Consider the following 55,934-nt stretch of genomic DNA (forward strand, 5'->3'; position numbering starts at 1 on the left):
ATTGTCATCGACCGCGGGAGACTGTGCCTCGGCTTCTTCCTGAGCAAAAACGGGGGTCGCGAGACTGGTGCTGACAAGCAAACCAGCCGCATAGGACGCAAACTTACGATTCATAAGGTTCCTCTCCAACCTGATGTTATTTTGTAACGCTCTCTTACCAGTTTGTGGATTCTTTGAACAAGTGCGTAGAAAACACTGCCGGTTCAGCGGTGCAAAATTATCACAGGAGGAGTTAACAAGGCTAAAAGCCGTAGCGGAACCCTGCCCAGACGGTCCTGGGAACGCCCAGATCGATCGAACCTCCGGAGTTGCGCGTGACGATCCGCTCGTCGGTCAGGTTCTCTCCGCGCAGCACCAGCTTGAGCGAACCCGCGAGAGGAATACTGGCAAATGCGCCGATGGTCGTGGCCGCAGGCAAGACATCGGTCTGCTGGTCGTCCTCGAACTGCGATGAGACATGGCGCAGTGTCGCTGCGAGCTCGGAGCCGCCCTGCGAGGTCCAGCCAAGCCGAGCCGAGGCCGCGAAGCGCGGCGTCTGAGGGGGCCGGTTGCCGTCGAGTGTGGCAGATGGCCCTTCGCCATCGATCGTCGCATCGGTGTAGCTGATCGACCCGTCAAAGCGGAACTGCCCCCTGGTGATCCCGAGGTTGCCCTCGACCCCCTGCGCATCGATCGCCGGCAGGTTCTGTCGCTGACGCAGATTGGGCGCAAGCGTGACATTGGCGATGGCATTCTTGACCCTGTTGTCGAATGCGGTGAGCGAAAGTTCGACATTACGCGAAGGCGTATAATCGAAACCGACTTCGAAGCCTTCCAGCCGCTCGTTCTCGAGCGCAGCATTCGCTTCGGTCACGACCGGGAAGACGACAAACGGACGGTAGAGTTCGTTGAGCGTGGGCAGGCGAAGGCCGGTATATGCGGCTGCCCGCACCCGCAAGCCGCGCGCCGCATCCACGGCAGCACCGGCTCGCCAGCTGAGCGACCAGTCGCTGCGGTCGGGAGCACGCGTTTCGCTGAGCAGCGCCCCGCTGTCGTCAACCGCGCGGTAGAAGCCGTCCGAGATCACCGTCCGGTCGGCTCGCAAGCCTCCGGTCAGCGTCAGCGGGCCGAACCACCAGTCATCCTCGACAAACAGTCCGAGATCGGAGTTGGTGCCACCGGCCCGGCGCCGTTCCGTGAGGTTGCCACTGAAGGCGCTGTATGCCTCTTCCTGTAATTCGCCGTTCGACCTTCGATAGTCTATTCCGAGGCGCAAGGTATGCGCATCACCCACCGGCGGACGGATTTCGAGCTTGCCGCCAAGCCCCGTCGACGGATTATTGCGTTGATCGAGCACTCGCACGAAGCGGGTCGAGCTGATCACGACATTGGAGAAATTGCGCGCCTGCACGTAAGCGAGCGCATCGAACTGCCACTCGCCACGCCCGACGATACGCAGGCTCGCATCCTGACCCTCGCTCGAAGAATCCGCACCGTCGAAACGCAAGGTCCGATCGTCGCGGAATACCAGCGCGCGCGCCTGTAATTCGATATCGCCGGAAACCGGCGCGACGCCTCGCAGCCCGACCGACCCGCTGTCGAAAGCTGCCCGGGCGCTTGCCGGGACGCGCTGGTCCGTAGGCGTGGTGTAGAAACCCTGTCCGCGGTCCCAGCGCGCACTGACAACGCCGAACCCGGCACCGAGCTTGCTCGACAGGGAGGCGCTGGCCTCGGTTTCTTCGCGGTCGTTGACGAGAAGGCTCGCCTGGACCGGACCGAGCGTGGCAGCCGACGCGCTTTCGAGTTCGATCGTCCCCGCGAGCGCTCCCGCACCGAAAGGTCCAGAGCCACCGCCCCGGGTCACGCGGATATAGTCCAGTTGTTCGGGCGAAATGGCGCTCAGCGGGATATAGCCGAAAAACGGATCGGCCATCGGCACGCCGTCGAGCAGCACAAGCGCCCGACTGGTTGCGTTTCCACCCAGCGCACGCAACGTCACTCCTTGCGCGCTCGGGTTGGATGAGCGGCTGTCGGAACGGCGGAATTGCTGGAAGCCAGCGGTGGTGGATAGCACATCCTCGATCCGGCCCGAGGTCGTGGAAACGATCTCCTCGCGCGTGATCTCGCTTGCCGCATAGGCAAGCGTCGAGAGCGGCGCCTCCAGTCCCTGACCCGTCACGACGATTTCGATCGTCTCGTCCTCGTTGTTTTCAACCGGCGTTTGAGCGGCAACAAGTGACGGAAATGAAACCGCAAAAAAGGTAGCGGAAGTTAGTATATGAAAGCGCATGGTTGCGCGCCCTAGCCCATCCTCCCCTTTCAGTCAGTTGCAAAATGCTATCGGGACTCGCAATCAAGCCGCGCGTGTGCTTACATCCGCGTCATCAGGAGAGAGGCAACCATGCTCGCAACACCACCAGACTTCGACGTGCTCATCGTAGGTGCCGGTATTTCCGGCATCGGAATGGCCGCACATATGGAGATGAAGGCTCCGCACCACAGCTACACAATCGTGGAGCGGCGCGAGCAGATTGGCGGCACATGGGACCTGTTCCGCTATCCCGGCATCCGCTCGGACAGCGACATGCACACCCTCGGTTTCGACTTCGAGCCGTGGAAGCATGAGAAGTCGATCGCCGACGGTCCTGCGATCCTCGATTATCTCAACCGCATTGCCGACGAACGCGGTATCCGCGAGCACATCCGCTTCGGTCAGAAGGTCATCTCGGCCGACTTCCGCCCCGACGAGGCACGCTGGCATGTCACGACCGAGACCGATGACGGGCAGCGCCATCTCGTCACGGCGAATTTCCTCTATCTCGGCTCGGGCTATTACGATTACGACGATCCCTATGACGCCGGCTTCGACTTCTCGGAGTTCGAGGGTGACGTAATCCATCCTCAGTTCTGGCCGGAAAACTATGACTATACCGGCAAGAAGGTCGTGGTGGTCGGTTCAGGCGCGACCGCTGTCACCATCGTGCCTTCGATGGCGGACAAAGCCGCGCATGTAACCATGCTCCAGCGCACGCCGACATGGATGTTCTCGCGCCCAGCCAAGGACAAGATCGCCAATTTCCTGCGCAAGATCCTGCCGGAAAAAGTCGCCTATGCGATCACCCGCTTCAAGAACATCAAGATGCAGGATTTCAGCTTCAAGATGGCTCGCAACAAGCCTGAGAAGGTGAAGGAAGGGCTGCACAAGCGTATCCGCAAGTCGATGGGTGAGAATTTCGATCTCACCGACTTCACCCCGCCCTACAACCCGTGGGAGCAGCGCCTGTGCCTCGTGCCGGACGACGACCTGTTCGAATCGATGAAATCGGGCAAGGCGAGTGTCGTCACCGGCCACATCGACAAGTTCGAGGCGAAGGGTGTGCGGCTCAAATCCGGCGAGCTTCTCGAAGCCGACATCATCATCACCGCGACCGGACTTTCTCTGGCCATAGCCGGCAAGATCGACGTCAGCGTTGCGGGCGAACCTGTCCAGTTCAACGAGCGCTATTATTACAAGGGCTGCATGTTCTCGAACCTGCCCAACCTTGCGGTAGTGTTCGGTTATCTCAACGCCAGCTGGACGCTGCGCGCGGACATCAATTCCAATTTCATCTGCCGCGTGCTCAATCACATGCGCGAAACCGGGACCGATCTCGCCACTCCGGTTCTGACAGATGCGGAGCGCGCGAAGATCGTCGATGACGACCTGTTCGATTTCTCCTCCGGCTATATCCAGCGCGGCAAGTCGATCATGCCCAAGAGCGCGACGACTTATCCGTGGAGGCTCAACCAGGATTACATCTTCGACAAGAAGCAGCTGCGCGAAGGCGATGTCGATGACGGCCTGCTGACCTTCACCCGCGCCGGAGCCAATGCAATGGCGCCGGACGAACAGCTCGAGGCTGCCGAATAGGGTTCACCTCTCACGCGGTATCGCCTAACGCTGCATCCCATGAGCGCTAGCGAGAAGATCTGGACCGCAGGGCTCGTCATCATCGGTGACGAGATCCTGTCCGGCCGAACCCATGACAAGAATATCGCGCAGGTCGCGAGCTGGCTTCAGGTGCAGGGCATTCGCCTTGCCGAAGTGCGTGTGGTTCCCGACGTACAGGAAAAGATCGTCGAAGCGGTCAATGCCCTGCGCGCCGACAACGATTATCTCTTCACCACCGGCGGCATCGGTCCGACGCATGACGATATTACCGTCGACGCCGTGGCCGAGGCATTGGGTGTCGAGGTCGTCATCCACCCCACCGCGCGCGGAATTCTCGAGAAATACTATGCCGACAAGGGCGGCCTCAACGAAGGCCGACTGCGCATGGCCCGCGTGCCCGAAGGCGCCGATCTCATCCCCAACCGCATGTCCGGGGCGCCCGGTATCAGGCTCGGCAATGTGGTGCTGATGGCAGGTGTGCCGCATATCACGGCAGGCATGCTCGACGCGCTGACAGGCGAGCTCGAAGGCGGCGCCCCGCTGATTACCGAAACGATCGGCTGCTGGGTTGCCGAAAGCGAGGTCGCCAACATCCTGCGCGAGGCAGAACAAGCCCACGAAAACTGCCAGATCGGCAGCTACCCCTTCTTCCGCGAAGGGCGCGTCGGTGCCAATTTCGTCATCCGCTCCACGAGCAAGGATGATCTGCAGAGCTGCATCGATACGCTTTGCGACGGACTGTCGACCGCAGGCTACGACTTTACTCCGGGCGGGATCTGACCCCCCCGCGCCCCTTCCAAAACGCTGCCTTAACCATTCCCCGCTAGTGTCGCGCGCGGGATGACCAGCGTATTCATAACCATCGATACCGAGTATTCCTCGGGCCTGGTGACCGGCACAGGGCCGGCCGACCGCGCGGAGAATTACGCGCGCTCGATCGCCTGCCTTACGCCGGACGGCCCGGCGGGGATCACCCACAAGCTCGAACTGCTCGAACAATACGATCAGAGAGCCGTTTTCTTCGTCGATCCCATGCCGGCGCTGGTCTGGGGCGTGGCATCGATCGAGGACATCGTCGCGCCAATCCTCGATGCAGGCCAGGACATCCAGCTGCACTGCCATACAGAATGGCTCGAACTTGCCGGTAACGCCAATCCGCTTGGGGCGAAGACCGGTCACAACATCAAGGATTTCACCTTCGATGAGCAATGCCGGCTGCTCGACTATGCGCGTGAAACTCTCATCGCCGCCGGCGCACCCCCGCCTGTCGCCTTCCGCGCGGGCAATTACGGCGCAAATGACGACACGCTCCGAGCGCTCGCCGAGCTCGGCATTCGCTATGACACCAGCCACTGCCCCGGCATCCAGGATGGGTATTGCGAGATCTCTCTGGGCGCCGACGACCATGAGCCGGTGCTCTATCATGGCGTGATCGAGGTTCCGGTCGGCAGCATCGGCGCACTGGGCGGTGGTCAGCGACATGCGCAGATTACAGCGCTGTCCTTGAAGGAGATGAATGCGGCAATCCGCCATGCCCGCGATATCGACCGTTCTACTTTCACGCTCGTCTCGCACAGCTTCGAACTCATCAACCGGCGCAAGCTGGCAGTGAACAAGATCGTGCGGAACCGCTTCGAGAAGCTGTGCTCAAGCCTCTCCACCATGCGCAATGTGACAACGGGCAATTACCGCGATGCGCCGCCGCAGCTTCCGTCCGATTCCTCCAACGTCGAACCTCTTCCGGCAAGTCCCATCCGGACGAGTCTCCGCGTCGCCGAGCAGATTGTCTCGAACACGCTCTACGGCGCGCTTTGAGAGGCATCGACGTGAGCGAAGACCGCACCTCGATCGACTTCACCATCGGGTCGCGGCGGCTGCTCGCCGTGCCGCGCAACCTTGCGACGGTGAAGTTCTCGCTTGAGGACATTCTCGCGGGATCGCTGCCTGCAATGGGGGATAGCGAAACGGCTGCCGATGGCCTGCGTGTGCTGTCCGTACCGCGAGAACATATCGACGCATTGCTGGGCAGCTTTCCGGATCACCTCGCTGGCGGGCGGCAGGATTATCCGCGGCACTATATCGATATGGCGGGAAGCTATGAGGACTACCTCGCGCGCTTTTCAGGCAAGACGCGTTCGACGCTTAAGCGCAAGCAGCGCAAGCTCGCCAAGGAATGCGGCGGCGGATACGAAGTGACCGAGCACCGCACACCGGCTGAACTTGAAGCCTTTCTCGACGCGGCTATCCCGCTATCGGCCAAGACTTACCAGGCACGCTTGCTCGACGCGGGGCTTCCGGAAACGCCCGAAGCGCGCCAATCCATGCTGGCAAAGGCGGAGCGCGGCGAGATGCGCTGCTACTTGCTTTGCGCTGGCGAAAAGCCAATCGCCTATCTGACCCTGCCTGTCGAAGGGCAGACGCTGGTATATGCCTATCTCGGCTACGATCCCGAATGGGCGCGACTATCGCCCGGCACGGTACTGCAGATGGAGGCGCTCGAACGCCTCTTTGCAGAGAACCGCTTCCGCTATTTCGACTTCACCGAGGGCGACGGAGGTCACAAGGCCATGTTCGGAACGGATAGCGTGGAATGCGCCAGTTTCGTTCTGCTGCGCAAGACGATCGCCAACCGCACCCTGCTCGGCGCGCGCGAGGCCTTCGACGCGGCGGTATCGGGAGCGAGAACACTGGCCGAAAAGAGCGGCGCACTTTCACGCGTGCGCGGCCTGCTGCGCGCCTGATCGTTCCGGGAAATGAGAAAGGGCCGAGGTTTCCCCCGGCCCTTACGTCACCCACATTGCTGTAGGAAAATCAAATTTGCCCGGTGCCAATCGAAGCCTTTGGCTTCGCAAGCCCGACGGGCGCCCGCAGCGATGCGACCTTCAGGTCGCATGAGCGAGGAAGGGAGGATACGGATGCATCCTCGCCCCTGATAATTACGCGCCTTCCACCTCGGCGAGATCGACCTTGAGGCCCGGGCCCATCGTCGAGGTCAGCGAGACCTTCTTGACGTATTTGCCCTTGGCACCCGAAGGCTTCGCCTTGACGATCGCGTCGGTCAGAGCCTTGAAGTTCGCCTTCAGGTCTTCGTCCTTGAACGACAGCTTGCCGATGCCGGAGTGGATGATGCCCATCTTCTCGACGCGGAATTCGACCTGGCCGCCCTTGGCGTCCTTCACGGCCTGTTCCACGTTCGGAGTGACAGTGCCGAGCTTCGGGTTCGGCATCAGGCCCTTGGGACCCAGCACCTTGCCGAGACGGCCGACGACACCCATCATGTCCGGCGTGGCGATCACGCGGTCATAATCGAGATTGCCGTTCTGCATGTCTTCCATCAGGTCTTCGGCGCCAACCTTGTCGGCACCGGCGGCCAGAGCCTTGTCGGCATTGTCACCCTTGGCGAAGACGGCAACCTTGACATCCTTGCCCGTGCCCGAAGGCAGCGAAACCATGCCGCGGACCATCTGGTCGGCGTGGCGCGGATCGACGCCGAGGTTGATCGCGATTTCAACGGTTTCGTCGAACTTCGCCTTGTGCTCACGGAGCACCTTGATCGCTTCATCGACGGTGTAGAGCTTCTCGTTGTCGAGCTCTGCAACGGTCTTCTGCTTCTTGGTCTGCTTAGCCATCAGATCAACCCTCCACCACGTCGAGGCCCATCGAACGGCACGAGCCTTCGATGATCTTCATTGCCTGGTCGACATCGTTCGCATTGAGGTCGGCCATCTTCGCTTCCGCGATTTCCTTGACCTGGCTCACCTTGATCGTGCCTGCGGAAACCTTGCCCGGTTCGCCCGAGCCAGACTTCAGCTTGGCGGCCTTCTTGATCATGTAGGTCGCGGTCGGCTGCTTGGTGATGAAGCTGAACGAGCGGTCGGCATAGACGGTGATGACCGTCGGGACCGGCGCGTTCTTTTCCATGCTGTCGGTCGCAGCATTAAACGCCTTGCAGAATTCCATGATGTTGACGCCGCGCTGACCCAGTGCCGGGCCCAGCGGGGGCGAGGGGTTGGCAGTGCCGGCGGGCACCATCAACTTGATATAGCCTTCGATCTTCTTGGCCATGAGGCCACTCCTTTCACACTGTCGGGCACTGCTGCGGAGATCCCGCCTGCCAGCGCCTTCATGTTAAGCGGTCCAGCGGCTCGCGCTTGCGAACCTCCCGCACGGTTTGCCCATCGATTGAATGAGACCGCGCGCAGATAGGCGTGGCGGCGCGGAAAAGCAACCCAAAGATGGTCCTGATGGTAAGGGCCAGAAAAGGGCGCGCCCAGTCTCCAACAAACTTGACACAATTGACACGCTGTAAAGCGGCGCAATCGCCGGTTTCATACTGTTTTTCAATATCTTGCGGCTGTTGGACCAGCTTGACACTTTTCCAACAGACCTGCACGCGCGAAAAGGGATCGAATTTGCCATGACAGCGCCGCCCTGCCGCAATTCCGAAGAGTAGGAAAATGAGAAGGCGGCGCAGCCGACCCGTCAATGCAGAAGCGAACTGCCCCTTCTCACATCCCCGGGCGTCATTCCGAAGCGCTTGCGGAACGACCTATTGAAATAGGACAGGTCGCCGAAACCGACATCATAGGCGATTTCGCTGATCGACATGTGCCCTCTTTCAGGCGCTGCGAGCCATTCGCGTGCCCGTTGCAACCTGCGGTCTCGGACATAGACCGTAAAGCTGGTGCCAGCTTCTTCGAACAGGTTCTGGATCGTGCGCCGGCTAATGCCGAAGAGCACCTCCGCGTGGTCGAGCGTGAGCTCGGGTTCGGCGAGGTTCGATTCGATCCATGCCTTGATCGCGGCAAGGCGTGCCGCCTTGAGTCCACCCTCGCGTGCCGCTTCGGCACCGTCACTGCGGTGACCTAGCGCGAGGACGACAAGATCCCTCAGGTGGTCGGCCGCGAGCCTCGCCGTAGCAGCGTTCGAAAGCGTGGTCGGATGGATTGCTGTCGGGATGTAGCTGCGGAGCATCCACAAGGCAGGATTGGCCGGATCGATCGGGTGATTGATCACCTCTTCGCGATTACCGAGCAAAGGCAGAAGAGATGCGCGCGGGATCTTGATGCACAGGCTCCGGACGATGCCGTAGTTCGTCGTCACAAGCTTCTCGTCGCAACGATGCAAGGCGGCCTGTCCGTAGCCGAGCTCGTATTCGCTGCCACAATGATCGATTTCGACGCGCCCCCGACACTCCATCAGCGCAAATGCCAGGTCGTCATCCGCCTTGCTCGGATCGGCCAGCAAGCGAGTGCGCGTCGGCGTGCTGATGCTCTTCGACACCACGACACCGGGCAACCGATAAATACTTCCCGAAGCGCGCGGAAGTTGAACCAGCGGCTCAGCCTCCGCATTGAGCGAACACTTGTCATATTGCCCGAGAAGCGCCGCATGACGTTCTTCATCGACAAAATCAGCCAATGAAAAATGGATCGGCGGCGGGATCGAACCAATCTGCATATGCGCAACATATCATGCGGGTGGCACACGCAGAAGCGTCAATGCTTGTCCTATTGTGCAACCGTTGCCCGCTCCCGTGCGCGATAGACCAAGAAAATGCCTCAACTATTCATATGCTTGCCCTTTGTATTCAGGGAGAAGGCAGATGAAGATTTCCGGCTTTGGCATATTGGGCCTCGCAACCGGCGCGATGGGAATAGGCTGGGCGACCACGGCCCTGCCTGCCAATTTCAGCGAGTGGAGCACGGCGATCAATGCCGAGGACTTCTCCGGTAACGGTGCGCCCAACAGCCCGGCGGGCGACGGGTGCCCGATCCTCGATCCCTACACCAATGACCTCTACATCGCCTCCACGAGGCCTGGAGGCCTGGGCGGGCTCGATATCTGGATCGCGCCGTGGAACGGTTCTGGCTGGGACGAGCCCTACAACCCCGGTGCGCCCGTCAACAGCGAAGCAAACGATTACTGCCCCACGCCTGCGCGCGGCAACCGGCTGTTCTTCGTCAGCCGCCGTGAAGAGCCCAATGGCGATATCTATGTGATCAAGCGCCTGCCGACCGGCTTCGGCACACCCGAACGGCTGCCCGACGGCATCAACAGCGACGCGCAGGAATGGAGCCCGTCTGTCTTCGAGGACGATGACGGCAACGAAGTGCTCTATTTCTCCAGCACCCGCAGCGGGGGGCAGGATATCTACGAGAGCGTCAATTACGGCGCGCCGAGTGCGGTGCCTTCGCTCAACACCGAATATTCCGATGCGCGGCCCAATGTCAGCAAGGACGGGCGCGAGATCGTGTTCGACACCGACCGCCCGGGCGGGCTTGGCGGGGGCGATATCTGGAGCTCGACCCGGCCTTCGACCAATTCGCCCTGGACCGCGCCCACGCCGATCGCGCAGGTCAACAGTCCGGCGGGCGAATCCCGTGCCGCGCTATCATGGGATGGCACCATGCTGGTGTTCGGTTCGGGCCGTCCGGGCGTGGATGGGCCAACCGATATCTTCGTCGCGACACGTTCCAAGGCCAACAGGGGGCCGAAGACCATCGAGTTCTAGAGGAAACCGGAGGCAACCTCCCTTCGGCCTGCGACCCGGCCGAATGGGACACTGGCCCCTGCCTCGTCATGAGGCGGGGGCCCTTTCGCCGGCCAGTTGAGCGTTCATGGAGCCAATGGCGCACTTGATAGATCGCAACCTGCATCGCGGGCCGTCTTGTCATATAGTCGCGAAGCAATGCAGCTTTGGCGCAGATCGACACCGAGATCCATTCCCGCTCTCTTCCTAGCCGGGGTGTTGCTGCACGCGGGCAGTGCAGCAGCCCAAGTTAAAGGTGACGCGCAGGAAGAGCCTCCAGTCGCGCGCTCCACCGAAAGCCGAAGCCCGATTGCGCCTGCCGAATATGACGAGAATCTCGACATCGGCGGAGAGGAAATCGAAGCGCGCAAGAAGAGCAGCCGGATGACGGTAAACGTGCTCATCAACGAGCAGGGCCCCTACAAGTTCATCGTCGACAGCGGCGCCGATACCTCTGTGATCGGTGAGAGCCTGGCGGCTAGGCTGGGCCTGCCCGATGCAGGCCCCGTGGTGCTGAATGCCATGACCGAAAGCCGCCCTGTCGAACAGGTCAGCGTAGATTCGATCCGGCTGGGCCCGACGACGACGACAGACCTCGAGCTACCCGTTCTGGACGAGCGCGATATCGGGGCCGACGGCATGATCGGGCTGGACGCGCTCGTCGCCCAGCGGCTGATGATGGATTTCGACAAACGCATCGTCACGGTGGACGACGAGTATCGCTTCCCGCGCTCCGGCCCCAATATCATTATTGTCACCGCGAGACGCGAGCGCGGGCAACTGATTCTGACCGAAGTGCTCGCGATGGGCCACCCGCTGGACGCCGTGATCGATACAGGGACCGAAGTGACAATCGGCAATTCCGCCCTGCGCGAGAAACTCGGCATCGGTCAGAGCGAGACGATCGAAACGGTCGAAATCTTCGGCGTGACCGGCACGAAGCAGGAGGTCGATTTCGCCGTCATCCCCCGCCTCGAACTGGGTCCGGTCACCTTCCTGAACGTTCCCGTCGCCTTTGCCGATGTGCCGCCGTTCGAGATATTCGGTCTGGACAAAGAGCCCTCGCTCCTCCTCGGCACGGATCTGATGGAGAAGTTCCGCCGGATCTCGCTCGACTTCAACGATCGCAAGGTGCGCTTCCAGCTGAGAAAATGCCGCTCGCAAAAAATCTCTATCCGGACGATCAACTCCTCGACGCGGATCAAGGCAACCAGACCGGCCGCCTGCACCTATTGATGCGGCCTTTCGCCCACGAAAAAGGGCGCCTCTGCGGGCGCCCTTCCTCTCCACAAACGCAGAAAAAGGTTACTTGACCAGTTCGACCTGTTCGAAGTCGAGTTCGACCGGCGTTGCGCGGCCGAAGATCGAAACCGAGACCTTGACCTTGGCCTTGTCGAAATCGAGCTCTTCGACCACGCCGTTGAAGCTGGCGAAGGGACCGTCGAGCACCTTGACCTGATCGCCGATCTCGTAATCGACGTGGATGTCCTTCTTCGGGGCCGCCTTGGCCTCCTCGACACCGCCGAAGTAACGCGCCGCTTCCTTTTCGCTGATCGGCTGGGGCTTGTTGCCCGAACCGAGGAAGCCGGTCACCTTCGGCGTATTCTTGACGAGGTGATAGACGTCGTCGGTCATCTTGAGCTTGGCAAGGACGTAGCCGGGCATGAACTTGCGTTCGGTCTGGACCTTCTTGCCGCGCTTGATCTCGGTCACGGTCTCGGTCGGAACCTCGACCTCTTCCACCGCTTCCGAAAGGCAGAGCCGCTCGGCCTCGGCGATGATCTGGTCACGCACCTTGTTCTCGAAGCCCGAGTAGGCGTGGATGATGTACCAGCGAGCCATTGAAAGTCCTTAATCCCTGGAAGTGGTTTGAAGCACGGGGTCTTGCGCGCCCCGCGAAACTCAAGCGAGCGTGAGAAGGAAACGCACGATAGCGTTGAAGACGGTGTCGACGCCGAGGAAGAACAGCGAGAGGATCACCATCATGATGAAGACGAAGATCGCGGTGCGGATCGTCTCGTCGCGGGTCGGCCATACGACCTTGCTGGTTTCGCTGCGGACCTGCCGCACGAACTCGCCGGGCGATGTCTTGCGCTTCGTATCTTCGGCCATGTGTGTGAGCCTTCAATCCTCGATTAAATCCATTCGCCTCGCGGCACTGGCTTTCAGGTAGGTCTCCGCGCCGCCCCGGACAAGTCCGGGAGGGGCGAAGGCTGATTCCAATGTCGGAAGACGTTGCGGCATGTAGGCCGGGCGCAGCCTAAAAGCAAGAAGGTTGGGGTTTTGTTTTCGCCGACCTAGCCGCGGGTGGCCGGGTTCTAACTACGCCGAAGAAAATCCCGTTGCAGGTGCAACCGCATAGCCCTAGCGTGCGCGCTTTCATTCGGGACGCATGAGGGGAAGCCGCCAATGGCCGCTAGCGAAATGAGTTTGGGTGATCGTCTGGTCGCCCCCGTTACCAATGTATCGGACCTGTTGTGGGGCGGCACGTGGGAGGGGGCCGAAGTCATCCCGTTCCCGCCACTGGCGCTGATCTTGCTCGGCGCAGGCGTCTGGTTCATGGTCGGGCTGCGCTTCTATCCGATCGTCAAGCTCGGCAGTGCGATCAAGGGACTGTTCGCTGGCCGCAAGGGCTCCGGATCGGGTGAAATCTCCCCCTTTGCTGCCCTCTCGACCGCGCTTTCGGGCCAGGTCGGCACCGGCAATCTCGCCGGTGTTGCCACGGCCATCGCGCTGGGCGGTCCGGGTGCAATCTTCTGGATGTGGATCACCGCCCTGTTCGGCATGGCGCTGGCCTTTGCTGAGGGGTCGCTGGCCATTCGTTATCGCGAACAGACCTCCGACGGGGTCTATCGCGGCGGCCCGATGAGCTACATCATGATGGGCCTCGGCCCGAAATGGACCTGGCTGGCGATCCTGTTCTGCCTCGGGACGCTCGCCTCCGCGCTGATTACCGGCAACGCCATTCAGTCGAATGCCGTCGCTGACAGCTTTGGCGAGCTGTTCGGTATGGAGGAATGGATGGCCGGTCTGATCGTCGCCATCCTCGTGTTCGTCGTCATCATCGGCGGCATCAAGTCGATCGGCAAGGTGGCCGAAAGCGTCGTGCCGTTCATGGCTGCAGCCTACATCGTGATGGCCGTGATCGCTCTGATCATCAATTTCGAGGATCTGGGCGAGACCTTCGGCCTGATCTTCCACGGCGCCTTCAACCCGCAGAGCGCGGTTGGCGGCTTCACCGGCGCGGCCATCATCATGGCGATCCGTGCCGGCGTGGCGCGCGGCCTGTTCTCGAACGAGGCGGGCCAGGGTTCGACCCCGATCGCGCACGCCGTCGCCCAGACGAACGATCCCGAGCAACAGGGCCGCATGGCGATGCTCGGCACCTTCATCGATACCATCGTGATCTGCACCATGACCGCGCTGGTGATCCTGACCGTCCGCGGCGACTTCATGGCTGGCGACGAGGCGGTGCTGCACGCATGGCAGTCCGACCGGGTCGGCTTCGAGATGACGAGCGGCGCCTTTGCCGCCGCCTTCCCGTTGGAAATCGGCAGCATTCCGATCGGAACGCTGGTCGCATCGACTGCGCTGATCCTGTTCGTGTTCACCACGCTCCTCACCTGGAGCTATTACGGCGAGCGGGCGATCACCTTCATCTACGACCGGTTCAAGGGTTCGAACCGTGCGGGCGAGAAGAAGCTGCACGTGGCCTGGCGCGTGTTGTGGTGCGTCGCGATTTTCATAGGCGCGGCACAACCGAGCGAACTGGTCTGGCGCATGGGCGATATCTCTAACGCCGCCATGCTGCTGCCCAACATCGTCGCGCTGGTTATGCTGTCAGGCGTGGTCTTCGCCCTGGCCCGCGGCGACAGGACCGCAGGCAAGGATTTCCACGCTGACACGCCGGAAGAGCCGGAGGAATACTGAGGGGCTGGTTTCGCGCACCCATCGGGGTGTGCGATTCGCGCGCTAAAGCAGCGCAGCGGTAGCGCGTAAACAATCCGCTCAAGCAGCGAAGCGGTAGCGCGACAAAAAGGGCCGGCTCGCATATGCGGACCGGCCCTTCGTTTTCATTGTATCGTTCGTGCAGCCTGTGTCAGCGCAGGCCGAAGAGCTTCGCCATGAAGCCAGGCTCATCTTCCATCGGCTGGACCCGTCCGTAGGTCATGCGACGCATGCTTGCATCAACATGGGGCCGCGGGTTGGTCCAGGCGTCGGGCCGACTGCTGCGGAAGGATGTCGACATGGGACAATCTCCTCGTGCCATTTTCCCTCCGTCCGTGGATACAAATGATCGATCGCGCCATACGGTTCCCCACTTAGGACGAACCGACAGAAATCGTTCAAGCGCCTGTCCGCGCCGAAACAGCGCGGAACAGCGAAAATCCGGACATTTGAAGAAAATGGCAGGGGTGACAGGATTCGAACCCGTGGCCCTCGGTTTTGGAGACCGATGCTCTACCAGCTGAGCTACACCCCTGCAGATGCGCGCTGCCCTCTAGAGCGAAGCGCGCCGCGACGCAACAGAACATTCGCAATACTCGCTCGCGAGCAGCAACTCTGCTGGCGAATTGCACTGACCCGCCTATAAACTCTCGCAATGCATTCGCCTTACCCTCCGCCGATTCCGGTCGAAATGCTCCTGCTCGCCTATCGCAGCGGGATTTTCCCGATGGCGGACAGCCGCGATGATCCCGAAATCTTCTGGGTCGAACCGCGGGAGAGGGCGATCATTCCGCTCGAATCCTTCAAACCTTCGCGCAGTCTCGCCAAGGCTGTGCGGCAGGACCGGTTTCGCGTGACGTGCGATACGGCGTTCGAACGCGTGATGACCGCCTGCGCCGCGCCGCGCCCGGACCATCCCGAAAGCTGGATCAGCGAACGCATTATCGCCAGCTACCGTGCGCTTCACGCCATCGGCCATGCCCATTCGATCGAATGCTGGCAGGACGGCGCGCTCGTCGGCGGGCTCTATGGCGTCAGCTTCGACCGGGTGTTCTGCGGGGAGAGCATGTTCAGCACGGCAAGCGATGCCAGCAAGGTCGCGCTGGTCTGGCTGGTTGCGCTCATGCGGCGGGCGGGTTTCGCATTGCTGGACTGCCAGTTCATGACCGATCACCTCGGCTCGCTCGGCGCCGTGGAAATCCCGCAGGCGGACTATATCGAGCGCCTGAAGGCCGCGTCAGGGCCGCCTGCGATGTCGCTACCCGAAGCCTACCGAGCGGTTCTGGATGAAGCATCGCCCGCCGACAGCAGCAGGCCAGCAGGCGATCATTCCTCGCCGGGGAAACTCATCGCGCAGTCTTTCACCCAGACATCGTAGATCGGGTGTTCGACCACGTTGAGGCTGGGCGAGTTCTTGAACAGCCAGCCCGAGAAAATCCGCCGGAAATCCTCTTCGCCGCGATCCTGCACCAGCACCTGGACGAAGGCACCGGTTTCCTGCGGCATTTCCCAGGGCGCGGTGCGCTCGCAGGCTTGAAGGCGGATGACGACGTCCCCCGAGCGGCGCGATTCGCCGGGGCGCATTTCGAAGTCCTGCGTCAGATTGTTGCGCTTGTTGAGAAGGCCGATCGTCGCGACGCGCTCACCCATCGGTGTGCCGATCGCAGCATCGCCGGCCGCATCGGGCGCGGGCGGACCGTCGCTCTGCAGTTCTTCGGGAACCTCGGTCGCGACCGGTTCCGGCGCAGGCGGATCGTCCGAGCAGCCGGCCAGCAGCGCGACGCTGGCGGCCAGCGCGGGCGCGAGTAGCGCGCGGCGCATAATCAGCCTTCCGGGCTCCAGGCCTCGTAATCGCCCACGGCGCGGGCGCGCTTCCCCCCGCGTTCGAGCGCGCCTTGCGGGCGGTAAGCCTGCGCAGTGCCGGTGGCGTTGGGGGTGTAGTCCACTTCCCAGATGCGCGGCGGCGGAAGGTGGCTTTCCGGCACATCCTCGCCCGCCCCGTGCAACCAGCCGTGCCATTCGGCGGGCACGCGGCTCGCATCGTTGGAACCGGCGTAGATCACCCAGCGGCGTTCGCGCGCGCCATCACCGCGATCTTTCGAGCGGTAATATTTATTGCCCTGCGCGTCGGTGCCGACATGCTCGCCCTTGCGCCAGCTGTAGAGCAGCGTGCCGATGGTCGCGCCGTTCCACCAGGTGAAGATCTTGGTCAGGAAGTTCATGGAGAGCGCGATTAGCGGATTCGCTTCCGAACGCCAAGCGCCAACCGCATCACTCTTCGATTGTCCAGACGACCTGGTCGCCCGGCTCGATACCGAGCTCTGCCGCACGGCCACCGACCAGTTCTAGCACGGCAATGGCAAAGCCGGTCGAGACGCTCGGCGTGAGCGAATAGGGTTCGGTATTGGCGGCGATATTGGTGATCCGCCCGTCGGTGCCGATGAAGATGATGTCGAGCGACATGGGCGTGTTCTTCATCCAGAAACTGCGCCGGTCGGGCGCCTTGGAGGGGAACAGCATGCCTTCGTCGGGGCCCATCTCGGTGCGAAACATCAACCCGCGCGCCTGCTCTGCCGAAGATTGCGCCAGTTCGACGCGGAAATCATGGGTCTCGTCGCCGGAGATGACCTGCAGGTCGATGACCTCGAGGCCGGAGACGGGATGGACCGCCTCGCCGGTCGCCTGCACGGGATCGGTCGCGCTGCTGGCTGGTTCGGCGGTGCTCTGCGGAGAGCAGGCCAGCATCAGGGCCGCGAGCCCTGCCACCGCAGCGGTGCGGATCAGCGTTCCGCTTCCTGCGCGTCGATCAGCCATTCATCGAGTTCCTCTTCGCTATTCGCTTCGACGACGGTGCGCGCCGCATCGAACCCATGCCCTGCCCGCACTATCGCCGCAATCTGCTTTTCGCGTTTCTTGTGGCCTTCAAGACCATCCGGCAGCGCATCGCCGAAGGGGCCGAAGCGCCGCTTGCGGGCGAGCAGGATGACCGCACGCCGCGTTTCGACCTCGCTCGGGGTCAGATCGCCGCGCAATCCTTCGTCGATTCCGTCTGCGCGAAGTGCCTGCTCGACCCGGCGCGCGCCATAGCCCTTGCGCAGCAGGCCGCCAGCCTTGCTCATGGCATAGGCCTCGTCATCGACATATTTGAGTTCGATCAGCCGCTCCACGACAGCGGCAGGATCGAGTTCCTCGCCTTCGGCCACCCCGCGTTCGCGGATTTTTCGCACCAAATACGACTCTAATTTGGCACCGCTCGTCGCAAATCTCGCGACGTAGGATAGCGCCAGATCGTTCAAACTCGCCCGATCCAGCGGCCTTGGCGGACGTTTGCGCCGCGATTTCCCGGTTTCTTTTGCAACCATTTCGCCTTATTCGTGCCACACTCCTTATCGAATGGAAAACATCAGAGGATTGCGGGGAGGGGAGTTTTCCGCATTGGGGACACAAAAGGTGCGTATAACAGCGCCGCAAACCACGGGTATCGCTGACAAATTATGACCGACGCCGCTTTGACGCCGACGCCGAACGATTGCCCCTTGCCGCGGAGACGATCCGACTTCGCGACATTCAACGAGGCAATCGATTACGCTGCGCAGAGCCAGAAAGGGCTCAATTTCCACGATCCGCGCGGAACGCTGGTGCGCGCCTATCCTTTTTCCGAGATGCGCGAAGATGCCTTGATGATGGCGCGCCGCCTTGTCGGCGCCGGAATCGGCAAGGAAGACCGCGTCGCGCTGATCGCCGAGACGGGAGCCGATTTTGCCGCCATGTTCTGCGCCTGCGTCTATGTGGGTGCATGGCCGGTGCCGCTGCCGCTGCCGACATCCTTCGGCGGCAAGGAAAGCTATATCGACCAACTGGCGATCCAGCTGCAAAGCTCCGATCCTGCATTGCTGCTGTTCCCCGCGGAAATTACCGAAATGGCGAGCGCCGCGGCAGAGCGGCAGGGTTGCAAGGCCCAGTCCTACGAGGATTTCGCCGAGCTCGATGCGCCCGAATGCGAGCTTCCCAAGGCCGATCCGGAAGACATCTGCTATTTGCAGTACTCCAGCGGCTCGACCCGTTTCCCGACCGGTGTTGCGGTGACCCACCGCGCGCTGCTGCACAATCTCTATGGCCATGCAACGTCAATGAACGTGGGCGAAAACGACCGCGTCGTCTCGTGGCTCCCTTGGTATCACGACATGGGCCTCGTCGGTTGCTTCCTCTCGCTGATCGCCAACCAGGTGAGCTGCGACTATCTGAAGCCCGATCATTTCGCGCGGCGCCCGCTGGCATGGCTCGACCTCATCAGCCGCAATTCCGGCACGACGCTCTCCTACTCGCCCACCTTCGGCTATGACATCTGCGCCCGCCGCATCTCGAGCCAGAGCCAGGTGTCGGAGCGTTTCGACCTGTCGCGCTGGCGGGTCGCGGGCAATGGCGCGGACATGATCCGCCCCGATGTCATGCAGCATTTCGTCAACGCCTTTGCCGAGGCGGGTTTCAAGGCCGAGGCCTTCACGCCGAGCTATGGCCTCGCCGAAGCAGTGCTGGCCGTCACGGTGATGCCGCCGGGCGAAGGCATTCGCGTCGAACTGGTCGAGGAAGAGCGCCTTTCGGGCACGCCGCGCGACCTCTCGCGTCCCGCCCGCTATCGCGCCATCGTCAATTGCGGCAAGCCGCTGCCTGACATGGAGGTCGAGATCCGCGGCGAAGGTGGCGAGATCAAGGGCGACCACCAGATCGGCAAGGTCTGGTGCCGCGGCCCCTCGGTCATGCACTCCTATTTCCGCAACGAGGAAGCGACCGAGGATTGCCTCGTCGATGGCTGGCTCGACACCGGCGACATGGGTTACCTGGGCGACGGCTATCTGTTCATCGTCGGCCGGGCCAAGGACATGATCATCATCAACGGCAAGAACCACTGGCCGCAGGATATCGAATGGGCGGTGGAGCAGCTTCCGGGCTTCAACCACGGCGATATCGCCGCCTTCGCGCTCGAGACCGAGAATGGCGAGGAAGCGCCCGCCGTTCTGGTGCACTGCCGCGTCTCCGACCCCGAAGAGCGGGTCCGCCTGCGCGATCAGATCGCCGACAAGGTGCGCTCGGTCACCGGCATGAGCTGCGTCGTCGAACTGGTGCCGCCGCGCACGCTGCCGCGCACAAGCTCTGGCAAGCTTAGCCGCGCCAAGGCGAAGAAGCTCTACCTGTCGGGCGAGATCGAACCGATCCAGGTGTTGCAGGCGGCCTGACGCATCGGGCGCACGAACCGCCTGCGGCCCTCAGGTCAGCAGGATGTAGAGCAGCCCGACGAGACCGATGAGCGAAGCGAACCAGACGATCGTCCGGACGTAGGGAATGCCCGTCCAGTATAGCGGCAGATAGATTACACGCGCGCCGAGCCAGAGCCAGGCCAGCAGCGCGGTCGTCTCGCTCGCCTTGCCTGCAACCACCACACCCAGCAGGGCGACGATGGCAATCGGGAAAGTCTCGCGGAAATTGTCGCTCGCGCGCTCGAGCCGCCCGGCGACTTCGTTGAGCTCGGCCTTGTCGCCATCGCGAGCGCCCATGTTCCATTTGAGGCCATATTGCTGCGTCTTGAAATGCACGGCCACGAAGATGTGAACGAGCGCCAGAATGCAGCCCAGAGCCAGAACGGTGATTTCGGTTGCCATCTGTATTCCCTTATTCGTTTTCCGGCTGGGCCCAGGCCGGACTGACCGTCATGCCCTGGCCTGATAGTGAGCCTTCTCGAACCGCGACGCCGGCGTCCTCGAGGTCTGCACGCACGATCGCCACCAACTCGCGCCGGCCGGACAGAACAACGGGTAGCCCGATGCGCTGTGCCGCCCATCGTACGGTGGCGAGCGATTGTTCGCCGCGCTCGGTGAGCGCCATCTCTTGTTCTGGTTCGTCCGCACCAGAGGCTTGCTCGCTTGCATCGCGCATTTCGAACGCAATCGCAGGAAGTGCCTTCGCCGGTGGCAAGAGCTCGACCGTCCATTCCGGCTCGGTCGCGGATATCCGTGCTTCGAGCGCGCGATAGGCCGATAGCGACGCACCATCGAGCGTTTCGGAGCGAACCATTGCTCTGCGCCGTTGGCGATCGATCGTCACGTCGCTTTCGGCAACGCCTGCGACGAGCGCAAGCCGCTTGGCGAGGTCCTCGGCGCGGCGGCTGGCGGCTTCCTCTTCACGCGCGCGCGCAGCCGACAGCTGCGCCTGTTCCGCGGCGCTGGCGCTGGTCCCGACCTGGAACTGGGTAAGGATCACGTCGATATCCTCGCCGAGCCTGCGATTGAGAGCCGCCCTTACCTGCGCATCCGCCTGGGCGTTGAGCCGGGGCGTGAGCACCGTCGCGTCGACGATCATCGGTTCGCTCGAAAAGTCGATGCTGAATTGGTCGATTCGTGCGTTGGCGGGGAATGCATCCTGCAACTCGTTGCGGACGATCCGCTGGGCGTTGGTTTCCCAGGCAATATTCTGGAGCGAGATGAACAGCGGGATGGCGAGCGCCACGACGACGGTGGTGATCGCAACGTTCTGCAGCACCGTGTTGCGCTCGCTCAAGGTCGTGCGGAAGCCATAGAGCCGCGCCATGCCCCATGCGGTGATAGCGATGGTCAGGAGGTTGGTGACGTAAAGCAGCAGCGCGCCTGAAAAGACCGTCCAGTTGGCGGTCGCGGCGCCGAAACCGACCACTGCCAGTGGCGGCATGAGGGCGGTGGCGATGGCCACACCGACGATCGTGCCTTCGCGCCCGCGGATCATCGCGTAGGCACCGGCAAGCGCAGAAAACAGCGCCACCATAAGGTCGAACAGGTTGGGCCTCGTGCGCGAGGCAATTTCTGGCGTGATCTCCTGGATCGGCGAGAAGAATACCACCAGCGCACACAGCGCGATCGCCATGACGGAGCCCCACGCAAGGCTGCGGGCCGATTGCTTCATCCACGGGAAATCTCCGATCGCCAGGGCAAATCCCAGCCCCATGATCGGACCCATCAGCGGCGAGAGAAGCATGGCGCCGATCACCACTGCAGGCGAGGACAGCAGCAGACCGAGGATCGCGATGCCGCCCGACATCGCCGTCATGAACAGATAGCGTTCGGACAGCGCGCACTCCTCGCGTCGCTTGCCGATTACCGCCTGCTGATCGACGCTGCCGATTACGTCCTCGAACCACCACGCGCGAGCGCTGTGGAGCACCTCGCGATAGGTGGAATCATTCGCTTCCGGGGCGGTTGCCTGAGCAGGTGACGAGGAAATCTCGGTATTCTTAACAGCGTCGGACAAGCGCTTTGGCCCCCAAAATATCGCGTGGCCTGCGGATTTAGGCGGAATCTCCAACAAACGAAAGCGTGGACGTGAGCGGCGGAATCCTGCACATTTTCTTGAAAGCTGTGTCTTAGACCACTAATACAGTAGGAAATGGCGGCTACACGCTGCCCAAGGGAGCTAGATTTCAAGCATGAGCACGCCGGAAACCGATCTGTCGACCACCACTGCGGCACCGACCAAGACCGCCACCGATTTCGATCTCACCCCGCCCGATCCGGTGCCGAGCGTCGCGCCGGAGAAAGCTGCCGGTCTCGTACCCGTTGATGCAGAGAAAAAGTCTAAGCTCGACGTGAAGGTCGACAATTTCGTCGCGGAACTGGTGTCGGAAGATGCCAATTCGCCGGCCTTCGGCGAGAAGGTCGACCAGATCACCCGCATGGGTCAGGAACAGATCCGGGCCGCAGCCGCCATGTCCAACCGCTTCCTCGACCGTCCCGTGCGGGCGATGGATTCCGACAGCAGCGTGGGCGCCGATCTTGCCGAGTTGCGCCGCACGGTCGAAGACCTCGATCCTGGCCGCAAGGGCAAGCTGCGCGGACGCAAGCTGTTCGGCATCATCCCTTTCGGCAACAAGCTGCAGCGTTACTTCGACAGCTACACCAGCGCACAGGGCCATATTCAGGCGATCCTCGACCGGCTCGCTTCGGGCAAGCGCGAGCTGCATGAGGATAACGCCGCGATCGATGTCGAGCGCCAGAAGCTGTGGGAAGCGATGGGCGAACTCGAACAGATGATCCACATCGCCAAGACGCTCGACGAAAAGCTCGAGCAGAAGGCGGCAGAGCTCGATTCCTCCGACCCGGCCAAGGCGAAGGCGATCCGCGAAAGCGCGCTGTTCTATGTCCGCCAGCGCACGCAGGACCTGCTGACGCAGATGGCGGTCTCGGTGCAGGGCTATCTTTCGCTCGACCTCGTGAAAAAGAACAATGTCGAGCTGGTGAAGGGCGTCGACCGCGCCAGCACCACGACCGTCGGCGCGCTGCGCACTGCGGTGACCGTGGCGCAGGCCATGACCAACCAGAAACTGGTGCTGCAGCAGATCACCTCGCTCAACCAGACCACCAGCGACATCATAGATTCGACCAGCACCATGCTGCGCGAACAGACCGGCCAGATCCACGAGCAAGCAGCGTCCAGCACCATTCCGCTGGAGACGCTGCAGCGCGCCTTCCAGAACATCTATGACACGATGGACGAGGTCGACGACTTCAAGGTCAAGGCGCTCGCCAGCATGAAGCAGACGGTCAATGTTCTGACCGACGAAGTCGAGAAGTCGAAGGGCTATATCGCCCGTGCCGAAGGCCAGGCCCAGGCGCAGAAGAAGGCGCTCGAGCCGAGCCTGCTGGCGCTGGATAACTGAGCATGGTCGATAGCACCCGCGAGTCCGAACAGATCATGAGCGCCGCGGGCCGCTCGTTGCAGGTGCAGCGCGAAGGCGGCACGCATCGTCCTGCCAAATCGATCGGCAAGGGTTCGGCCGAGCTCAAGGCGAAACACTGGAAGAAGGTGATCAAGCGCATCCTGATCGCCTTCGCCGCGATCTGGATGGCCGCAATCGCCGTGGGCCTCATCATCGACGGCATCGGCTTTACCGGCATCATGCTGACCGCGCTTGCGGCGATCATCGCCATCGGCGTGATTGCAAAGGGCACCAAGATCAAGGTGCCCCAGCGCGCCGACCTGAAGAAGGGCGATGCGAGGGCAATGGTCGGCCGGACCGAGCTTTGGCTGGAGGCGCAGCGCCCGGCGCTGCCCCCGCCAGCGGTGCAAGTGGTCGACCAGCTCGGCGTCCAGCTCGACGCGCTCGGCCTCCAGCTTGAAACCATCGACCAGAACAATCCGGCGGTCAGCGAAGTGCGGGAACTGGTGGGCGAGTACATCCCCGAGACGATCGAGAATTACCGCAAGATACCCGCGCATCTCCGCGGCGAGAATCATGCCGGAAAGACGGCTGACGAGCGGCTTACCGAAAGCCTCGGCAAGCTGAGCGGCGAAGTCGACCGCGTAACCCGCCGGTTGGCGGAAGGCGCGCTCGATGATCTCGCCGTTAAGACCCGTTATCTCGATTATCGTTTCGGCGGTGCCGAAGCCCTGGAGGACAACAGCAAGTGAGAGTAGCCCTTCCCCATGACCTCGGCCGCGAGGAAGTGCGTCGCCGCCTCCGCGAACGCAGTCACGAAATCGCAGACCATGTTCCGGGCGGCATGGCCGAAGTCGAAACGCGCTGGCGCGGCGAGGACGTGATGGAGCTGAGCGTCGGCGCGATGGGCCAGAACATCAATGGCGAGGTCGAGGTCGAAGATAACCAGGTGATCTTCAGTATCGAGCTTCCCGCGATGCTTTCCTTCGTCAAGCCGATGATCGAGAGCGCGATCCGGTCCAAGGGCACCAAGATGCTCGAAAAGAAGTAGGGAACTTACCCAAGTCTCGGCGGTTGATCCGCAAGGCACTGGAAAATTGTCGAAAAGCGCGTGTTGAACGCGAGACGGAAATCCGGAGCTCTTGTCGCAAGACACGTGTCTGATCGCAGCAGAAACGCCGTGAGCAGATCCATGTTTTGCCCAAGCAAGGAGGGTTTCCATAAGTTCGCGGATTCCACACGCGTGCAGTCTCAGAAAGCTGCTTCGCGAAAAAACATTTCAGGCGCACGATGCGCTCGACGCACAAATGCGAAAGATGGGATGGAGCGACCGCGCGTCCTATGCCCATTTTCTGCAGGTGCAACGCGCTGCCCGCCTTGCCCTCGAAATCTGGGCCGAAAGGTTCTGTCCATCTGCAATTTGTCCGCCCCGGCAATCCCACCTAATCGAGCGCGATCTTGTTGCGCTTGGCGTGCCGCCATCGGGCAGGGTTGAATCCTTCGCCATAGGCGAGGGAGCGAACCCGATCGGATTTGCCTGGGCCATGGCCGGGTCTTCGCTCGGCAACCGCGCCATCCTGCGCGACATCGAGCTTCATGCGGATAGTAAGATGACCACCGCGTTTCTCGCCGACCCTGGAATGATCGCTTTCTGGAAGGCGCTGCGCCCCGATCTCGAGCAGCCTGCGACGGACCTCGAAGCTGCGGCTGCAGCGCGGGCCGCCGCTTCCGTTTTCGACCATTTTCGCAAGGCGGCTGCAGCATTCGCACCCGCAGAGGCTGCGGCATGAACTGGAGTTACGGCAATTGGGACCTCACCGACTGCGATCGTGAACCGATCCACCAGATCGGGCACATCCAGCCATTCGGCGCTCTGGTCGCCGTCGATAGCGACTGGTCCGTCACCAATCGCTCGGCAAATTCGAGCGAGGTGCTGGGTCTCGATCGCAATCCCGAGCCGGGCCAACCGCTGGCCGAGCATTTTTCGGATGCAGCCATCGACAGGTTGAAGGGTGCACTGGCGCGGACCAATGAAAGCACCCCTGTCGAACGGGTCTTCGGTTTCCGCTTCGAGCCCGATGGCACGCAATTCGACGTCGCGGTTCACCGGTCGGGACCGGTCGCGATCATGGAGTTCGAGCCTCATGATGATGCGGAATACGCCAATCACGTCGCCATGGTCGCGCCCCTCATCACCCAGCTCGAAGGCGTGCAGGGGATCGACGCGCTCTGTGAAAGAGCAGCACAACTCATCAAGGAACTGACCGGCTTCGACCGCGTCATGGCCTATCGCTTTCACCCCGACGAAAGCGGCGAGGTCATTGCCGAGGCACGCAAGGAAGGCCTCGAGCCGTATCTTGGCCTGCGTTATCCGCGCACCGACATCCCCCAGCAGGCGCGCGAACTGTTCCGCCGCAACCGCTTCAGGATCATTTCGGATACATCCGATGCCCCGGTTGCGATCGAACCCCCGGTCTCGCCCGACGGCGAACCGCTCGACCTCAGCATGAGCGTGCTGCGGGCGCAGTCGGAAATCCATGTCGAATATCTGCGGAACATGGGAGTCGCCGCTTCGCTGTCGATCGCGGTGGTGGTCAAGGGGAAGCTGTGGGGCCTGTTCGCCTGTCACCACGACTCCCCGCGCCACGTGCCCTATTCCCTGCGAACGGTGGCGGAAATGTTCTCGCAGGTTTTCTCGCTGATGATCGATCGCAACAGCATCGACTCCAACGAGCAATTACGAACGCGGGGCCGCAACCTGCGGGACCAGCTGATGGTCCAGCTGGCGGGCGACACCAGGCTCGCCAAAAGCCTTCCGCTGATCGACGAAGTGCTCGCCGAAGTCATTCCGCACGATGGGGCGTCGCTTCTGGCTGATGATGTCTACAGCGCGCGCGGATCGGCCCCACTCGAAAACGAGTTTCGCGCCCTGCTTCCCGCCCTCTCGGACGCTCCTGCAGGAAAGGTGATCGCGACCGATTGCATCGCGGGTCAGCTCAAGTCTGCCGAGGCATTCAGCGACCGCGCGGCCGGGGCGCTGATCATCCCCTTGTCGCGCAAGCAAAGCGATTATCTGGTGCTGTGGCGCAAGGAATTGCCGCAAAAGGTGACCTGGGCAGGTAATCCCGAAGAAGCCATGCTGAAGAGCCCGGACGGGGCACGCCTGACACCACGCAAGAGCTTCGAGGCCTGGAGCGAAGAGCTATCGGGCCGCAGCCAGCAGTGGTCCGAAGAAGAGATCGAGACCGCCGAAAGCCTGCGCGTCAGCCTGATCGAGGTGATCCTGCGCCTGACCGACGAAGCGCTCAATGTCCGCAGCCGCGCGCAGGAGCAGCAGGAATTGCTGATCGCCGAGCTGAACCACCGCGTGCGCAATATCCTGAACCTCATTCGCAGCCTGGTCTCGCAATCGAAGCGCGATGCGCAAACCATCGGTGACTATAGCGAGATCATCGGCGGACGGATCGCTGCGCTGGCGAGCGCGCATGACCACATCACCGAGCAGAACTGGTCGCCTGCACCCTTCTCCGCCCTGATCGAGGCCGAGGTGGAAGCCTATCTGCAGGAAAAGCGGGATCGACTGAAACTGATCGGCGACGACGTTCTGATCGCTCCCGAAGCCTATACCGTGCTGGCCCTCGTCATGCATGAAATGGTCACCAACTCCGCGAAATACGGCAGTCTCACCGATGCTCGGGGCGATCTGGAGATCGGCCTGCATCGCGATGACGAAGGCGACCTTCACATCTCCTGGCGCGAGCGGGGTGGCCCTTCCGTCGAAAAGCCCGAGCGACGCGGTTTCGGCTCGACAATCATCGAGCGCTCGATCCCGTTCGAACTCAAGGGCAAGACCGAAGTTCGTTTCGAACCGGGCGGCCTCGAGGCTGATTTTGTCGTGCCGGGCCGCTATGTCAGCGAACTGTCAACCAGTCCGAAACACGGCAGTGGCGACACAAAGATCGGTGCGAAAACATCCGGATCAATGGATTCTGCTATGGAAAAACCACCCGAAACCGTTCTGCTCGTTGAGGACAACATGATCATCGCGATGGATACCGAAGAAAGCCTGCGGCACCTCGGCGTGAAACACGTCGAAACCACCGGCAGTGTCTCGGGCTCGCTCTCCGCGCTGAACGAGATCGAACCCGATCTGGCGATTGTCGATTTCAACCTCGGCGACGAAACCAGCGAACCGGTGATCGAGGTGCTGAAGCAGCGCGGCATTCCCTATATTCTGGCGACAGGCTATGGCGAGACAACCGTCGACGGCCAGCACCAGGACGCGCTCGGCATGTTGACCAAGCCCTATGGGAAGAACGAGATTTCGGGGATGCTGGCCCGCCTTACTCAGCCCGGTTCCGGCAGGGCCGATCAAGCGGCGAACTAGCGGGCGTTCAGGTTTTTGCGCTCGCGCCCGGTAGCTTGCCCACGACCTGCGCACCGTCGCGGGTCGTCACCAGGACCTCGTCGCCATCGACGATGATGCAGATATCCTCGACCCCTACGGCCGAAATGCGCGGGCCGTCGCTCATCGTCAGGACATTGCGGCATCCGTCAAGGTCCGCCTGCCCCGAGGAATGATTGCCTTCACCGTCCTGCGGCAATGCATCCTGCAGCGCTGCCCAGTTCCCGATGTCGGACCAGCCCATGTCGACCGGCACCATCGCGGCCCGCGCGGTGTTTTCCATGACCGCATAGTCGATCGACTCGCCTTCGATCTTTCCGAATGCTTTTGCATCGGGATGGAATAGCGAGCCGCTCTCCTCGCCCTGCTCCACGCTTGCCTGGATCGCTGCAGCCACTGCCGGTCGGTGCGCCGCAAGCTCGTCAAGCAGACTGCCCGCACGAAAAGCGAAGATGCCGCCGTTCCAGGCATAGCCGCCATCGGCAAGAAACCCCTGCGCCCGTCCAAGATCGGGTTTTTCTACGAAGGCATCGACCTTGAAACCGGTATCGAGAGGCTCGCCCCGCCGGATGTATCCATAGCCCGTTTCGGGGCGGTCGGGCGCGATGCCGAAACTGACCAGCCAGCCTTGCGCCGCCAGCACCGCTGCCTCTTCAGCAGCCTTGGCGAATGCCGTTTCGTCGGCGATATGATGGTCGCTCGGACACACCAGCATCACCGCATCCGGCTCGAGCCGCGCCGCAGCAAGCGCGATCGCGGCTGCCGTATTGCGCGCGCAGGGCTCGACGATGATTGCATGATCTTCCCCGCTTGCCATTTGCTCTTCGATCAGTGGCACGTGGTTCGGACCTGCAACGATCAAGGGCGGCGCGAAAATGGCGCCATCTCCGCAACGCTCGACAGCCTCGCGGAAAAGCGTCCGCTCCCCGATCAGGGGAATGAACGGCTTGGGCCGGGTTGGTCGGCTCTTCGGCCAGAGCCGCGTCCCCGAGCCACCACACAAAATTACCGGCTGAATGCGCCCCATCGTCAATACCCCGCCGCTCCTGAAGGCATGCTACTACGCCGCAAGCCGCATGTCAGTTGAAGAAGCGCTGACGATAATAGAAAGGCGCTGCCACGGGATTCCCGTCGGCATCGCGCGCCGGTTCGAAAGTGACCTGCTCGCGCGCCAATTGGCACACCATTGCATCGGTTTCCGGAAAGGGGCTGGGGCGATAGATCGAACAGGCCGTGACGCGGCCTTGTGCCGACACAGTCAGCTTGACGATCACCGATTCACCGATGCGTGCCTCACGGCCTCCAGGCGGGACCGGAAAAGCGCTGGCATCGGTGATCGAGCGAACCAGTACCGGCTTGGTCGCAGCCACGCCGCCACGCCCGCCGCCCGACCGGCCGCTGCCGGTACCGAGGCCCTGACCTTCCGCACCGGTGCCCTCGCCTTCATCCCTCGCTCCTGAGGTTGTCGCCGCGCCGGTCGAAGACGCTCGCGGCACGGGCGTCTGCTTCTCTACCGGCACACGAGGCGTCGGGGCCGTCACGGGCTTGGGCGTCGCATCGCGGCCCGGGTCACCTTGAGCCCCCTCGTCGGGCTCCGGTTCGGTGACCGGCGTCTCTTCCTCGGGTGCGGTGACGTTGACAGTAAATGCAGACACCACCGTCTGCTCAACGGTCGCGGTCATGTCCGGCGCAAAGGCGCGTGCGAGCCCATAAAGCGCCGCAACGTGCAACAGCACGATCGCCACGATCATGCCCAACCGGGGTTTTTGTCTGCGATCCGAATAGCTCTGCGCCGGCATTGCTTTCCTTTCTTTCTCGCGCTCAGCGCCCGCGACAGGCCCGATCTCTCTATAACCTGCTGCGAAGGGCAATGCGATGAAACCTCTAGATATCAGTCCGTCACAGGTAAAGAACGCTTGGCAGCAACACGTACGAGACGTGGCATTCTGCATGCTGGGTGGCATCTTGTTCGGCCTGATAGCCTATGAAGCGATTTCGCTGACCCGCGGCGATGGGCGGATCGCAGCGGTCTGGATACCGAATGCGATTGCAGTCGCCTACCTGCTACGCGCTCGCCTCGGGAAGGAAATATTGCTGCTGGCCATGTGCTGGCTGGGGAATATCGGCGCCAATCTTTTCGCAGGCGACAATCTGGCGAGAGCGGCAGGTTTGGCGAGCTGCAATTCGATCGAAATCATCCTCGCGCTGCTGCTGGCCTGGCGGTTCTGCAAACAGATCCCGGACATGCAGGATCTGGGCGATCTGGCGCGTTTCGTCATTCTGGCGGCCGTCATCGCACCGATGATCGCTGCGCTGCCCGCGGCGTTCATTCTGGAGGGCACGTCAGCAGGATGGCTGGCGGCCTGGGCGAAATGGTCTGTTACCGATGGGCTCGGCATGGCGATCGTGGCACCCGCCGGGCTGGTCATCGGCGAGGCATGGGCGCAGCGCAGACAGCCGAGCCAGCGCGAATTGGTCGAATGGCTTACCCTCAGCGCTTTCGGGATAGTCGCAACGGTGATGATCTTCACGCAGACGCAATATCCATTGCTGTTCTTTGCGCCCCTGGTCGTGGTTTTCCAGGCCTTTCGCCTGGGTGCGCTTTGCACCGCATTGTCTGTCTTCACCACGGCGATCATCGCGAGTTTCTTTACCTCGCTCGACCTTGGACCCCTGGCGCTCATCAGCGGAACGGAGACGTCAAAACTCATCGTTCTGCAGTGTTTCGTGGCGACAATCTTTATAATCGGACTGCCTGTTTCTGCGGCCCTGAGCACCCGCGCGCGGCTGATCGAGGAACTCGCCTCTCGCACGCGTGAACTCGACCTGCTGACAGAAAACATCTCGGACGCGGTCCTGTTCTATGATTGCAAGGGCGTGTGCACCTATGCCTCCCCGTCGGTCGCCGACGTGCTCGACGAAGCGCCTGAAATCTTCGTCGGTTCGCGCGCCAGCGCCCGGATGCATACCGATGCCAGGGCCAAGATTCTCGAGGCGGAGAGCCGGCTGCTTTCAGGAGAGACCGACAAGGACCGCATCACCTATCGGCGCTACAACGACAGCCAAGATGGCAAGCCGGTCTATATCGAGGCCGATTGCGCGGCTGCCCGCAATCCCGAAACGGGCGAGATCAAGGGCATCATCGTCTCTGCGCGCGATGTGACCGAACGGGTCGAGCTCGAACTGCAGCTGGTGCGAGCGCGCCAGCACGCGGAAAATGCCGCCTATGCCAAGTCGGAGTTCCTGGCGAACATGAGCCGCGAGATCCGCACGCCCATGAATGGCGTGCTGGGCTTTGCCGAATTGCTGCTTCAGGGCGAACTGGACGAAAAACAGGAACGTCACGCCGAGCTGATCGTCCAGTCTGGCCGTTCGATGATGCTTCTTCTCAACGACATTCTCGACCTCTCGCGGATCGAGGCGGGCCAGATCGCGGTGAACCCCGAACCGACCGATCCGGCGACAATTCTCGAGGAATGCTCCGACCTTCACCGGCCGGCGGCGGAGAAGAAAGGCGTCACACTCGTCTGCGAGACAGGCGAAGCTACGCCCAGCGTCCTCACCGATGGTTTGCGACTGCGACAGATCCTGCTCAACCTGATCGGCAATGCCGTGAAGTTCACGCCAGACGGCACGATCAGCGTCAGCATGGACGTCCATCCGGAGCAGTTTGTGCTGACCGTCGAAGATACCGGAATAGGAATCGGTGCCGACCGTCTTGAGCGTATCTTCAACCCATTCGATCAGGGTGAAAACGACACGGCAGGGCGGTTCGGGGGAACCGGACTCGGTCTCTCGATCAGCCGGCAACTGGCCGAATTGCTCGGCGGCACGCTCGAGGTTGAATCCACCCCGGGCGTAGGCTCGCGTTTCAGCCTTGCGCTGCCTCTGGTGGAATGCGCCCCGGTGCCGCAACCTCGCCGTAGAAGGCCGGTCGAATCACGCGTTCAGCTCCCTCGCAAATCGCGAATCCTGCTGGCGGAAGATCACCCGGTGAACCGCTTGCTTGCAACCGAGATGCTGGAGCGCTGCCACCAGCATGTCAGCGCTACTTGCGACGGCTATGAAACCGTAGAAGCCGTCCTCGCTGCGCACGCACGGGGTGAGCCGTTCGACCTCGTGCTGATGGATATCCAGATGCCGGGTTGCGATGGCTATACCGCGACCAGAATCATTCGTGGCGAAGGGTTCACGCCTACCGAACTCCCTATCATCGCGCTTACTGCGAATGTCTTTCCCGAAGACGTCGCCGCCGCGCGCGATGCCGGAATACAGGGTCATCTGGCGAAGCCACTGGTATTCGACGAACTGGTCGGCGCGCTGCGGCGGTGGCTGAACAGGTGGAGGCGAACCTGGATGCCGAGAACGAGATGCCGCTGCATGACGCTGCTCTGCATCAGGTCTGGCGCCAGCGACGGGCAGAAGCGATCAAAGCGGTCGCCGAGGCCATGCGCGCCGGCAGGCTGACGGGCATCGAAGGGTCCGAGCTGGGAAAGCTCGTTCAGAAGCTCGCCGGATCGGCCGGCATTTTTGGCGAGGACGAGCTGGGTTCGCGCGCCTCGGCCTTTGCCCGCGCGCTGAGCAGCGAAGTGGACGAAGATGTCCGCTTCGAGCTGGCCCGCGAGTTCCTCGAAGCCGCCTGACCCCGCGGCCCTGGCGCAAACAAGAACGGCGGAGCCCGAAGGCCCCGCCGCTCCTGTTTTTTCAGGTTCAAAACCCTTGCGGGATCAGAACTCGTAACGAACGCCAACCTGGAGCTTCCAGGCCGAGCTCGAGATCGAGACGAATTGTTGATCGTCGGGATTGAAACCATCGATAATGTAGGTTCCGTCATTGTCGACATCTACGTCCACTACGTCCAGGAACTCGTTGCGGAACTTCAGGCGGTTCCAGCCGCTGTCCAGGAAGTTGAGGAAGTTGTCGAAATCGGCGAACAGCTCGATGCGGTCATCCGCGATACCGGTCAGCTTCCCGATGAACGGCAGTTCCTGGCTGATGCGCAGATCCATGTCGTAATGCCACGGGTTCCGGCAAGTGTTGCGCTTGATCGAAGCTCCCGGCGTGTATTCGCAGCCTGAAGCGGCCACATAGTCGATCAGGTCCTGAACCGCAGCCGGATCGGATGCTGCCGAAAGGTTCGGATCGTTCACGCCCGTGGGGACATAGAGCAGCGCATTATCGCTACCCGACGAGCTGTCGTTGAACACGCCACCACCGTCGAAGGTCAGGCTGTAGGGACGGCCCGATCGTGCACGGAAGAAGATGCCGAGACCCGTTGCGTAGTCACCGAAGAATTCCTCGCGGAAATACACCGAAGCGGTGATATTGTGGCGGGTTTCGTAGTTGGAGGTCGAAACAGCCGGGTTCTGACGATCGAAGGCTGCGGTCACGTCATAGGACGAGGTTGCGGTCGACGAACCGACGTTGCGATTGTTGTTCGAGTCCGTGAACGCATAGCCGAAACGAAGGTTCGTGCTGCCACCATCGGTGAACATGCCGCCAAAACGCTTCGAAAGCAGGATCGACGCGCTGTGGCTGTCGTAGCTCGGACCGTTGGTCAGCTGGATGAAGTCGTCGATGCCGGTGCCGAAGCAGACCGGGGACAGGTTCTCCCAGACGGGAGGCGTTCCGCCCGGATAGGCCAGCGTTGCGTTGCAACCAGCCTTAAGCGGGTCGAGCGCAGCGTAGATCGGACGACCATCGACGGTGAAACCGTCGAGTCCTTCATTGAGGTTCGGCGCCTGGACCAGGTCGACGAAGTTCAGAGTGTCGTTGAACCGCGAGTAGATGTAGTCGAGGTTCAATTTCCAGTCGCTGAAGAAGCCGCCTTCGGTGCCGATGGTGCTCGAGAAACCGAGGTTTGCACGGACAACCGTCGGAACGTCGAACTCGGGGTCGGTCGACTGGGTGTCGCCCCTGCCCACAGCTGCGTCGGCGCTGCCACCTGCGGTGACGCAGGCGGGGAAGCCGGCGAAGTTGCCGCTGCCGTCGAGAGCCGAAGTCGGGAATGCCCCACCGCAATCGAGCGAGGTGCCCAGAGCAGTCGAGAAGCCGTTGTTCGAGAAGGCGTTCGAGAAGTAGACGACCGGATCACCGCCCGAGAAGATGCCGACACCGCCGGTGAGACGCGAGTTCGAGAGGAAGCCCTCGTTGTCGAACTCGTAGGTCGCAGCGAAGCGCGGAAGAAGGACCGGGTCGAGCTTGCCGAAGGAATTGGCGTTGGTGAAGCCGAAACGCTCAGCAAAAAGCGGGTTGGTACGCGGTGCGTCGCCCGAATAGAGCTGAACGCGCATACCAGCTGTCAGCGAGAGTTGGTTCGTCGCCTGCCATTCGTCCTGGGCGTAGAACGACCAGATGGTGCGCTTGAAGCGAGCTGCCGCTTCGTTGATGTCACCGGTCGGCGTGGCGTTGATGTCTGCACCATAGGCATCGCCGTTGAAAATCTCTTCCGCATCAGGGAAGAATTCCGTGCCCTGGCTGAGAATGCCGTTCTCGAAATCGTCGAGGTTCGAGAAGTAGAGCGTCCCGGTCGCGTTTACGGCAAACAGGTTATAGACTTCGAGTGCATTGACTTCAGCACCGATCTTGAACTGGTGATCACCGCCATCGATGTTGACCTGGAACTTCGCCTGATCGATCTGCGTGTCCAACTGGTTGGCCGAGCGGAAGATGCCCGGGCCCGTGCTCAGAACGCCGAACTCGTCATCGGCAGTACCGAGGATACCGTCATCGCCGGGCTGTGATGTGCCAACTGCCAGGCGGACGATCGGGTTGTCCGACTGCGCTTCGCCGCCACCGACCGGGCCCTGAATGTCGCCCACTTCCGAGCGGCTCAGACGGAGTTCGGTCGTGATCTTGTCCGACCAGTCGGAGTAGAGGCGGACCGAATAGTAGTCCGACTTCGTACCTTCATCTTCGAACGAGTTCAGGCCGGTGAGGTTGTCACCGCCGAAGTCCGGCTCGACGTTGGTTTCCTCAAGGCGCTGGTAGGTCGCTTCAAGGCGATGGTCATCCGAAATGTAGGCGTCGAGGCGACCGAAGTAGCGGACGCTCGATTCTGCGAGCGTGCGCGGATAGCCGCCGACATCCTGGCCGTAGACATTCTGCGCGATCTGCGCGAACCGGTCGAACTGCGCCTGCGAAATGCCTTCTACGCCATTGGCGAATCCGGCATCGAAGGGGCCTTCGTCATTGGCATCGCCAAGGTCGGTTTCTTCGTATCCTGCGTAGAAGAAAATGCGATCGGGAATGATCGGGCCGCCCAGCGTTGCACCCCAGCGCTTCTCGCTACCCGATGAAAGGGGCTGAACGTCCCCGTCGCCATCGATGATGCTGTCGGCGAGCATTGAGTCATTGAAGAAGGTGTAGAATGCCGAACCGTGGAACTGGTTCTGGCCCGACTTGGTCACGACATTGACGAGACAGCCGGTGAAGTCAGAGTACTCGACGTCGAATGGTGCGAACTCGACCGAGGTTTCGCGGATCACGTCGTAAGGAAGAGGCAGCGAGTTACGCGCTGCGAAGGGGGTGCCGTTCAGACCGAAAACGTCGGCCTGGACGATACCGTCGACGGTGAAGGTGTTCGAACGATCGTTACCGCCGAGGCAGGAGATGCGGTCGACTTCATTGTCACGCTCAAGGCTGACACGCGGGTCGAGGCGGATGATGTCGCGCACGTCGCGCGAAAGCGAGGGGAATGCTTCCAGCGTTTCTTCGCCGAATGCCAGACCCGGGCCGACGGCCAGCTGCGTAACATTGGCACGCGCGCCGCTGACGATGATGACATTCTCACCGGCGCCTGCTGCGGCCGAAGCGAGCTCGAAGGTGAAATTGGTGTTGCCCGAAACGGTGATGAACTGACCTTCGACCGTCTGGCCTTCATAACCAGGGGCAGTCGCGGTGACGGTGTAGGGACCGCCCGGAACAAGCGAGCCGACGCGGAAGCTACCGTCGGCATCTGCGCGAAGCGTGCGGGTCTGACCGGTACGCGTATCGGTAACCGTAACGGTCGCACCAGACAGTGGGGTGCCGGTTTCGTCGACGACGCGGCCTTCGACGCCCGAAGTGATTTGCTGCGCTGCAGCAGGTGTCGCAACGGTGGCGGCGGCAGCAAGGCTGACCACGCTCGCTGCCAGAAGATATTTGATTTTCATGTTCCAAGTGTCCCTGATCACGAATGGGTGACTAATACGATTCCCTGATTTCCCCTTAGGGAAGCGGCGCTGCGCTCAGAAGGCAGTTTTGTGACGAGCGCGTGAAACTTTATGTCGGATTTGTGACAAGGGGCCTCTGCAGGACCTCGGATACCCCGAATTACGCTAGGAAAACCTAGGGGTTGAGCGCCGTGTTGCCGCAGTGCAACATAAATTGGCTTTTTCGTAATTTATCCTCAGGCCGCCCCGCCATAGTCAGGCGAGATTGATCTCGCGCAGCCGCTGGAGGAGAAAATCATGGCTCGAGATCGGCTCGGGCGCTTCGGATTCGCGGCCGGGTTCGATACAGCTTTCCAGCGTCTCGATCGTGTAATCGGGTCGGAAATGCAGGAAAAACGGCATCGAATAGCGCGACCGGTCTTTCGCCGCGCCATGCGGATTCACGACCCGGTGCGTGGTCGAGCGCAGCTTCGAATTGGTCAGCCGGTCGAGCATGTCGCCGACATTGATGACGAGCGCGCCCTCGGGCACTTCGACGGCTTTCCAGTCGCCCTGCTTCGTCAGCAGTTCAAGCCCGGCCTCTTCGGCTCCAAGCAGGAGCGTGATCGTGTTGATGTCGCCATGCGCGGCAGCGCGAATTGCACCGTCGGGGGCATCGTCGCCGAGCGGCGGATAGCGCAGCAGACGCATGACCGAATTGCCGTCCTCGACCGTCTTGGCGAAGTAATCTCTTTCCAGCCCCAAGTGCAGTGCAATCGCCTCAAGCACGCGGAGACCAGCGGTTTCGAATGCCGAATAGAGCGTGCTGAAGGTGTCCTTGAAGCTGTCGACTTCCTCGGGCCAGATGTTCGGGGCCATGAACTCCGAAAGAGGGTGACCCTCGGGCAGGTCGCGCCCGACGTGCCAGAACTCCTTGAGATCGAAGATCTCGGCGTCCTTGGCTTTCTCCGTGCCGAACGGTGTGTAGCCGCGCGCGCCGCCGCCGCCTTCGATCTTGTACTTGAGCTTCGTCTCGGTCGGCAGGTCGAAGAACGCTTTCGATTTCGCTTCGGCGCGGTCGATCAGTTCCTGCGGGATCCCGTGGTCGCGCACGACGGCAAAACCGTATTCGGAAAAGCTGCGGCCCAGCTCGTCGGCAATGTTCTCGAGCGGCTGGTCGAGTGACACAACCGCGATATCGTTGGATTCGGTCATAATGGCTTGCGCCTTTAATACGCCGCGAGCGTTTTAGTAAGGGAGGAAGAGGCCGGCCAGCGCCGCGCTCATCAGATTGGCAAGGCTGCCAGCGGCCAAGGCGCGCAGGCCCAGCTTCGCGATGACAGGCCGCTGGTTGGGGGCGAGCCCGCCGGTGACCGCCATCTGGATCGCGATCGATGAGAAGTTGGCGAAACCGCACAGGGCAAATGTCACGATCGCACGGCTGCGTCCCGTCAGCGTCTCCAGCTGTCCCAGTTCGATGAAGGCGACGAACTCGTTGAGCACGATCTTGGTGCCGAACAGACCGCCAGCCGTGCCCGCCTCGCTCCACGGAATGCCGATCAGGAACATGACCGGCGCGAAGAGCCAGCCGAGCATCTGCTGGAAACTGAGGTCGGGATAGCCGAACCAGCCACCGATCCCGCCGACGATGCCGTTGGCGAGCGCGACCAGCGCGACGAAGACCATGACCATCGCGCCAACCGCGACCGCCAGCCTGACGCCGGTCTGAGTGCCCTGTGCGGCGGCTTCGATGACATTGGCGGGGCGATGGCCTTCCTCGAAAGTCTCGGCAACTTCTACCTCATGCGGCCTTTCGCCCTCGGTAATCGCTGCCGGGCCTTCCGAACTGATGCGCGATTGCGGCAAGGCCAGGTCCGCGTCGTCGTCCCCGTCGATCTCGTCGGGATAGATGATCTTCGCCATCAGGATACCACCCGGCGCGGACATGAAGGCGGCGGCGAGCAGGAACGGCACGGCCTCCGATCCGATAAAGCTGGCATAGGCGGCGAGGATCGTTCCCGCGACACCCGCCATGCCCACGCACATCAGGGTGAAGAGGCGCGAGGGCGGCAGCGCGGCGAGATAGGGGCGCACCACCAGGGGGCTTTCCGACTGGCCGACAAAGATATTGGCGGCACTTCCCAGCGCCTCGACCTTGCTCACGCCGGTGATCCAGCCGATCGCACCGCCGACCCAGCGCACCAGCCGCTGCATGATGCCCCAGTGGTAGAGAATCGAGACCAGCGCGGCGAAGAAGATGATCACCGGCAGCGCGGCTATCACGAAGGTGTTGGCGAAGGGATTGCTCTCCATCGGTCCGAAGATCGCGGTGATACCCGCCTTCGAATAGTCGAGCAGCGCGATGACCCCGTTCGACAGGAACTGGATCGCGCTCACCCCCCAGGGCGTGCGCAATACGAGCAGCGCCATCAGCGCCTGCAATGCGAAAGCGGCACCGACCACGCGCAGCTTGATCCGCTTCTTCCCGTTGGAAAGCAGGAAAGCGATGAGGAGGATCGCGAAGATACCCGCGATGTTGATAAGGAAAGACGGCATGAGACCCCTTCGATGCCGGGAATCGACAGATTGTTCTGCCCCTGTCGCGCTTTGTTGCGCGCCAGTCAAATATCGCGGCGTCCGATGCCCACCGTCCCAATGCACAGGAGCGATGCACGCACGGCTTTTCTTTTCACAAGCTTGGCAATAGGCACTTTCCATGATTGCTACCGAGACCGCTCCTTCGAACGAGAAGGCCCTCGCCGCCGCTGCCATGCCGCGTGGCCTTTTCGTCTACATGCTCCTCTATGGCGGGATGACTGTCCTGGCAGGCGTGCTCGCGTTCAAGCAGGTGCAACTGCCGCCGACCGATCTCGCAGTCGAAGCCGGAATCTTCGCGTTCCTGCTGTTGGTGGTCATTTCGAGCACGGTCTCGCAGCTTTACGGCCAGCAGATCGCCAACCGCATCGTGTGGTGGGGCTTCGTTCCTCTGCTGATCGCATCGCTGCTGATGCAGCTCGTGCTCAACCTGCCCGCTTCGACCGAGATGCTGGAGGGGCGCGCCGACGACCTCGCCGCGTTCGAACGCGTCCACGCGACCGTCTGGCGGGTCTGGGCGGCCGGACCTGCGGCCTATCTCGTCTCTCTGCTGCTCAACATCTGGATATTTTCGAAGCTGCGCGGCAGCAGCGATGGCGGGACTTTCGGCCTGATGGTCCGCGGCGCGATCGCAAGCGCGCTGAGCCAGGCGATCGATTCCGTGATCTTCATCACGCTCGCCTTCTATGGCCTCTTCCCGATCGCCAACCTGCTGGTCGGACAGATCATCGCCAAGGTGGTGCTCAGCATCGTGCTGGTACCGTTCCTCATCACCGGCGGCGTGAAATTCGCGCAGTGGCTCGACAGCCGCAGCTAGTCGGAGTTCTCGTTTCCGATCGCTATTGAGGCTGCGGCTGGGACCGAGCCGTTCATGCTGTCCTGTCGGCATCTCCGGGCTTGGCTCGCCGACGAGCGAGCAGGAACAGCAAGGTGGGCCAGAACACCGTATTGACGATGTCTACCGCAGACTCCCACCTGTTTGCGCTGCTACCTGGCGACATGGCGTCCACAAGCTCGTTGGCGATTGCAAAGGCGTAGACGAGCGCAATCGGGACGCGCGAACGCATGCGTCTGCGGAACACCAACGCAGCAGCAAAGAAGATGAGGAGGCCTGCATGGAGATGCAGAAGGTCCTCCGAAGCACCGAGGAAATCGGCAATTTCTCGCTTGGCGACAGAGTAGGCCTTTGCCATCTTCCACATGGTTCAGCGCTTTCGTTTGTCTGATGTTACTCAGGAGGAGGCATCAGTTGGACAATGCATGGCGCCGAAGGGCGATCCGGTGAATCTGCTCGCCTTGGCTGCTATGACAACGACATTGTTCCAGCTTGGCCGATCCAACACCGGGTTCGAACTGATTGAAAAAGGTGGTGAGCCCTGCAGGGGTCGAACCTGCGACCTACTGATTAAAAGTCAGTTGCTCTACCGACTGAGCTAAGGGCCCACCTGATGTGCCGCCCCCATTGGGCGGGGCACAGGGCGCGTCACCTAGGGGTGGGGCGCGACTTGGTCAAGCGCGCAAATAGCTGCGAGACGGAAAGGCCGGTCTCGGGGTCGCGCCACTGCGGCGCTATCGCCCTTGCCGGGCCGAGGACGAAGCTGCGCTCGCGCAACCCCGGATGAGGGATGGTGAGCGTGTCGGAACGCCAGGCACCCCCGCTCCACAGCGCGATATCGAGATCGAGCACACGGTCGCCCCAGCGCCGCCAGCGCCTGCGCCCGAACTCGCGCTCGATCTGCTGCAGGCCAGACAGAAGCGCGTCCGGATCATACTCGCTGACGATCAATGCCGCTGCGTTGGCGAAGTGCCTTTGGGCCGGCCCCATCGGCGGTGTCGCGATAACCGGGGAGCGTGCGACGACCGTGCCGAGCACGGCAAGCTCTTCCATCGCCGTGCGCAGGATCTGCCTCGGCGCGCCATAGAGGTGGTGCCGCCGATTGGACCCCAACGCGATCAGATAGGATTGTGCAGGCTCTCTACCCATGCCGCCCCCTTATCCCGCCGGCTCGCCTGCGCAAACACATCTGTTCGACAAGCGCGCGTTTGCTGATTACGCAGGCACCTTGAGGGTCTGGAGGAGGGAATCCCGATGAAGCGTCTCAAGCCGCTATTGCTGTCACTTGCTGTCTCGTCGCTTGCCGTATCGCCACTGGCGGTCTCTGCGCCGCTGGCCGCGCATGAGGGGCACATCATGAACCTGACCACCGATCAGGAAATCGCGCTCGATATCTACGGCGACATCGTCGGCTTTCGCACCGCACGCGGGCACCAGCAGGTCCCGGCAATGGTCAATTATCTCCGCGCACGGCTGAAGGCAGAGGGCTTCGCCGATGAGGATATCATGGTCACCGACTATGACAGCGAAGGCGAGCCGACCCAGGGCCTCATCGTGCGTTACCGGGGCGACGGATCGTCTGGCGAGAAGCCGATCGTGCTGCTCGGCCATATGGACGTGGTCGATGCGCTGCCCGAGGATTGGGAGCGCAATCCGTTCAAGCTGACCTTCGAGGAAGACTACTTCTTCGGGCGCGGCACGATGGACAACAAATACGGCATCATGAACCTCACCCAGACCTTCCTGCGGCTGAAACGCGAAGGCTGGACGCCGAACCGCGATCTCTATCTCGTGTTTTCGGGCGACGAGGAAACCGGCATGATCTCGACCCGCGCGCAGGCGGAATGGGTGGCGGAGAACGTCGATCCTGCCTTCGTGCTCAATTCCGATGCGGGCGGTGTTGGCCTGTCAGACGACTACCAGCCGCTGGCACAGCGCGTGCAGGCCGCAGAAAAAACCTTCGCCACCTGGGAGCTGACGATCACCAATCCCGGCGGGCACTCCTCTCGTCCGAGAGCCGACAATGCAATTTACGAGCTGGCCGACGCGCTCACCAATATCCGCGACCATCGCTTCCCCGTTCAGGCGACGCCGCTGACGCGCAGCTATTTCGGCGCGCTCGGCCAATCGGTTCCAGGCGAGCTCGGCGCAGCGATGCGTGCCTTTGCCGCAGACCCGACCGATGCGGACGCCATCGCCACGCTGCGCGCGAATCCGGAAACGGTCGGCACGCTCGGCACCACCTGCATCGCGACCATGCTGCGCGCGGGCCATGCCGAAAACGCGCTGCCGCAAAGCGCGACCGCGACGGTCAATTGCCGGATCTTCCCGGGTGTCGGAGCGGCCGCAACCGAGGCAACCTTGCGCGAGGTGGTGGGCAATGACGACGTCAGCTTCAAGCTGATAACCGATGTCACCGAGAGCCCCGAAAGCGCGCTACGCGACGATGTCCGGGCCGCGCTCGAGAAATCTCTCGAAACCCGCTTCGGCAAACCGATCCCGATCCTGCCCTATATGGAATCGGGCGGGACCGACGGCATGCATTACCGCACGCTCGGCTATGACACGGTGGCGATTTCAGGCGCGGGCAGTCGGCCGCAGGACATGTATGCGCACGGGCTCAACGAGCGGATGTATGTCGACGGCTTCTTCAACGGCCTCGACCACTGGTACATCATGCTGAAGGAACTGGCCGGGGACTAAGTCTCCGGCACGCGATCAGACATCCTCGCAGATCCGCCCGTAAAGCTGCGGGCGGCGGTCGCGGAAGAAACCCATGCCGGCGCGGTGCGTCGCGGCCTGGTCGAGGTCGAGCGTCGCGACCAGCACGCCTTCTTCCTCCTTGCCGAACTCGGCGATCATGTCGCCCCATTCGTTGGTGATGAAGGAGTGTCCGTAAAAGGCCTGCTCGCTGCCGGTTTCGACTTCCTTCCCGATCCGGTTGGAAGCGATCACGGGCATGCAGTTGGAGACGCTGTGGCCCACCATCGCGCGCTGCCACATCCGGCTCGTGTCGAGGTCCGCGTCATAGGGTTCCGAGCCGATCGCGGTGGGGTAGAACAGCAGTTCCGCGCCCTTCAGCGCCATGACCCTTGCACATTCGGGATACCACTGGTCCCAGCACACGCCGACGCCGATGCGGGTCTTGCCCGCGCTCGTTGGCACGTCCCAGACCTTGAACCCGTCATTCCCCGGGCGGAAATAGTATTTTTCCTCATAGCCCGGCCCGTCGGGGATATGGCTCTTGCGATAGGTGCCCATGATCTCGCCCGAGGCATCGATCATGGCGAGCGTGTTGTAATAATGGTGTCCATCACGCTCGAAGAAGCTGGTCGGGATTGCGACCTTCAGCTTCGCTGCCAGCTTGCGCATGGCGATGACCGAGGGGCTTTCGAGCGTCGGACGCGCCAGCGCAAACAGCGCCTCTTCCTCGGTCTTGCAGAAATAGGGGCCGGAAAAGAGTTCGGGCGGCAGGATGATTTCCGCACCGCGCGCGGCAGCCTGCTCGACGAGCTCGGATACGGCGTCGATATTCTCGGATGCCTCAGTGCGGCCAAGCGCGAGTTGAAGGGCGGCAACGGTGATTTCTCTCATGCCGCCGCCCTTTAATCCTGACTGAGCTGCTTGAACAGCCCGAGGGGCGTCAGTCAGCCTTCTTGAACAGCAGCGTCATGCGGTCGCTTTCGCCGATCGCGAGATAGGCATCGCGGTTTGCCTCGCCGTAGCGGAGCACCGGCGGAAGCGTCCAGACGCCGCCTTCCCAGTTGGCGGGATCCTTGGGATTGGCGTTGATTTCGGAACTACCGACGAGTTCGAAACCGTGCAGTTCGAACAGCTTGATGACATCGCTCTGGCGCATGTAGCCACGCGCCGGATTGACGTCGGCATAGCTCGCATTGGCAGGGGCGCGATGCTGCACCACGCCAACCATCCCGTCATCTGCCAGCATGGAATGAATGTTCTTGAGTTCCGAATCGGCCATGTTGGCGTTCCACAGCCCGTGCATCGAACGGAAGATCAGCACGCGATCGATCGAACCGGCCAGCGCTTCGGGGACTTCGTCGGTCTCGAAGGCGGAAATCCTGTCGGCAGCTACGCCGGTCGTCTCTGCTGCAGCGGCAGGAAAAGTGCTCGGCCACGCGCGGGCTTCGGCTTCCTGATCCGCATCTCTGAACGTCCGCATCTCGGTATCGCCCGTGAGGGCAACGTAGCGGCCTTCAGGGGCGATGTAGGGTGCCAGCACGCGGGTGTACCAGCCACCGCCCGGGCCATATTCGGCAACGGTCATGCCCGGTTCGACCTGGAAGAAAGCGAGGGTTTCGGCAGGGTGGCGATATTTATCGCGCGCACGGTCTTCGTCGCGGCGATCATCGGCAAGCACCTGCTGGAGCGAACCGAGTTGCTGCCCCTCAGTAGCGGCGGCCTCAGCCGCAGCTTCCTCTTTCTCTTCAGGACCCAGAACCGTGTCGAGCAGCCTGCCGAGGACCTGCCTGGTGTTCGACTTCTTCTGTTCCTGCGCCAGGACAGGCGTTGCTACCATCGCACTCGCCGCCAGTGCCAAGGCTGCCGTTCCGATCAGTTTACGCATCAATCACTCCCATTCCCACGACATTCACGTGAATTGCGACCCGACATGGTAATCCGCGGTGCCGCTCCTATGTTCCAATGGAACTATACGGAGTTATCTATGAGCGACAAGCAACAGGCGATCATCGCGGGCGGCTGCTTCTGGTGCACCGAAGCGGTGTTCCGCGACGTGGTGGGCGTGAGCGAAGTGGAATCGGGCTATATTGGCGGCACGGTCGAGAACCCGACCTACAAGCAGGTCTGCTCGGGCACGACCGGCCATGCCGAAGCGATCCGCGTCACTTTCGATCCGGATACTATCTCGCTGCCAGAAATCTACGACGTCTTTCTCGGCACGCACGACCCGACGCAGCTCAATCGTCAGGGCAATGATGTCGGCACGCAATATCGCAGCGCCATCTTCCCGCTCGATGATGCGCAGCGCGCCGAGGCGGAGGCCGCGATTGCACGCTGGAACGAAGACAACGGTGGCGGCGCGGTGACCAAGGTCGAAGGCCCGGCCACCTGGTATCCGGCCGAGGATTACCACCAGGAGTACTGGGAAGGCGAAGGGCAGCGTAACCCCTATTGCCTCGCGACCATTCCGCCCAAGCTGATGAAGCTCCGCAAGAGCTTCCAGAACAAGGTCAAGGCAGAGGGCTGACCCGCCATGCCCGCACCGCCCGGCCCCGGCTATACTTCGGCCCATGAGGTGGCAGAGAGCGGTGCGGTCATCTTCGCCTGCTCGACCGACGTCGCTGCATGGCCCTGGCTGGAGCTTGCCCCGCAGCATCCGGTGGTCATCCAGACGCAGAACTTCTGGTCGAGCGTCGGGGCGGGTGCTGCCATGGGTTCGCTCGACGAAAGCAAGTGGAGTGCGCTGACCTGGACCGACTGGAACCTGGGCGAACGCGACGCGGGCGATGCGGTGCGCGGCGTTTATGAGCGGACACAGGTCGGGGACGATCTCGCCTTCATCACCCGGCTCTACGATGCCGCCGACCGCCTGATCGTCACCATGCGCGGCAAGGGCGTGGTGTTCCGCACGCGCAATTTCGAGAAATGGCGCGAGGGTTCGAAGAAGGAAGCGGTCTCGCGGACGCTCCTCGCGGATTTCGACTTTGCGCCGCGCGAATTGCTCGGACTGGGCGAGCGCGAACTGCCGCTCGTTTCACAGCTGGAGGGCGAGCGCGCACGGGCGCTCGTCAGCAAGGAAAACGGCCTGATGCCCGGCCATCCCTATTTCAGCGGTTCGGGCGATCACGTGAACGCGCCGCACCTCGCCGAGATTGCGCGGCAGATTGCAAGCCAGGTTGCAGGCGGCGCGCCGATCCTCGTCACGCATGGCGAGATGGACATGCACCGCTATGTCGAACTCGGCTGTCCGATCGATATCGAGGTGACCGGGCGCGAAGATTGCTCTGTTGCCCTTGCGATCAGCCAGCTCGACCGGTCCTGCGCGCGCCTCAGCATGAGCTTCAGCGAGCGAAACGATCACCGATAGCGGCCTGCGGTGATGAACTCGCCAAAGGTTTCGCACCACACGACGACGGTCGTGTATTCGTCCACGTTCAACCCCTCCGGCACGTCCAGCAGGAAACCGTCGAAGCTTTTGACATCCCCGATCAGGGCGGCGTCAGCCTTCAATGCCTGGAACCCGGCTTCATCCTCGACGAACTCTCGCGCGAGATAGACCTTGTAGTCCGGGCCCGGTGCCAATTCGCCTTGATGGGAAATGGAGACCCCGGACACGCTGATCGTTCCCTCGCCCCAGTGCAGGCTGTCGCTGCCGCGCAAGTCACGCGTCAATGTCGCGGAATATTGCGCGGTTTTCGCGGCTTGTTCGAGAACGGCTGCATCGGGCGCATCCTCTGCCGTGAGAATAGGAAGGAAGAAAACGCCCGCGCCAAAACCGATGGCAAGCGCCACTGCATGGGTGAAGCCAAGAAGAATAAATCGTTTCATGTCAGCTTTCCAAGGAACGGTGGCAAACCCATCGCGTTGTCGGGCCATTCGTTGGAAGCCGCCGATCGGTTACATCGGCGCAGACAGATATTGCGCGCGCTATTTCTTCCAGCGCGCGATGAAGAACCCGTCGAGGCCGCCAGCCGCTGGCAGCCTGCCGGGATGTGTCCGCAACCAGCCCTGTTCAGTCGGTGCGATCCCGTCGGGCAGTTCATCGGCAGTGATCGGCAGAGGCTCGAGGTCGAAGCTCTCATCGATCCAGGCGGCCTGTTCCTCGCCCTCCTCGCGCTCGAGCGAGCAGACCGCGTAGTTGAAGGTCGCCCCCTCGGGCAGCCAGTCGATCGCGCGGGCGATCAGCGCGCGCTGAACCTCGACCATCTCCTCGATCTGGCGCGGGCCGATGCGGTGCAGCACATCGGGATGGCGACGGCAGGTGCCCGTCGCTGTGCACGGCGCATCGAGCAGCAGCGCGTCGAACGCCTTGGCGGGCCTGTAAGCAAGCGCATCGGCGTTGACGATCTCCGCCTCCAGCCCCGTCCGCGCGAGATTGTCGCGCATCAGCTTGATCCGCCGCTCGCTGATGTCGAGCGCAGTGACCTGCCAGCCCTGGCTCGCCAGCTGCATCGTCTTGCCGCCCGGCGCGGCGCAGAGATCGAGGACACGCTTGCCGCCTCCGTCACCCAAGAGGCGGGCGGGAAGCTGCGCAGCGAAGTCCTGCACCCACCACGCGCCTTCCTCGAAGCTCGGCATACGCTCGATCGGCGTACCGCGCGGCATCCGCAGATGGCCCGGGACTATACTCCCCGCCCCCATCGCGACGGCGCGGGAGGCGGTTTCCGAGGCGTCCTTGAGGCACAGGTCGACTTCGGGCGGATCGGTCAGGCCCGCAGCAATGTCTTCCGCCATGCCTCCCCAGCGCATGCGCACGGCATCGGGCAGCGTCGGCGCTTCGGGCAGCGTCACTTCGCGCTTGGTCAATGTCGAGAACACACCATGTGCCAGCCGCCGAGGGCCTCCGCTGAGCAGCGGCAGTGCGGTCGCGATCACGGCATGCGGGGGCGTGCCGAGCCGCAGCCATTGCGCAAGCATCAGGCGCAGGACGCCGCGCGGCTTGGCATCTTCCGGCAGGCGCTTCTTTGTGGCGCTGTCGATCAGCGCGTCGAAGTCGGTCAGCCAGCGCAGGGTCTCGCCCGCAATCGCGCGTGCCAGCGCCCGGTCTGCAGGCCCCTTGATCCCGCCGAGCGCGGCTTTTTCCGCCTGGTCGAGCGTTTCGCCGCGCCGCAGCACGGCATCGAGCAATTTGAGCGCGCCGCGCCTTGCAGGAAGTCCGGGGGTTTCAGCCATTGGCCATGCCCCCTATATCGAAGCGAAACCCTCCGCCAGCTTTAGTGTTGATCAGGCATGACCCAAAAGAAATCACAAGAGGCCAAGCGCTTCGAAAAGCCCGCGCACTGGACCAACGATCCCCCGCCCGAACCTAAACCGGTCGAGGATGACGAGGAACTCAGCCCGACCCGCTATGGCGATTGGGAGAAGAACGGCGTCGCGATTGACTTTTGACGCTGGCGCGACGCGCATCCGCGCGCGCGATTTCTCGCTCACGCTACCTGACGGTCGCATCGCTGCGGGCGGGCGGTCGCCCTTGCGGTTGCTACGCAACCGGATTCCTCATTTCAAATAGGACGGAAGGTCACTTTGAGCCCGTCCTTGGGCTTGGGGATCGGCCACGCCTGCCAATCCGGGTCGTACCCGTCCTCGATCACGATCTCGTAACGCTGCAGCAGCTGCGCCATCAGGATCTTCACCTGCATGTAAGCGAAGTGCAGGCCGAGGCACATATGCGCGCCGCCGCCGAACGGCACCCAAGCATATTTGTGGCGCTCGCGCACCTTCTCGTTGGTGAAGCGCATCGGGTCGAAGGTCTCGGGATTGTCCCAATACTCGTCCGAATGGTGCGTCCAGTTGATATTGATGCCGACCGGCGTACCCGCCGGGATGCGATAGCCGCCATATTCGAACGCCTTGAGCGCACGGCGCGGCATGGAGGGGACGGGCGGGATGAATCGCAGCGCTTCCTTGAACGCCATTTCGGTCAGTTCGAGCTTGCCCAGATCGTCATATGACAGGGGCCGCGGCTTGCCCGAAGCATCGGGACCGCCGGTCACCGCGATGACTTCCTGGCGCAGCTTCTCCTGCCATTCGGGATTCTTGGCGAGGAGATAAATCAGCGATGTCGCGGATGACGTGATAGTGTCATGCGCGGCCATCATCAGGAAGTTCATGTGATCGGCCACTTCGTCGACCGGCAGCAGCGAGCCATCCTCGCGGGTCGCCGTGGCGAACTGGCTGAACATGTCCTGCCCGCCGCCCTCGGCGCGGCGGCGATGCGTTTCGCGCGTGAAGAAATCGATCAGGAAAGCACGCCCGTCGACGCCCTTTTTCATCTGGGTGAAGGGAAGCGGACGGCGCACCGGCGCGACCGAAGCCTGCACCGCGTCGACGAAAGCCTTGTTGATCTGGTCCGCTTCCGGGCCCCAGGGAATGCCGATGAAGCTGTCGGCAGCCAGATCGAGCGTCAGCGCCTTGATCGCGGGATAGAACTGCATCGGCTTGCCGCCCCAGTCCTTTACCGTTTCGGATATGCCGCGATTGAGGCTGCCCGAATAGTGACGCATCGGATCGGGCTTGAACGCGATCGATAGCGCACGCCGGTCAATCCGGTGATGGTCGAAATCCATCAGCATCAGTCCGCGCGGAAAGAGCTGGTCGAGGATCGGGCCCCAGCCCTGCTCGCTCGAGAAGATCTTGTCGCGGTTCATCAGGAGCATCTCGTTGGCCTCGGCCCCGATCAGCGCGACGTTCCAGCCGCCGAAGGCGCGCGTCTTGTAAACCCGGCCATAGGTTTCGACCATGTGGCGGGTGAAGCCATGCGGATCGGCGAGCATCTTGAAGGTGTTGCCGACTATCGGCCAGCCGCCTTCGCCCGGGATGTGGGCGAGATCGCCGGGATCGGGGTGACCCTCGGTCCAATGCTTCGGGGCCGAACTGTGGGCGGCGGGGGAATCGGGTGCGATGGTAGCCATTTGGGTTCTCTAGCGCGCGTTACTTACCACAGTGTAAGTAATATGCCCCGCTAAATCCAGCCGCCTATATCCACCCGCTCAATTCGCGCCTTATGATCGCCTCCAGCATGTCCATGCCTGCGTCGGATGTGTTGAGGCAGCTGAGCACGGCGTAGTCTTCCCCGCCTGCTTCGGTGAATTGCTCGCGACCCGCAATCGCCAGCTCTTCGAGCGTTTCGACGCAATCGGCGGCAAAGCCCGGCGCCGCGACCACGACCCGTTTCGTGCCGCTTTCCGCTTCCTTGATCAGCGTGTCGTCTGTCGCCGGCTCGAGCCATTTGGCCGGGCCGAAACGCGACTGGAAGGTCGTCACGATACGCATGCCGTCGCGCTGCAGTTTCTCGCCGAGGAGCCGCGCGGATTTCATGCATTGGCAATGGTAGGGATCGCCGAGTTCTAGCGTACGCTGCGGCATGCCGTGAAAGCTCAGCAGCAGGACTTCGGGATCGAAAGCGAGCGCATCGAGCTGGCGTGTCAGGTCGACGGCGAGCGCATCGATATAGGCCGAATCGTCATGATAGGGTGGCAGCGTCCTCAGGCTCGCCTGCCAGCGCATGGACTTGAGCGCGTCTGCCGCCTTGTCGACCACGGTCGCGGTCGTGGCGGCGCAATATTGCGGATATAGCGGGGCGAGGAGGATACGATCACATCCCGCTTCCTGAAGCGCGGCGATCTGGTCCGGGATCGAGGGATTGCCGTAGCGCATCGCGTACCGAACGTGCGCCTCTTCGCCGAAGCGATCCTGCAGCCCCTCGGCCTGTTCGCGGGTGATGACGGCGAGTGGAGAGCCGCCCTCGGTCCAGACCTTGGAATAGGCCTCGGCGCTCTTCCTGGGCCGGGTGTTGAGGATGATCCCGCGCAGGATCGGTTGCCAGATAATCTGCGGGATTTCGATCACCCGCTTGTCCGACAGGAACTCGCCGAGGTAGCGCTTCACCGCCTTCGGCTCGGCCGCTTCGGGCGTGCCGAGATTGACGATCAGCACGCCGACGCGGCCGCTCTTCACGGGCACGTGGTCTGCAGGGAGGGCCTGTTCTTTCCAGGTCACGCGGTCACCCTGGAGGGAACCGCGCCTGGAACCTCTTGAAAGCGCCTGCCGCACATCATCGCGGCGGTCCTCGTGACATCAGACAAATACATCATATGCCGCCGGAAAGTAGAGGCAGACGGCGCAATCGCAAGCCTGTCGCCGAATAGAGCGCATTGGCGATAGCGGGAGCTGCCACCACCGCGCCCAGTTCGCCCGGATCGGCGGGCGGCGCGGAAGAATTGACGAAGTCGACCTCGATTGCCGGGCAGTCCTCCAGCGCGGGCAGGTTGAGATTGCCGAGACGCTGGACCGTCGGGAGGCCCGAGCGGTAGCGCGTGCTCGCCCCCATCGCGCTCGCGAGGCCGAACACAAGCCCGCCCTCGATCTGCTGGCGCGCGATATCGAGATTGACGATCCGCCCGATGTCGACGACCGCGGTGAGATTGGTGACGCGCACGCCGCCCTCGCCCGCCCGCGCCCTGGCGACGCAGGCGATGCGCCCGGCATCCTCGCCCTCGCCGATACGGTGGCAGGCGATCCCCTGACCGCTCTGCTCGATCCCGCCGTCCCAGCCGGCCAGCCGCGCCGCTCGCTGGAGACAAACGGCCATGCGCGGATCGCCGCCGAGCATCGATATTCGGAAGGTCAGCGGCTCGCGATTGTTGCGCCGGGCGACCTCGTCGATGAAGCTCTCCATCGCGAAGGCGGTGTAGGTATGCGCATTGCCGCGCATGCGCCCGCACGGCAGGCCGATCTCGACCGGCACATGCTCGACGCTTGCATCGAGAATGCCGTAGAGCGGCATCGCCCCTTCGCAGGCCATCGCATCCGGCTCCCCGCTGGTGTCCCGCACCGCGGCCCAGCTGACCTTGTTGTCGAACAGGCGTTGGCCGAACTCGCGATTGGCGGGCGGCGTGGCGATGCGCGTCTTGAGCCCGGTGATCTGCCCCTGTGCCTCGGCCCTGATTCCTGCCGTCACGAGAATCGCGGCGGGCTGGCGCGGACGGGTGCGCAACATTTCCTGCCAACGCGACCAGGTCAGCTGCACTGGCTTGCCCAGCTCGCGGGCGATCATTGCAACCTCGATGATGTGGTCATGTTCGAGCCGGCGGTCGAAACTGCCGCCAGCGGGCATGGGATAGAGCACGACATCTTCGACCCCGATATCGAGCGCGCTCGCTGCCGCCTGCCGCGCGCTCTCGGGTGCCTGCGCCGCGGCCCAGATCTCCAGCCGCGATCCGTCGAACCGCGCGGTCGCGCTGGCGGTTTCGAGCGTCGCATGAACGCCCGGTTCGAAGTCGTAGCGCAAGGCGAGGTCGGCGTTGCCGCCGCTCGAATAGCCGCTCCCGCGTTCTGCGATCAGATGCGCCTCACCCTCGCGCAGGGCGGTATCGAGCCGTTCCTCATAGTCGTCGCTATCGACGAGATAATCGACCTTGAAGCGCGGTTTCATCGCATCGAGCGCCTTTTCGGCCGACCACCAGTCGCTCGCCGCAACCGCCAGCCAGCGCTTGCCGCGGACAACGCCTTCAAGCCCGCGAATGCCGCGCGCGTTGAGGTGATTGAATTCGGTCAGCTCCGCCTTGTCGACCGGACCATGCCGGATCGCGGCGTGGACCATGCCCGGAAGGCGCACGTCACCGGCAAACTGAAACCGTCCGTCGACCTTGGACGGCAGGTCGAGCCGGGGAAAGGCGCTGTTGCCCTCCGCCTCGCCCGGCAGCGATTGTTCTGCAGGAGCCTCGGGGCGCAGGGGCGGCGGATCGGGCGGCTCGTAGTCGGCGGCCTGCGCTGCAAGCTCGGCAAAGCTCAGGCGCTTGTCGCCGTGGATGATGAAGCCGCGCTCCGCCTCGCATTCCTCCCAGCCGACATCCCATTGCGCCGCTGCTGCCTGCGCCAGCATGGCACGTGCGGAGGCCCCCGCGTGACGGCAACCGTCTTCATAGGCGGCAAGCGAGGTGCCGTCCGCCGTGGCGGAAAAACGTGCGCGGTGCGCGAAGCGCTTTGCCAGCAAATCATCGGGCTCGTCGGCCAGACCTGCGCCAAAGGGCATCCAGAGAGGAGCCCAGCGCGCCGCCAGCGGGACATTGGCATAAGTGCCACTGACGGGAGCGGGTTCGACCGCGACCTGCCGCCAGTCCGCGCCCAGTTCGCCCGCCACGATCTGCGGGAGGAGCGTGGTTATCCCTTGCCCCATCTCAAGCTGCGGCACGGCAACGGTGACCACGCCGTCGCTCCCGATCTTGAGCCAGGCATCGAAGGCATATTCATCGCGACCCGGCTCGAGCGGGTTGGGGTAGCTGCGCGGGAAAAGCGTCCATGCGATAACTGCGCCGCCTCCCAATGCAGCGCCGGTCAGCAGGCCGCGGCGGGTGATCGCCATCGTCAGGCAGGCTCCTGCGCCAGCCAATCGGCAATTTTCGCGGCAATTGCGCGGAAGGCATCGCCCTGCTCGCTATCGGAGGCGGCCACCGGTTCGCCGCTGTCACCGGCCTTGCGAATGTCGAGCGTGAGCGGAATGCGCCCCAGGAACGGCAGATCGATACTGTCGGCGACTTTCTCGAAACCGCCGCTGCCGAACGGATCGCTGGTCTCGCCGCAATGGGGGCACTGATAACCTGCCATGTTCTCGACGAGGCCGATGATCGGCACCTTGCCCTGCTCGAACAGCTGTCCGGCGCGCGCAGCGTCGATCAGCGCGAGATCCTGCGGGGTCGACACCAGCACCGCGCCATCGGGCTTGTGCTTCTGCAGCATCGAAAGCTGCACATCGCCAGTGCCCGGCGGCAGGTCGATCAGCAGAAGCTCGGTATCGCCCCAATCGGCATCGACCAGTTGCGACAGCGCATTACCCGCCATCGGACCGCGCCAGGCGAGCGCCTGCGCCGGTTTGACGAGGTGCCCCATCGACAGCACCGGCACGCCGTATTTGCTCTCGATCGGGATCAGCTTGTCATTCTCGGCGCGCGGTTTCTGCCCTTCGGTCGCCAGCAGCTTGGGCTGCGAGGGGCCATAAACATCGGCATCGACCACGCCGACCTTCATCCCCATGCGCTGCAATGCGACCGCGAGATTGGTGGTAAGCGTCGATTTTCCGACCCCGCCCTTGCCCGACCCGACCGCAATGATCCGGCGATGCACCTTGTCGGCCATCATCGCCACGCGGACCTCGCTCACGCCCTCTTCTTCACCGAGGATATCGGTGATGGCGCGCTCCACATCGCTGCGCTCGCCAGCGCCGAGGCCGCTCGCATCGACGACGACAACCGCGCGGTCGTTCACCATGCGGGCAGACTTGACTCGCGCCGAGAGGGATTCAGGAAGACGGTCGATCAAGGATAGTTCACTCATTGCTGCGGGCACTAGCATCAAATTCGCGCGCGCAACCCCTGTTTTTCCCCAGAACGCTACCTATAAGAGAGTTATGCAGATCTTGGATGGGTTCAGAAAATCACTCGGGCTGGCGATGGCCGGCAAGAAAAGCCCCTGGGGCAATGGCGGCGGATCGGGCTCCGGCTCGGGCGGCAGCAGCGATGCCCCCTCCGGCGAAAGCGGCGGCTCCGACGGCGGCGGCCCGCGTAATCCGTGGCTCCCCGGTGGAGGTGGCAGCGACGGCAAGCGCAAGTCCGCGAGCATCGAGGATATCTTCAAGAACCGCGGCCCCGAAGGTCCGCGCCGCAAGGGCGGTGGCCCCGGCGGCCCGAACTTCCGCCTGCCGGAGCGGCCCGGCGGCAAGAGCTGGGGCCCGCTGCTGATCGGCGCGGCCGTGGCGCTATGGGTTCTCGTGTCGAGCGCGCACCAGATCGCGCCGCGCGAAGAGGCCGTCGTCACATGGTTCGGCGGCAAATATTCGACGACGCTCGATTCGGGCCTCAAGTTCACTCTCCCCTGGCCGATCCAGGTGGTGGAGAAGGAAAACGTCAGCGGTATCCGCTCGGTCACTATCCCTGAAAAACTGATCCTGACGGGCGACCAGAACCTCGTCGACCTGAGCTATCTCATCCGCTGGAACATCAAGGATCTGAAGCAGTACCAGTTCCAGCTCGCCGATCCGTCCGAAACGGTGCAGGAAGCGGCAGAGACCGCCATGCGCGCCTCGGTCGCCGAAAAGACGCTCGACACGGTGCTGTCGGGTGAAGGCCGTGCGGACATCGAACAGAACGTGCGCCAGCGCATGCAGGATATTCTCGACGGATACCGTTCGGGCATTGCGGTGCAGGGTATCGAGATCAACAAGACCGACCCGCCGCAGCAGGTCATCGAAGCCTTCAATGACGTGCTCGCCGCCCAGCAGGATGCCGAGCGCGACATCAACCAGGCGCGCCGTTATGCGCAGCAGCTGCTCGCCCGGGCAGAAGGTGACGCGGCAGCCTTCAACCAGATCTACGGCGAATATCGCCTCGCGCCCGAAGTGACGCGGCGTCGCCTTTATTACGAGACAATGGAAAGCGTGCTTTCGAAAACCGACAAGACCATCATCGGAGCCGAAGGGGTAACCCCTTACCTGCCCTTGCCGGAGGTCCAGCGCCGTGCGCGCGAAGCCCAGCAGAGGGCGCAGCAGGCGGGAGAGCAGTAAGCCATGGATACCATCTGGCAGAACTACAAACCCGTCCTCGTCGCTCTGATCGGCCTCGTCATTGCCGCGATCATGAGCCTCGTCATCGTGCCCGAGACGCACCAGGCGGTGGTGATCCGTGCAGGTAACCCCGACCGCGTGGTGAACATCTTCCGGCCCGACGTGCCTTACGGCCAGACCAATGCGGGAATCGTTGCGCGCATTCCGTTCTACGAGCGGGTGCAGATGATCGATCGCCGCGTGCTCGACCTCGACATGGACAACCAGCAGGTCCTCACCAGCGACCAGCAGCGCCTGCGCGTGAACGCCTATGCCCGCTTCCGCATCATCGACCCGACGCTGACGGTCGAGAGTGCGGGCGATGAGGACAATGTTCGCATGCAGCTCGAACCGATCCTGACCTCGGTCCTCAGGCAGGAGCTGGGTCGCCGAACCTTCGCTTCGCTGCTGACCGCCGAGCGGGGCAATGCAATGAGCAACATCACTGCCCAGCTCGACCGGCAGGCGCGGCAGTATGGCGCGCAGATTCTCGACGTCCGGATCAAGGCTGCAGACCTTCCCGAAGGCACGCCGCTGCAGGCGGCGTTTACCCGCATGCAGTCCGACCGTCAGGAAGAGGCGGAGACCATCCGCGCACAGGGCCGCAAGAACGCGCAGATCATCCGCGCCGAAGCGGAAGCCGATGCGGCGAATACCTATGCCGATGCCTATGGCAAGGATCCCGAGTTCTATGACTTCTACCGCGCGATGGAGAGTTATCGCCGGACCTTCGAACAGGGTGAAGGCGACAGCTCGATGATCCTCGATCAGGACAGCGAATATTTCCGCCAGTTCCGCGGCCAGTGACAGGCCGGTCGGAGCGGACGGCATCTGTCCGACGAACGGTTGATACTGCCCCACAGGTGCAGTGACCGTTCAACGGGCGTTCACCGCTTTCTGTGGCAGAATGCGGGCCGAAGAACGGAAACAAATGGGCGCCTCGAGCGCTCGTGACATGAAAAGGAACGAGAGGACGTGAAGCCAGTGCGCTACGTTTATGGACTTTCAACCGCGCTGCTCCTTGGCGGCGCAACGGCCACCCTCGTCACCGGCTTTCCCGCCGGAGCGCAGGTGGCGCAGAATGACGAACGCCAGATGAGCCAGGTCGTGCCGCGAGCCGGCGCGCCTGCCAGTTTTGCCGACCTGACCGAACAATTGCAGCCGGCCGTGGTCAACATCTCCACCCGCCAGCGGGTACAGGTGCAGACCAATCCCTTTGCCGGAACGCCATTTGCCGAGCTGTTCGGCAATCGCGGACAGAACGGCCAGCCGCAGACGCGCGAGGCGCAGTCGCTCGGCTCGGGCTTCATCATTTCGTCGGACGGCTATGTCGTTACCAACAACCACGTCGTATCGCCGAACAATCGCGCGACGCTGGAAGAGATCACCGTCACCATGCCTGACGGGACGGAGTACGAAGCCGAGCTCGTCGGTACCGACGCGGCATCCGACCTCGCCGTCCTGAAAATCCAGGCCAACCGCACTTTCCCCTTCGTGGAGTTCGGACGGTCGGGCGATGTGCGCGCGGGCGACTGGGTGATCGCGATCGGCAATCCCTTCGGCCTTGGCGGAACGGTTACCAGCGGGATCGTTTCCGCC

53 protein-coding genes and 2 tRNA genes (2 of these 55 cut by a window edge) are annotated in these 55,934 nt (G+C 62.6%); 24 read left to right on the forward strand and 31 right to left on the reverse strand.

Annotation, left to right across the window (positions count from 1 at the left end; genetic code table 11):
* Together CCE89_RS04535 and CCE89_RS04540 are read right to left on the reverse strand one after the other, a co-directional pair.
* On the reverse strand, positions 1-114 hold the beginning of the coding sequence (locus CCE89_RS04535; RefSeq protein WP_086436783.1) for a TonB-dependent receptor plug domain-containing protein. It extends 528 nt beyond the left edge of the window; 114 of the gene's 642 nt are visible here — the first part of the coding sequence; the start codon lies at positions 112-114; the stop codon falls past the left edge of the window.
* 127 nt (positions 115-241) lie between these two features.
* On the reverse strand, positions 242-2,269 hold the full coding sequence (locus tag CCE89_RS04540) for a TonB-dependent receptor (protein ID WP_086436784.1): 2,028 nt from the start codon (positions 2,267-2,269) through the stop codon (positions 242-244).
* A gap of 111 nt (positions 2,270-2,380) precedes the next feature.
* On the opposite strand from CCE89_RS04540, the gene CCE89_RS04545 reads away from it, so the two are divergent.
* From CCE89_RS04545 to CCE89_RS04560, 4 genes are read left to right on the forward strand one after another with little or no spacing between them, the layout of a single operon-like run.
* Positions 2,381-3,889 carry a flavin-containing monooxygenase gene (locus CCE89_RS04545; RefSeq protein WP_086436785.1) on the forward strand — a complete coding sequence of 503 codons (1,509 nt, stop codon included), beginning with the start codon at positions 2,381-2,383 and terminating at the stop codon, positions 3,887-3,889.
* A gap of 39 nt (positions 3,890-3,928) precedes the next feature.
* The gene (locus CCE89_RS04550) at positions 3,929-4,690 is read left to right on the forward strand and encodes a competence/damage-inducible protein A (RefSeq protein WP_086436786.1); all 762 of its coding nucleotides are present in this window, start codon (positions 3,929-3,931) and stop codon (positions 4,688-4,690) included.
* Between the two features lie 60 nt (positions 4,691-4,750).
* Complete coding sequence (locus CCE89_RS04555; RefSeq protein ID WP_086436787.1) at positions 4,751-5,725, forward strand: polysaccharide deacetylase family protein; 975 nt, start codon at positions 4,751-4,753, stop codon at positions 5,723-5,725.
* An 11-nt stretch (positions 5,726-5,736) separates the two neighbouring features.
* A complete protein-coding gene (locus tag CCE89_RS04560) occupies positions 5,737-6,651 on the forward strand; it encodes a GNAT family N-acetyltransferase (RefSeq protein ID WP_086437014.1) in 915 nt (304 codons plus the stop codon).
* 195 nt (positions 6,652-6,846) lie between these two features.
* Here CCE89_RS04560 and rplA read toward each other — a convergent pair whose 3' ends face one another.
* The 3 genes from rplA to CCE89_RS04580 all read right to left on the reverse strand — a co-directional run bounded on the left by rplA (position 6,847) and on the right by CCE89_RS04580 (position 9,370).
* Positions 6,847-7,539, reverse strand: a complete 693-nt coding sequence (gene rplA / locus CCE89_RS04565; RefSeq protein ID WP_086436788.1) for a 50S ribosomal protein L1 — start codon at positions 7,537-7,539, stop codon at positions 6,847-6,849.
* A gap of 4 nt (positions 7,540-7,543) precedes the next feature.
* Positions 7,544-7,975, reverse strand: a complete 432-nt coding sequence (gene rplK / locus CCE89_RS04570; protein WP_086436789.1) for a 50S ribosomal protein L11 — start codon at positions 7,973-7,975, stop codon at positions 7,544-7,546.
* A gap of 417 nt (positions 7,976-8,392) precedes the next feature.
* Positions 8,393-9,370 (reverse strand): helix-turn-helix transcriptional regulator, encoded by a 978-nt coding sequence (locus CCE89_RS04580; protein WP_086436791.1) that lies wholly within the window; start codon positions 9,368-9,370, stop codon positions 8,393-8,395.
* A 145-nt stretch (positions 9,371-9,515) separates the two neighbouring features.
* Here CCE89_RS04580 and CCE89_RS04585 point away from each other — a divergent pair, with 145 nt between their 5' ends.
* Positions 9,516-10,424 carry a TolB family protein gene (locus tag CCE89_RS04585; protein ID WP_086436792.1) on the forward strand — a complete coding sequence of 303 codons (909 nt, stop codon included), beginning with the start codon at positions 9,516-9,518 and terminating at the stop codon, positions 10,422-10,424.
* 234 nt (positions 10,425-10,658) lie between these two features.
* Positions 10,659-11,678 (forward strand): retroviral-like aspartic protease family protein, encoded by a 1,020-nt coding sequence (locus tag CCE89_RS04590; RefSeq protein WP_234989936.1) that lies wholly within the window; start codon positions 10,659-10,661, stop codon positions 11,676-11,678.
* 69 nt (positions 11,679-11,747) lie between these two features.
* Here CCE89_RS04590 and nusG read toward each other — a convergent pair whose 3' ends face one another.
* On the reverse strand, positions 11,748-12,284 hold the full coding sequence (nusG, locus tag CCE89_RS04595) for a transcription termination/antitermination protein NusG (protein WP_086436794.1): 537 nt from the start codon (positions 12,282-12,284) through the stop codon (positions 11,748-11,750).
* A 60-nt stretch (positions 12,285-12,344) separates the two neighbouring features.
* A complete protein-coding gene (gene secE, locus CCE89_RS04600) occupies positions 12,345-12,554 on the reverse strand; it encodes a preprotein translocase subunit SecE (RefSeq protein ID WP_086436795.1) in 210 nt (69 codons plus the stop codon).
* A gap of 297 nt (positions 12,555-12,851) precedes the next feature.
* On the opposite strand from secE, the gene CCE89_RS04605 reads away from it, so the two are divergent.
* Positions 12,852-14,372, forward strand: coding sequence for an alanine/glycine:cation symporter family protein (locus CCE89_RS04605; protein ID WP_086436796.1), 1,521 nt, complete (start codon positions 12,852-12,854; stop codon positions 14,370-14,372).
* A gap of 169 nt (positions 14,373-14,541) precedes the next feature.
* On the opposite strand, the gene CCE89_RS15225 is transcribed toward CCE89_RS04605, so the two are convergent.
* Together CCE89_RS15225 and CCE89_RS04610 are read right to left on the reverse strand one after the other, a co-directional pair.
* A complete protein-coding gene (locus tag CCE89_RS15225; protein ID WP_159456579.1) occupies positions 14,542-14,691 on the reverse strand; it encodes a hypothetical protein in 150 nt (49 codons plus the stop codon).
* A 158-nt stretch (positions 14,692-14,849) separates the two neighbouring features.
* Positions 14,850-14,925 (reverse strand) — tRNA-Trp (locus CCE89_RS04610).
* Positions 14,926-15,045: 120 nt separating this feature from the next.
* On the opposite strand from CCE89_RS04610, the gene aat reads away from it, so the two are divergent.
* A complete protein-coding gene (gene aat / locus CCE89_RS04615; RefSeq protein ID WP_086436797.1) occupies positions 15,046-15,768 on the forward strand; it encodes a leucyl/phenylalanyl-tRNA--protein transferase in 723 nt (240 codons plus the stop codon).
* Here the strand turns inward: aat and CCE89_RS04620 are convergent.
* From CCE89_RS04620 to CCE89_RS04635, 4 genes are read right to left on the reverse strand one after another with little or no spacing between them, the layout of a single operon-like run.
* Entirely contained in the window at positions 15,717-16,211 is a 495-nt protein-coding gene (locus tag CCE89_RS04620; RefSeq protein ID WP_086436798.1) for a DUF2155 domain-containing protein, read from the reverse strand. The genes aat and CCE89_RS04620 overlap by 52 nt on opposite strands.
* Positions 16,212-16,213: 2 nt before the next feature.
* Positions 16,214-16,612 carry an NADH:ubiquinone oxidoreductase subunit NDUFA12 gene (locus tag CCE89_RS04625; protein ID WP_086436799.1) on the reverse strand — a complete coding sequence of 133 codons (399 nt, stop codon included), beginning with the start codon at positions 16,610-16,612 and terminating at the stop codon, positions 16,214-16,216.
* 49 nt (positions 16,613-16,661) lie between these two features.
* Positions 16,662-17,204 carry a DUF192 domain-containing protein gene (locus tag CCE89_RS04630; RefSeq protein WP_234989937.1) on the reverse strand — a complete coding sequence of 181 codons (543 nt, stop codon included), beginning with the start codon at positions 17,202-17,204 and terminating at the stop codon, positions 16,662-16,664.
* Positions 17,171-17,617 carry a regulatory protein RecX gene (locus CCE89_RS04635; RefSeq protein ID WP_327078637.1) on the reverse strand — a complete coding sequence of 149 codons (447 nt, stop codon included), beginning with the start codon at positions 17,615-17,617 and terminating at the stop codon, positions 17,171-17,173. The genes CCE89_RS04630 and CCE89_RS04635 overlap by 34 nt, the downstream gene beginning before the upstream one ends.
* A gap of 267 nt (positions 17,618-17,884) precedes the next feature.
* Between CCE89_RS04635 and CCE89_RS04640 the strand changes: the two genes are divergently transcribed.
* A complete protein-coding gene (locus CCE89_RS04640; RefSeq protein WP_086436801.1) occupies positions 17,885-19,624 on the forward strand; it encodes a fatty acyl-AMP ligase in 1,740 nt (579 codons plus the stop codon).
* Positions 19,625-19,654: 30 nt separating this feature from the next.
* On the opposite strand, the gene CCE89_RS04645 is transcribed toward CCE89_RS04640, so the two are convergent.
* Both CCE89_RS04645 and CCE89_RS04650 read right to left on the reverse strand, forming a co-directional pair.
* On the reverse strand, positions 19,655-20,047 hold the full coding sequence (locus CCE89_RS04645; RefSeq protein ID WP_086436802.1) for an MAPEG family protein: 393 nt from the start codon (positions 20,045-20,047) through the stop codon (positions 19,655-19,657).
* A gap of 10 nt (positions 20,048-20,057) precedes the next feature.
* Positions 20,058-21,665 (reverse strand): TIGR00341 family protein, encoded by a 1,608-nt coding sequence (locus CCE89_RS04650; protein ID WP_234989938.1) that lies wholly within the window; start codon positions 21,663-21,665, stop codon positions 20,058-20,060.
* Positions 21,666-21,840: 175 nt separating this feature from the next.
* Here CCE89_RS04650 and CCE89_RS04655 point away from each other — a divergent pair, with 175 nt between their 5' ends.
* From CCE89_RS04655 to CCE89_RS04675, 5 genes are all read left to right on the forward strand, one after another.
* Positions 21,841-23,070 (forward strand): toxic anion resistance protein, encoded by a 1,230-nt coding sequence (locus CCE89_RS04655; RefSeq protein ID WP_086436803.1) that lies wholly within the window; start codon positions 21,841-21,843, stop codon positions 23,068-23,070.
* Between the two features lie 2 nt (positions 23,071-23,072).
* On the forward strand, positions 23,073-23,822 hold the full coding sequence (locus tag CCE89_RS04660; RefSeq protein ID WP_086436804.1) for a hypothetical protein: 750 nt from the start codon (positions 23,073-23,075) through the stop codon (positions 23,820-23,822).
* On the forward strand, positions 23,819-24,121 hold the full coding sequence (locus CCE89_RS04665; protein WP_086436805.1) for a polyhydroxyalkanoic acid system family protein: 303 nt from the start codon (positions 23,819-23,821) through the stop codon (positions 24,119-24,121). Before CCE89_RS04660 ends, CCE89_RS04665 begins: the two co-directional genes overlap by 4 nt.
* Before the next feature lie 493 nt (positions 24,122-24,614).
* Positions 24,615-24,860, forward strand: a complete 246-nt coding sequence (locus tag CCE89_RS15395) for a hypothetical protein (RefSeq protein ID WP_143255961.1) — start codon at positions 24,615-24,617, stop codon at positions 24,858-24,860.
* Complete coding sequence (locus CCE89_RS04675; protein WP_086436807.1) at positions 24,857-27,457, forward strand: HWE histidine kinase domain-containing protein; 2,601 nt, start codon at positions 24,857-24,859, stop codon at positions 27,455-27,457. Before CCE89_RS15395 ends, CCE89_RS04675 begins: the two co-directional genes overlap by 4 nt.
* A gap of 7 nt (positions 27,458-27,464) precedes the next feature.
* On the opposite strand, the gene CCE89_RS04680 is transcribed toward CCE89_RS04675, so the two are convergent.
* Positions 27,465-28,502 (reverse strand): mannose-1-phosphate guanylyltransferase, encoded by a 1,038-nt coding sequence (locus CCE89_RS04680; protein ID WP_086436808.1) that lies wholly within the window; start codon positions 28,500-28,502, stop codon positions 27,465-27,467.
* Between the two features lie 52 nt (positions 28,503-28,554).
* Entirely contained in the window at positions 28,555-29,274 is a 720-nt protein-coding gene (locus CCE89_RS04685; RefSeq protein WP_086437017.1) for a TonB family protein, read from the reverse strand.
* Positions 29,275-29,350: 76 nt separating this feature from the next.
* On the opposite strand from CCE89_RS04685, the gene CCE89_RS04690 reads away from it, so the two are divergent.
* Both CCE89_RS04690 and CCE89_RS04695 read left to right on the forward strand, forming a co-directional pair.
* Positions 29,351-31,942, forward strand: a complete 2,592-nt coding sequence (locus CCE89_RS04690) for an ATP-binding protein (RefSeq protein ID WP_086436809.1) — start codon at positions 29,351-29,353, stop codon at positions 31,940-31,942.
* Positions 31,924-32,118 carry a hypothetical protein gene (locus CCE89_RS04695; protein WP_086436810.1) on the forward strand — a complete coding sequence of 65 codons (195 nt, stop codon included), beginning with the start codon at positions 31,924-31,926 and terminating at the stop codon, positions 32,116-32,118. Before CCE89_RS04690 ends, CCE89_RS04695 begins: the two co-directional genes overlap by 19 nt.
* 84 nt (positions 32,119-32,202) lie before the next feature.
* Here CCE89_RS04695 and CCE89_RS04700 read toward each other — a convergent pair whose 3' ends face one another.
* From CCE89_RS04700 to CCE89_RS04710, 3 genes are all read right to left on the reverse strand, one after another.
* A complete protein-coding gene (locus tag CCE89_RS04700; protein WP_086436811.1) occupies positions 32,203-35,628 on the reverse strand; it encodes a TonB-dependent receptor in 3,426 nt (1,141 codons plus the stop codon).
* Positions 35,629-35,883: 255 nt separating this feature from the next.
* Positions 35,884-36,822 carry an isopenicillin N synthase family dioxygenase gene (locus CCE89_RS04705; RefSeq protein WP_086436812.1) on the reverse strand — a complete coding sequence of 313 codons (939 nt, stop codon included), beginning with the start codon at positions 36,820-36,822 and terminating at the stop codon, positions 35,884-35,886.
* Between the two features lie 33 nt (positions 36,823-36,855).
* Positions 36,856-38,163 (reverse strand): NupC/NupG family nucleoside CNT transporter, encoded by a 1,308-nt coding sequence (locus CCE89_RS04710; RefSeq protein ID WP_086436813.1) that lies wholly within the window; start codon positions 38,161-38,163, stop codon positions 36,856-36,858.
* 160 nt (positions 38,164-38,323) lie between these two features.
* Between CCE89_RS04710 and CCE89_RS04715 the strand changes: the two genes are divergently transcribed.
* Positions 38,324-39,019 (forward strand): queuosine precursor transporter, encoded by a 696-nt coding sequence (locus CCE89_RS04715; protein WP_086436814.1) that lies wholly within the window; start codon positions 38,324-38,326, stop codon positions 39,017-39,019.
* Between the two features lie 52 nt (positions 39,020-39,071).
* On the opposite strand, the gene CCE89_RS04720 is transcribed toward CCE89_RS04715, so the two are convergent.
* From CCE89_RS04720 to folK, 3 genes are all read right to left on the reverse strand, one after another.
* Complete coding sequence (locus CCE89_RS04720) at positions 39,072-39,404, reverse strand: hypothetical protein (RefSeq protein WP_086436815.1); 333 nt, start codon at positions 39,402-39,404, stop codon at positions 39,072-39,074.
* Between the two features lie 165 nt (positions 39,405-39,569).
* Positions 39,570-39,645, reverse strand: a tRNA-Lys gene (locus tag CCE89_RS04725).
* A gap of 40 nt (positions 39,646-39,685) precedes the next feature.
* Complete coding sequence (gene folK, locus CCE89_RS04730; RefSeq protein ID WP_086436816.1) at positions 39,686-40,186, reverse strand: 2-amino-4-hydroxy-6-hydroxymethyldihydropteridine diphosphokinase; 501 nt, start codon at positions 40,184-40,186, stop codon at positions 39,686-39,688.
* Positions 40,187-40,291: 105 nt separating this feature from the next.
* On the opposite strand from folK, the gene CCE89_RS04735 reads away from it, so the two are divergent.
* Positions 40,292-41,740 (forward strand): M20/M25/M40 family metallo-hydrolase, encoded by a 1,449-nt coding sequence (locus CCE89_RS04735; protein ID WP_086436817.1) that lies wholly within the window; start codon positions 40,292-40,294, stop codon positions 41,738-41,740.
* Between the two features lie 15 nt (positions 41,741-41,755).
* On the opposite strand, the gene aguB is transcribed toward CCE89_RS04735, so the two are convergent.
* Both aguB and CCE89_RS04745 read right to left on the reverse strand, forming a co-directional pair.
* Positions 41,756-42,631, reverse strand: a complete 876-nt coding sequence (gene aguB, locus CCE89_RS04740) for an N-carbamoylputrescine amidase (protein WP_086436818.1) — start codon at positions 42,629-42,631, stop codon at positions 41,756-41,758.
* 49 nt (positions 42,632-42,680) lie between these two features.
* On the reverse strand, positions 42,681-43,625 hold the full coding sequence (locus CCE89_RS04745; protein ID WP_234989939.1) for a class I SAM-dependent methyltransferase: 945 nt from the start codon (positions 43,623-43,625) through the stop codon (positions 42,681-42,683).
* A 99-nt stretch (positions 43,626-43,724) separates the two neighbouring features.
* Here CCE89_RS04745 and msrA point away from each other — a divergent pair, with 99 nt between their 5' ends.
* Together msrA and CCE89_RS04755 are read left to right on the forward strand one after the other, a co-directional pair.
* A complete protein-coding gene (gene msrA / locus CCE89_RS04750) occupies positions 43,725-44,267 on the forward strand; it encodes a peptide-methionine (S)-S-oxide reductase MsrA (RefSeq protein WP_086437018.1) in 543 nt (180 codons plus the stop codon).
* Positions 44,268-44,273: 6 nt separating this feature from the next.
* The gene (locus CCE89_RS04755) at positions 44,274-45,107 is read left to right on the forward strand and encodes a hotdog family protein (protein WP_086436820.1); all 834 of its coding nucleotides are present in this window, start codon (positions 44,274-44,276) and stop codon (positions 45,105-45,107) included.
* On the opposite strand, the gene CCE89_RS04760 is transcribed toward CCE89_RS04755, so the two are convergent.
* The gene (locus CCE89_RS04760; protein WP_086436821.1) at positions 45,098-45,568 is read right to left on the reverse strand and encodes a DM13 domain-containing protein; all 471 of its coding nucleotides are present in this window, start codon (positions 45,566-45,568) and stop codon (positions 45,098-45,100) included. The two genes, CCE89_RS04755 and CCE89_RS04760, sit on opposite strands and share 10 nt — an antisense overlap.
* A gap of 99 nt (positions 45,569-45,667) precedes the next feature.
* Positions 45,668-46,912, reverse strand: a complete 1,245-nt coding sequence (locus tag CCE89_RS04765) for an RsmB/NOP family class I SAM-dependent RNA methyltransferase (protein WP_086436822.1) — start codon at positions 46,910-46,912, stop codon at positions 45,668-45,670.
* Positions 46,913-46,969: 57 nt separating this feature from the next.
* On the opposite strand from CCE89_RS04765, the gene CCE89_RS04770 reads away from it, so the two are divergent.
* Positions 46,970-47,128 (forward strand): DUF1674 domain-containing protein, encoded by a 159-nt coding sequence (locus tag CCE89_RS04770; RefSeq protein ID WP_086436823.1) that lies wholly within the window; start codon positions 46,970-46,972, stop codon positions 47,126-47,128.
* A 113-nt stretch (positions 47,129-47,241) separates the two neighbouring features.
* Here CCE89_RS04770 and CCE89_RS04775 read toward each other — a convergent pair whose 3' ends face one another.
* The 4 genes from CCE89_RS04775 to CCE89_RS04790 all read right to left on the reverse strand — a co-directional run bounded on the left by CCE89_RS04775 (position 47,242) and on the right by CCE89_RS04790 (position 53,071).
* Positions 47,242-48,651, reverse strand: coding sequence for a cytochrome P450 (locus CCE89_RS04775; RefSeq protein WP_086436824.1), 1,410 nt, complete (start codon positions 48,649-48,651; stop codon positions 47,242-47,244).
* A gap of 64 nt (positions 48,652-48,715) precedes the next feature.
* Positions 48,716-49,738 (reverse strand): ferrochelatase, encoded by a 1,023-nt coding sequence (hemH, locus tag CCE89_RS04780; RefSeq protein ID WP_086436825.1) that lies wholly within the window; start codon positions 49,736-49,738, stop codon positions 48,716-48,718.
* A gap of 91 nt (positions 49,739-49,829) precedes the next feature.
* Complete coding sequence (locus tag CCE89_RS04785) at positions 49,830-52,103, reverse strand: xanthine dehydrogenase family protein molybdopterin-binding subunit (RefSeq protein WP_086436826.1); 2,274 nt, start codon at positions 52,101-52,103, stop codon at positions 49,830-49,832.
* A gap of 2 nt (positions 52,104-52,105) precedes the next feature.
* On the reverse strand, positions 52,106-53,071 hold the full coding sequence (locus CCE89_RS04790) for an Mrp/NBP35 family ATP-binding protein (protein ID WP_086436827.1): 966 nt from the start codon (positions 53,069-53,071) through the stop codon (positions 52,106-52,108).
* Between the two features lie 115 nt (positions 53,072-53,186).
* On the opposite strand from CCE89_RS04790, the gene hflK reads away from it, so the two are divergent.
* From hflK to CCE89_RS04805, 3 genes are all read left to right on the forward strand, one after another.
* Positions 53,187-54,296 (forward strand): protease modulator HflK, encoded by a 1,110-nt coding sequence (hflK, locus tag CCE89_RS04795; protein WP_086437019.1) that lies wholly within the window; start codon positions 53,187-53,189, stop codon positions 54,294-54,296.
* Positions 54,297-54,299: 3 nt separating this feature from the next.
* Positions 54,300-55,142: a protease modulator HflC gene (gene hflC / locus CCE89_RS04800; RefSeq protein WP_086436828.1), complete on the forward strand. Its 843-nt coding sequence runs from the start codon at positions 54,300-54,302 to the stop codon at positions 55,140-55,142.
* A 168-nt stretch (positions 55,143-55,310) separates the two neighbouring features.
* On the forward strand, positions 55,311-55,934 hold the 5' portion of the coding sequence (locus CCE89_RS04805; RefSeq protein WP_234989940.1) for a Do family serine endopeptidase. Its footprint extends 900 nt past the window's final position; 624 of the gene's 1,524 nt are visible here — the first part of the coding sequence; it begins with the start codon at positions 55,311-55,313; its stop codon lies off the right edge, out of view.

Source organism: Altererythrobacter xiamenensis, from assembly GCF_900177715.1.
GTDB lineage: Bacteria > Pseudomonadota > Alphaproteobacteria > Sphingomonadales > Sphingomonadaceae > Erythrobacter > Erythrobacter xiamenensis.

Coding starts and splice junctions, on each gene's coding strand:
- nusG (WP_086436794.1), bottom strand. CDS start 12,284: ATGGCTCGCTGGTACATCATCCACGCCTACTCGGGCTTCGAGAACAAG.
- CCE89_RS04640 (WP_086436801.1), top strand. CDS start 17,885: ATGACCGACGCCGCTTTGACGCCGACGCCGAACGATTGCCCCTTGCCG.
- CCE89_RS04550 (WP_086436786.1), top strand. CDS start 3,929: ATGAGCGCTAGCGAGAAGATCTGGACCGCAGGGCTCGTCATCATCGGT.
- secE (WP_086436795.1), bottom strand. CDS start 12,554: ATGGCCGAAGATACGAAGCGCAAGACATCGCCCGGCGAGTTCGTGCGG.
- CCE89_RS04695 (WP_086436810.1), top strand. CDS start 31,924: ATGCGCGCCGGCAGGCTGACGGGCATCGAAGGGTCCGAGCTGGGAAAG.
- CCE89_RS15395 (WP_143255961.1), top strand. CDS start 24,615: ATGGCCGGGTCTTCGCTCGGCAACCGCGCCATCCTGCGCGACATCGAG.
- CCE89_RS04745 (WP_234989939.1), bottom strand. CDS start 43,625: ATGCGTAAACTGATCGGAACGGCAGCCTTGGCACTGGCGGCGAGTGCG.
- CCE89_RS04685 (WP_086437017.1), bottom strand. CDS start 29,274: ATGCCGGCGCAGAGCTATTCGGATCGCAGACAAAAACCCCGGTTGGGC.
- CCE89_RS04625 (WP_086436799.1), bottom strand. CDS start 16,612: ATGAACTTCCTGACCAAGATCTTCACCTGGTGGAACGGCGCGACCATC.
- CCE89_RS04705 (WP_086436812.1), bottom strand. CDS start 36,822: ATGACCGAATCCAACGATATCGCGGTTGTGTCACTCGACCAGCCGCTC.
- CCE89_RS04585 (WP_086436792.1), top strand. CDS start 9,516: ATGAAGATTTCCGGCTTTGGCATATTGGGCCTCGCAACCGGCGCGATG.
- CCE89_RS04785 (WP_086436826.1), bottom strand. CDS start 52,103: ATGGCGATCACCCGCCGCGGCCTGCTGACCGGCGCTGCATTGGGAGGC.
- CCE89_RS04790 (WP_086436827.1), bottom strand. CDS start 53,071: ATGAGTGAACTATCCTTGATCGACCGTCTTCCTGAATCCCTCTCGGCG.
- CCE89_RS04760 (WP_086436821.1), bottom strand. CDS start 45,568: ATGAAACGATTTATTCTTCTTGGCTTCACCCATGCAGTGGCGCTTGCC.
- rplK (WP_086436789.1), bottom strand. CDS start 7,975: ATGGCCAAGAAGATCGAAGGCTATATCAAGTTGATGGTGCCCGCCGGC.
- msrA (WP_086437018.1), top strand. CDS start 43,725: ATGAGCGACAAGCAACAGGCGATCATCGCGGGCGGCTGCTTCTGGTGC.
- CCE89_RS04690 (WP_086436809.1), top strand. CDS start 29,351: ATGAAACCTCTAGATATCAGTCCGTCACAGGTAAAGAACGCTTGGCAG.
- CCE89_RS04540 (WP_086436784.1), bottom strand. CDS start 2,269: ATGCGCTTTCATATACTAACTTCCGCTACCTTTTTTGCGGTTTCATTT.
- aguB (WP_086436818.1), bottom strand. CDS start 42,631: ATGAGAGAAATCACCGTTGCCGCCCTTCAACTCGCGCTTGGCCGCACT.
- CCE89_RS04775 (WP_086436824.1), bottom strand. CDS start 48,651: ATGGCTACCATCGCACCCGATTCCCCCGCCGCCCACAGTTCGGCCCCG.
- CCE89_RS04630 (WP_234989937.1), bottom strand. CDS start 17,204: ATGGCTGATCGACGCGCAGGAAGCGGAACGCTGATCCGCACCGCTGCG.
- CCE89_RS04605 (WP_086436796.1), top strand. CDS start 12,852: ATGGCCGCTAGCGAAATGAGTTTGGGTGATCGTCTGGTCGCCCCCGTT.
- CCE89_RS04765 (WP_086436822.1), bottom strand. CDS start 46,912: ATGGCTGAAACCCCCGGACTTCCTGCAAGGCGCGGCGCGCTCAAATTG.
- CCE89_RS04735 (WP_086436817.1), top strand. CDS start 40,292: ATGAAGCGTCTCAAGCCGCTATTGCTGTCACTTGCTGTCTCGTCGCTT.
- CCE89_RS04710 (WP_086436813.1), bottom strand. CDS start 38,163: ATGCCGTCTTTCCTTATCAACATCGCGGGTATCTTCGCGATCCTCCTC.
- CCE89_RS04620 (WP_086436798.1), bottom strand. CDS start 16,211: ATGCGCCGCGCGCTACTCGCGCCCGCGCTGGCCGCCAGCGTCGCGCTG.
- CCE89_RS04655 (WP_086436803.1), top strand. CDS start 21,841: ATGAGCACGCCGGAAACCGATCTGTCGACCACCACTGCGGCACCGACC.
- CCE89_RS04645 (WP_086436802.1), bottom strand. CDS start 20,047: ATGGCAACCGAAATCACCGTTCTGGCTCTGGGCTGCATTCTGGCGCTC.
- hflC (WP_086436828.1), top strand. CDS start 54,300: ATGGATACCATCTGGCAGAACTACAAACCCGTCCTCGTCGCTCTGATC.
- CCE89_RS04680 (WP_086436808.1), bottom strand. CDS start 28,502: ATGGGGCGCATTCAGCCGGTAATTTTGTGTGGTGGCTCGGGGACGCGG.
- CCE89_RS04675 (WP_086436807.1), top strand. CDS start 24,857: ATGAACTGGAGTTACGGCAATTGGGACCTCACCGACTGCGATCGTGAA.
- CCE89_RS04755 (WP_086436820.1), top strand. CDS start 44,274: ATGCCCGCACCGCCCGGCCCCGGCTATACTTCGGCCCATGAGGTGGCA.
- CCE89_RS04700 (WP_086436811.1), bottom strand. CDS start 35,628: ATGAAAATCAAATATCTTCTGGCAGCGAGCGTGGTCAGCCTTGCTGCC.
- CCE89_RS04770 (WP_086436823.1), top strand. CDS start 46,970: ATGACCCAAAAGAAATCACAAGAGGCCAAGCGCTTCGAAAAGCCCGCG.
- CCE89_RS04580 (WP_086436791.1), bottom strand. CDS start 9,370: ATGCAGATTGGTTCGATCCCGCCGCCGATCCATTTTTCATTGGCTGAT.
- aat (WP_086436797.1), top strand. CDS start 15,046: ATGCATTCGCCTTACCCTCCGCCGATTCCGGTCGAAATGCTCCTGCTC.
- hflK (WP_086437019.1), top strand. CDS start 53,187: ATGGCCGGCAAGAAAAGCCCCTGGGGCAATGGCGGCGGATCGGGCTCC.
- rplA (WP_086436788.1), bottom strand. CDS start 7,539: ATGGCTAAGCAGACCAAGAAGCAGAAGACCGTTGCAGAGCTCGACAAC.
- CCE89_RS04720 (WP_086436815.1), bottom strand. CDS start 39,404: ATGTGGAAGATGGCAAAGGCCTACTCTGTCGCCAAGCGAGAAATTGCC.
- CCE89_RS04715 (WP_086436814.1), top strand. CDS start 38,324: ATGATTGCTACCGAGACCGCTCCTTCGAACGAGAAGGCCCTCGCCGCC.
- CCE89_RS04660 (WP_086436804.1), top strand. CDS start 23,073: ATGGTCGATAGCACCCGCGAGTCCGAACAGATCATGAGCGCCGCGGGC.
- CCE89_RS04545 (WP_086436785.1), top strand. CDS start 2,381: ATGCTCGCAACACCACCAGACTTCGACGTGCTCATCGTAGGTGCCGGT.
- CCE89_RS15225 (WP_159456579.1), bottom strand. CDS start 14,691: ATGTCGACATCCTTCCGCAGCAGTCGGCCCGACGCCTGGACCAACCCG.
- CCE89_RS04555 (WP_086436787.1), top strand. CDS start 4,751: ATGACCAGCGTATTCATAACCATCGATACCGAGTATTCCTCGGGCCTG.
- folK (WP_086436816.1), bottom strand. CDS start 40,186: ATGGGTAGAGAGCCTGCACAATCCTATCTGATCGCGTTGGGGTCCAAT.